Origin of the sequence: Terrisporobacter mayombei, from assembly GCF_020748465.1 — a bacterium.
In the GTDB taxonomy this organism is placed as follows: Bacteria; Bacillota; Clostridia; order Peptostreptococcales; family Peptostreptococcaceae; genus Terrisporobacter; species Terrisporobacter mayombei.
In genome coordinates, this window is record NZ_JAHZMP010000001.1 from 518,909 (window position 1) to 576,579 (window position 57,671).

At 27.4% G+C, this 57,671-nt stretch carries 59 protein-coding genes (2 of these 59 running past the window's edge); 26 read left to right on the forward strand and 33 right to left on the reverse strand.

Annotated features, from left to right (window positions below; translation table 11 throughout):
* Both K0039_RS02560 and K0039_RS02565 read left to right on the forward strand, forming a co-directional pair.
* A protein-coding gene (locus K0039_RS02560; RefSeq protein ID WP_228103486.1) for an OPT family oligopeptide transporter crosses the window boundary here: on the forward strand, positions 1-857 show its final stretch. Its footprint begins 1,069 nt before the window's first position; 857 of the gene's 1,926 nt are visible here — the last part of the coding sequence; its start codon lies off the left edge, out of view; its stop codon occupies positions 855-857.
* The gene (locus K0039_RS02565; protein WP_228103487.1) at positions 847-1,191 is read left to right on the forward strand and encodes a PqqD family peptide modification chaperone; all 345 of its coding nucleotides are present in this window, start codon (positions 847-849) and stop codon (positions 1,189-1,191) included. Before K0039_RS02560 ends, K0039_RS02565 begins: the two co-directional genes overlap by 11 nt.
* Positions 1,192-1,209: 18 nt before the next feature.
* On the opposite strand, the gene K0039_RS02570 is transcribed toward K0039_RS02565, so the two are convergent.
* The 4 genes from K0039_RS02570 to K0039_RS02585 all read right to left on the reverse strand — a co-directional run bounded on the left by K0039_RS02570 (position 1,210) and on the right by K0039_RS02585 (position 6,104).
* Positions 1,210-2,010, reverse strand: coding sequence for a CPBP family intramembrane glutamic endopeptidase (locus tag K0039_RS02570; RefSeq protein ID WP_228103488.1), 801 nt, complete (start codon positions 2,008-2,010; stop codon positions 1,210-1,212).
* A gap of 564 nt (positions 2,011-2,574) precedes the next feature.
* A complete protein-coding gene (locus K0039_RS02575) occupies positions 2,575-3,729 on the reverse strand; it encodes a DUF116 domain-containing protein (RefSeq protein ID WP_228103489.1) in 1,155 nt (384 codons plus the stop codon).
* A gap of 140 nt (positions 3,730-3,869) precedes the next feature.
* Complete coding sequence (gene fsa / locus K0039_RS02580; protein WP_228103490.1) at positions 3,870-4,520, reverse strand: fructose-6-phosphate aldolase; 651 nt, start codon at positions 4,518-4,520, stop codon at positions 3,870-3,872.
* Positions 4,521-4,583: 63 nt separating this feature from the next.
* A complete protein-coding gene (locus K0039_RS02585) occupies positions 4,584-6,104 on the reverse strand; it encodes a VanW family protein (RefSeq protein WP_228103491.1) in 1,521 nt (506 codons plus the stop codon).
* 166 nt (positions 6,105-6,270) lie between these two features.
* On the opposite strand from K0039_RS02585, the gene mnmL reads away from it, so the two are divergent.
* A complete protein-coding gene (gene mnmL / locus K0039_RS02590; RefSeq protein ID WP_228103492.1) occupies positions 6,271-7,218 on the forward strand; it encodes a tRNA modification radical SAM protein MnmL/YtqA in 948 nt (315 codons plus the stop codon).
* Positions 7,219-7,304: 86 nt separating this feature from the next.
* On the opposite strand, the gene K0039_RS02595 is transcribed toward mnmL, so the two are convergent.
* Positions 7,305-8,234 carry a DMT family transporter gene (locus tag K0039_RS02595; protein WP_228103493.1) on the reverse strand — a complete coding sequence of 310 codons (930 nt, stop codon included), beginning with the start codon at positions 8,232-8,234 and terminating at the stop codon, positions 7,305-7,307.
* A 307-nt stretch (positions 8,235-8,541) separates the two neighbouring features.
* On the opposite strand from K0039_RS02595, the gene K0039_RS02600 reads away from it, so the two are divergent.
* Complete coding sequence (locus tag K0039_RS02600; protein ID WP_228103494.1) at positions 8,542-9,924, forward strand: sigma-54 interaction domain-containing protein; 1,383 nt, start codon at positions 8,542-8,544, stop codon at positions 9,922-9,924.
* Positions 9,925-9,988: 64 nt separating this feature from the next.
* On the opposite strand, the gene K0039_RS02605 is transcribed toward K0039_RS02600, so the two are convergent.
* Positions 9,989-10,828, reverse strand: a complete 840-nt coding sequence (locus K0039_RS02605; RefSeq protein WP_228103495.1) for a pentapeptide repeat-containing protein — start codon at positions 10,826-10,828, stop codon at positions 9,989-9,991.
* 11 nt (positions 10,829-10,839) lie between these two features.
* A complete protein-coding gene (locus tag K0039_RS02610) occupies positions 10,840-11,406 on the reverse strand; it encodes a DJ-1 family glyoxalase III (RefSeq protein ID WP_228103496.1) in 567 nt (188 codons plus the stop codon).
* A 164-nt stretch (positions 11,407-11,570) separates the two neighbouring features.
* Between K0039_RS02610 and K0039_RS02615 the strand changes: the two genes are divergently transcribed.
* Positions 11,571-12,161, forward strand: coding sequence for a zinc dependent phospholipase C family protein (locus K0039_RS02615; protein WP_228103497.1), 591 nt, complete (start codon positions 11,571-11,573; stop codon positions 12,159-12,161).
* A 14-nt stretch (positions 12,162-12,175) separates the two neighbouring features.
* Here K0039_RS02615 and K0039_RS02620 read toward each other — a convergent pair whose 3' ends face one another.
* Genes K0039_RS02620 through K0039_RS02630 form a run of 3 tightly spaced genes read right to left on the reverse strand, consistent with a single transcriptional unit; the run spans position 12,176 to position 14,810 of the window.
* Entirely contained in the window at positions 12,176-12,958 is a 783-nt protein-coding gene (locus K0039_RS02620; protein WP_228103498.1) for a Cof-type HAD-IIB family hydrolase, read from the reverse strand.
* Positions 12,959-12,973: 15 nt separating this feature from the next.
* A complete protein-coding gene (locus tag K0039_RS02625; RefSeq protein ID WP_228103499.1) occupies positions 12,974-14,212 on the reverse strand; it encodes a competence/damage-inducible protein A in 1,239 nt (412 codons plus the stop codon).
* A 22-nt stretch (positions 14,213-14,234) separates the two neighbouring features.
* The gene (locus K0039_RS02630; RefSeq protein ID WP_228103500.1) at positions 14,235-14,810 is read right to left on the reverse strand and encodes a cupin domain-containing protein; all 576 of its coding nucleotides are present in this window, start codon (positions 14,808-14,810) and stop codon (positions 14,235-14,237) included.
* 342 nt (positions 14,811-15,152) lie between these two features.
* On the opposite strand from K0039_RS02630, the gene K0039_RS02635 reads away from it, so the two are divergent.
* The 5 genes from K0039_RS02635 (at position 15,153) to aspD (ending at position 22,052) form a co-directional block, all read left to right on the forward strand.
* Positions 15,153-16,355: a DUF819 family protein gene (locus K0039_RS02635; protein ID WP_228103501.1), complete on the forward strand. Its 1,203-nt coding sequence runs from the start codon at positions 15,153-15,155 to the stop codon at positions 16,353-16,355.
* A 31-nt stretch (positions 16,356-16,386) separates the two neighbouring features.
* Positions 16,387-17,367 carry a dipeptidase gene (locus tag K0039_RS02640; protein WP_228103502.1) on the forward strand — a complete coding sequence of 327 codons (981 nt, stop codon included), beginning with the start codon at positions 16,387-16,389 and terminating at the stop codon, positions 17,365-17,367.
* A 260-nt stretch (positions 17,368-17,627) separates the two neighbouring features.
* Positions 17,628-18,536: a D-alanine--D-alanine ligase gene (locus K0039_RS02645; protein ID WP_228103503.1), complete on the forward strand. Its 909-nt coding sequence runs from the start codon at positions 17,628-17,630 to the stop codon at positions 18,534-18,536.
* Between the two features lie 67 nt (positions 18,537-18,603).
* Positions 18,604-20,058, forward strand: a complete 1,455-nt coding sequence (gene pdxR / locus K0039_RS02650) for a MocR-like pyridoxine biosynthesis transcription factor PdxR (protein ID WP_228103504.1) — start codon at positions 18,604-18,606, stop codon at positions 20,056-20,058.
* Between the two features lie 365 nt (positions 20,059-20,423).
* Positions 20,424-22,052 carry an aspartate 4-decarboxylase gene (gene aspD / locus K0039_RS02655; protein ID WP_228103505.1) on the forward strand — a complete coding sequence of 543 codons (1,629 nt, stop codon included), beginning with the start codon at positions 20,424-20,426 and terminating at the stop codon, positions 22,050-22,052.
* 27 nt (positions 22,053-22,079) lie between these two features.
* On the opposite strand, the gene K0039_RS02660 is transcribed toward aspD, so the two are convergent.
* Positions 22,080-22,859, reverse strand: a complete 780-nt coding sequence (locus K0039_RS02660) for a sugar phosphate isomerase/epimerase family protein (RefSeq protein ID WP_228103506.1) — start codon at positions 22,857-22,859, stop codon at positions 22,080-22,082.
* 286 nt (positions 22,860-23,145) lie between these two features.
* Here K0039_RS02660 and K0039_RS02665 point away from each other — a divergent pair, with 286 nt between their 5' ends.
* The 3 genes from K0039_RS02665 to K0039_RS02675 all read left to right on the forward strand — a co-directional run bounded on the left by K0039_RS02665 (position 23,146) and on the right by K0039_RS02675 (position 26,643).
* Entirely contained in the window at positions 23,146-25,056 is a 1,911-nt protein-coding gene (locus tag K0039_RS02665) for an ABC-F family ATP-binding cassette domain-containing protein (protein WP_228103507.1), read from the forward strand.
* A gap of 90 nt (positions 25,057-25,146) precedes the next feature.
* The gene (locus tag K0039_RS02670) at positions 25,147-25,881 is read left to right on the forward strand and encodes a glycerophosphodiester phosphodiesterase family protein (protein ID WP_228103508.1); all 735 of its coding nucleotides are present in this window, start codon (positions 25,147-25,149) and stop codon (positions 25,879-25,881) included.
* A 123-nt stretch (positions 25,882-26,004) separates the two neighbouring features.
* Positions 26,005-26,643, forward strand: coding sequence for a cysteine hydrolase family protein (locus tag K0039_RS02675; protein WP_228103509.1), 639 nt, complete (start codon positions 26,005-26,007; stop codon positions 26,641-26,643).
* A 53-nt stretch (positions 26,644-26,696) separates the two neighbouring features.
* On the opposite strand, the gene K0039_RS02680 is transcribed toward K0039_RS02675, so the two are convergent.
* The 3 genes from K0039_RS02680 to K0039_RS02690 form a co-directional block, all read right to left on the reverse strand.
* Positions 26,697-26,948, reverse strand: coding sequence for a hypothetical protein (locus K0039_RS02680; RefSeq protein WP_228103510.1), 252 nt, complete (start codon positions 26,946-26,948; stop codon positions 26,697-26,699).
* 122 nt (positions 26,949-27,070) lie between these two features.
* On the reverse strand, positions 27,071-27,694 hold the full coding sequence (locus tag K0039_RS02685) for a DUF3867 family protein (protein WP_228103511.1): 624 nt from the start codon (positions 27,692-27,694) through the stop codon (positions 27,071-27,073).
* 178 nt (positions 27,695-27,872) lie between these two features.
* Complete coding sequence (locus K0039_RS02690; RefSeq protein ID WP_228103512.1) at positions 27,873-28,790, reverse strand: S66 peptidase family protein; 918 nt, start codon at positions 28,788-28,790, stop codon at positions 27,873-27,875.
* A gap of 125 nt (positions 28,791-28,915) precedes the next feature.
* Here K0039_RS02690 and K0039_RS02695 point away from each other — a divergent pair, with 125 nt between their 5' ends.
* Entirely contained in the window at positions 28,916-29,350 is a 435-nt protein-coding gene (locus K0039_RS02695) for a YrvL family regulatory protein (RefSeq protein WP_228103513.1), read from the forward strand.
* A 30-nt stretch (positions 29,351-29,380) separates the two neighbouring features.
* On the opposite strand, the gene K0039_RS02700 is transcribed toward K0039_RS02695, so the two are convergent.
* Together K0039_RS02700 and K0039_RS02705 are read right to left on the reverse strand one after the other, a co-directional pair.
* On the reverse strand, positions 29,381-30,655 hold the full coding sequence (locus K0039_RS02700) for a Gfo/Idh/MocA family protein (RefSeq protein WP_228103514.1): 1,275 nt from the start codon (positions 30,653-30,655) through the stop codon (positions 29,381-29,383).
* A gap of 72 nt (positions 30,656-30,727) precedes the next feature.
* On the reverse strand, positions 30,728-31,606 hold the full coding sequence (locus K0039_RS02705) for a DMT family transporter (protein ID WP_228103515.1): 879 nt from the start codon (positions 31,604-31,606) through the stop codon (positions 30,728-30,730).
* Between the two features lie 211 nt (positions 31,607-31,817).
* Between K0039_RS02705 and K0039_RS02710 the strand changes: the two genes are divergently transcribed.
* Positions 31,818-32,438, forward strand: coding sequence for a GntR family transcriptional regulator (locus tag K0039_RS02710; RefSeq protein WP_228103516.1), 621 nt, complete (start codon positions 31,818-31,820; stop codon positions 32,436-32,438).
* Between the two features lie 66 nt (positions 32,439-32,504).
* Here K0039_RS02710 and glpK read toward each other — a convergent pair whose 3' ends face one another.
* The 5 genes from glpK to K0039_RS02735 form a co-directional block, all read right to left on the reverse strand.
* Positions 32,505-34,010, reverse strand: a complete 1,506-nt coding sequence (gene glpK, locus K0039_RS02715) for a glycerol kinase GlpK (protein WP_228103517.1) — start codon at positions 34,008-34,010, stop codon at positions 32,505-32,507.
* 196 nt (positions 34,011-34,206) lie between these two features.
* Complete coding sequence (locus tag K0039_RS02720; RefSeq protein WP_018590168.1) at positions 34,207-34,407, reverse strand: cold-shock protein; 201 nt, start codon at positions 34,405-34,407, stop codon at positions 34,207-34,209.
* 143 nt (positions 34,408-34,550) lie between these two features.
* Positions 34,551-34,808 carry a DUF1294 domain-containing protein gene (locus tag K0039_RS02725; RefSeq protein ID WP_228103518.1) on the reverse strand — a complete coding sequence of 86 codons (258 nt, stop codon included), beginning with the start codon at positions 34,806-34,808 and terminating at the stop codon, positions 34,551-34,553.
* 10 nt (positions 34,809-34,818) lie between these two features.
* On the reverse strand, positions 34,819-35,358 hold the full coding sequence (locus K0039_RS02730; protein ID WP_228103519.1) for a hypothetical protein: 540 nt from the start codon (positions 35,356-35,358) through the stop codon (positions 34,819-34,821).
* 14 nt (positions 35,359-35,372) lie between these two features.
* Positions 35,373-36,182, reverse strand: coding sequence for a class I SAM-dependent methyltransferase (locus K0039_RS02735; RefSeq protein ID WP_228103520.1), 810 nt, complete (start codon positions 36,180-36,182; stop codon positions 35,373-35,375).
* Between the two features lie 99 nt (positions 36,183-36,281).
* On the opposite strand from K0039_RS02735, the gene K0039_RS02740 reads away from it, so the two are divergent.
* The gene (locus K0039_RS02740) at positions 36,282-36,800 is read left to right on the forward strand and encodes a superoxide dismutase family protein (RefSeq protein ID WP_228103521.1); all 519 of its coding nucleotides are present in this window, start codon (positions 36,282-36,284) and stop codon (positions 36,798-36,800) included.
* Between the two features lie 143 nt (positions 36,801-36,943).
* Positions 36,944-37,585, forward strand: coding sequence for a GyrI-like domain-containing protein (locus K0039_RS02745; protein WP_228103522.1), 642 nt, complete (start codon positions 36,944-36,946; stop codon positions 37,583-37,585).
* 60 nt (positions 37,586-37,645) lie between these two features.
* Here the strand turns inward: K0039_RS02745 and K0039_RS02750 are convergent, their stop codons facing one another.
* The 3 genes from K0039_RS02750 to K0039_RS02760 all read right to left on the reverse strand — a co-directional run bounded on the left by K0039_RS02750 (position 37,646) and on the right by K0039_RS02760 (position 39,565).
* Positions 37,646-38,632, reverse strand: a complete 987-nt coding sequence (locus tag K0039_RS02750) for a CAP domain-containing protein (protein ID WP_228103523.1) — start codon at positions 38,630-38,632, stop codon at positions 37,646-37,648.
* 231 nt (positions 38,633-38,863) lie between these two features.
* Entirely contained in the window at positions 38,864-39,121 is a 258-nt protein-coding gene (locus K0039_RS02755) for a hypothetical protein (RefSeq protein ID WP_228103524.1), read from the reverse strand.
* 240 nt (positions 39,122-39,361) lie between these two features.
* Positions 39,362-39,565, reverse strand: coding sequence for a hypothetical protein (locus K0039_RS02760; RefSeq protein WP_228103525.1), 204 nt, complete (start codon positions 39,563-39,565; stop codon positions 39,362-39,364).
* A 418-nt stretch (positions 39,566-39,983) separates the two neighbouring features.
* Here K0039_RS02760 and K0039_RS02765 point away from each other — a divergent pair, with 418 nt between their 5' ends.
* Complete coding sequence (locus K0039_RS02765) at positions 39,984-40,439, forward strand: hypothetical protein (RefSeq protein ID WP_228103526.1); 456 nt, start codon at positions 39,984-39,986, stop codon at positions 40,437-40,439.
* A 59-nt stretch (positions 40,440-40,498) separates the two neighbouring features.
* Here K0039_RS02765 and K0039_RS02770 read toward each other — a convergent pair whose 3' ends face one another.
* A complete protein-coding gene (locus tag K0039_RS02770; RefSeq protein ID WP_228103527.1) occupies positions 40,499-40,759 on the reverse strand; it encodes a TIGR03905 family TSCPD domain-containing protein in 261 nt (86 codons plus the stop codon).
* Between the two features lie 244 nt (positions 40,760-41,003).
* On the opposite strand from K0039_RS02770, the gene K0039_RS02775 reads away from it, so the two are divergent.
* Positions 41,004-41,321, forward strand: a complete 318-nt coding sequence (locus tag K0039_RS02775; RefSeq protein ID WP_228103528.1) for a hypothetical protein — start codon at positions 41,004-41,006, stop codon at positions 41,319-41,321.
* 109 nt (positions 41,322-41,430) lie between these two features.
* Positions 41,431-42,189 carry a peptidylprolyl isomerase gene (locus K0039_RS02780; protein ID WP_228103529.1) on the forward strand — a complete coding sequence of 253 codons (759 nt, stop codon included), beginning with the start codon at positions 41,431-41,433 and terminating at the stop codon, positions 42,187-42,189.
* A gap of 42 nt (positions 42,190-42,231) precedes the next feature.
* Here K0039_RS02780 and K0039_RS02785 read toward each other — a convergent pair whose 3' ends face one another.
* The 3 genes from K0039_RS02785 to K0039_RS02795 all read right to left on the reverse strand — a co-directional run bounded on the left by K0039_RS02785 (position 42,232) and on the right by K0039_RS02795 (position 46,220).
* Positions 42,232-42,714 (reverse strand): Lrp/AsnC family transcriptional regulator, encoded by a 483-nt coding sequence (locus K0039_RS02785; RefSeq protein WP_228103530.1) that lies wholly within the window; start codon positions 42,712-42,714, stop codon positions 42,232-42,234.
* Positions 42,715-42,869: 155 nt separating this feature from the next.
* The gene (locus tag K0039_RS02790) at positions 42,870-45,638 is read right to left on the reverse strand and encodes a calcium-translocating P-type ATPase, PMCA-type (RefSeq protein ID WP_228103531.1); all 2,769 of its coding nucleotides are present in this window, start codon (positions 45,636-45,638) and stop codon (positions 42,870-42,872) included.
* A 156-nt stretch (positions 45,639-45,794) separates the two neighbouring features.
* Complete coding sequence (locus K0039_RS02795; RefSeq protein WP_026255010.1) at positions 45,795-46,220, reverse strand: CBS domain-containing protein; 426 nt, start codon at positions 46,218-46,220, stop codon at positions 45,795-45,797.
* Between the two features lie 149 nt (positions 46,221-46,369).
* Here K0039_RS02795 and K0039_RS02800 point away from each other — a divergent pair, with 149 nt between their 5' ends.
* Positions 46,370-47,131, forward strand: coding sequence for a hypothetical protein (locus K0039_RS02800; RefSeq protein WP_228103532.1), 762 nt, complete (start codon positions 46,370-46,372; stop codon positions 47,129-47,131).
* 105 nt (positions 47,132-47,236) lie between these two features.
* On the opposite strand, the gene K0039_RS02805 is transcribed toward K0039_RS02800, so the two are convergent.
* Complete coding sequence (locus K0039_RS02805; protein WP_018589602.1) at positions 47,237-47,437, reverse strand: cold-shock protein; 201 nt, start codon at positions 47,435-47,437, stop codon at positions 47,237-47,239.
* Positions 47,438-47,582: 145 nt separating this feature from the next.
* Entirely contained in the window at positions 47,583-48,734 is a 1,152-nt protein-coding gene (locus K0039_RS02810) for an amidase domain-containing protein (RefSeq protein ID WP_228103533.1), read from the reverse strand.
* 221 nt (positions 48,735-48,955) lie between these two features.
* Between K0039_RS02810 and K0039_RS02815 the strand changes: the two genes are divergently transcribed.
* From K0039_RS02815 to K0039_RS02835, 5 genes are all read left to right on the forward strand, one after another.
* Positions 48,956-49,774 carry a pyridoxamine kinase gene (locus K0039_RS02815; RefSeq protein ID WP_228103534.1) on the forward strand — a complete coding sequence of 273 codons (819 nt, stop codon included), beginning with the start codon at positions 48,956-48,958 and terminating at the stop codon, positions 49,772-49,774.
* A gap of 87 nt (positions 49,775-49,861) precedes the next feature.
* Positions 49,862-50,182 carry a YlbF/YmcA family competence regulator gene (locus K0039_RS02820; protein ID WP_228103535.1) on the forward strand — a complete coding sequence of 107 codons (321 nt, stop codon included), beginning with the start codon at positions 49,862-49,864 and terminating at the stop codon, positions 50,180-50,182.
* A 139-nt stretch (positions 50,183-50,321) separates the two neighbouring features.
* Positions 50,322-51,644, forward strand: a complete 1,323-nt coding sequence (locus K0039_RS02825) for an aminotransferase class III-fold pyridoxal phosphate-dependent enzyme (protein WP_228103536.1) — start codon at positions 50,322-50,324, stop codon at positions 51,642-51,644.
* 19 nt (positions 51,645-51,663) lie between these two features.
* Positions 51,664-52,443, forward strand: coding sequence for an aminotransferase class I/II-fold pyridoxal phosphate-dependent enzyme (locus K0039_RS02830; protein ID WP_228103537.1), 780 nt, complete (start codon positions 51,664-51,666; stop codon positions 52,441-52,443).
* A complete protein-coding gene (locus K0039_RS02835) occupies positions 52,444-52,758 on the forward strand; it encodes a hypothetical protein (protein ID WP_228103538.1) in 315 nt (104 codons plus the stop codon). It abuts the gene before it with no gap.
* A gap of 42 nt (positions 52,759-52,800) precedes the next feature.
* On the opposite strand, the gene K0039_RS02840 is transcribed toward K0039_RS02835, so the two are convergent.
* The 3 genes from K0039_RS02840 to K0039_RS02850 all read right to left on the reverse strand — a co-directional run.
* Positions 52,801-55,443: a calcium-translocating P-type ATPase, PMCA-type gene (locus K0039_RS02840; protein ID WP_228103539.1), complete on the reverse strand. Its 2,643-nt coding sequence runs from the start codon at positions 55,441-55,443 to the stop codon at positions 52,801-52,803.
* Positions 55,444-55,765: 322 nt separating this feature from the next.
* On the reverse strand, positions 55,766-56,866 hold the full coding sequence (locus K0039_RS02845; RefSeq protein WP_228103540.1) for a hypothetical protein: 1,101 nt from the start codon (positions 56,864-56,866) through the stop codon (positions 55,766-55,768).
* 158 nt (positions 56,867-57,024) lie between these two features.
* Positions 57,025-57,671: the 3' portion of a DUF4097 family beta strand repeat-containing protein gene (locus K0039_RS02850; protein WP_228103541.1), read on the reverse strand. 355 nt of this gene lie beyond the right edge of the window; only the last 647 of its 1,002 coding nucleotides appear in the window; its start codon lies beyond the right edge, outside the window; its stop codon occupies positions 57,025-57,027.

Consider the following 57,671-nt stretch of genomic DNA (forward strand, 5'->3'; position numbering starts at 1 on the left):
TGGCCGCTGTTGCTATTATAGTTTCATTTATATTATCATTCTTATTTGTTATAGTTTCTGGACGTTTAACAGGTACTATAGGAACATCAAACCTACCTGTATCAGGTATGACTATTGCATCTTTAGTTATATTAACTCTAGTTTTTGTCATGTCTGGATGGACAGGACTTGCAGATAACAAATCATTACTTTTATTTGCTGGCTTTATGGTTACTGCCATATCTGTTGCTGGTGGATACTGCCAATCTCAAAAGGTAACTTATATAATTGGTGGTAGTAAAAAAGAAATGCAAAATAGCTTCGTACTAGCTTCTATAGTAGGTGTGGCTGTAGTTTGTGGAACAATAGTTGTACTTTCTAGCCAATTAGCAATCACAGGTGCTGATGCTCCTTTTGCATTACCACAAGCCAACTTAATGTCTACATTAACATCGGGTATAATGTCTGGTAATTTACCTTGGGTTATGGTTATTGCTGGTGTAGTTATGGCTTTAGTGTTATTTATGTTAAATTTGCCAATAATGACTGTTGCTATAGGTTTTTACTTACCAATATCTACTACTTCAATCATATTAGTAGGTGCATTAGTTCGTTTATTTATAGAAAAGACTGCTAAAAATGATTTGGAAAGAGAAGCAAAGGTCTCAAATGGTATAAGTTTATCTTCAGGCTTAGTTGCCGGTGGATCTATAATAGGCTTAATAGGTATAATACTACAAGTATCTGGTGTAATTACACCTAAAGTTCCTACTGGATTTGCTGCATCAAATTCAATGGCATTACTTCTATTAGTTATTCTTGTTATTGCAACTACCATTCCTATTGCATTTGCAAAGGTTAAAAATAATGAAGACTAATGAAGAAATTTTAAATTTAAAATTTAAAATTTGTGATAATGTAGAATATATGATAGACAAAAATGGAATAGTTACTTTACTTGAAAAACAAGACAGTAAAATACAGCATATTTTAAGAAAGTTAAAGTTTAAAATACCAATGTATAAAGAAATTGAACTTGATGAATATTGTAGTTTAGTGTTTATGATGTTAAATGGCAAAAATACTGTGGAAGAAGTAGGAGAAAATTTAGAATTGAAGTATGGTGAAAAAGTTCATCCTTTATATGAGAGATTATTACTTTTTATAAACCATATATATACAGATTGTAAATATATTGAAATAACTAATTAGAATTAAAAACTATACTGACTAATTAGCCAGTATAGTTTTTTTTCTGCATTTTCGTTTTTCTTCAACTATAACAACAACCCAAAGTATTATAGCAATAAAAATATTTATAACATTGCATATGCCAGCTGCTATAGATATTTCAAACTGTAGACTTTGAGATGCCATTAATATGAAATTCCAAATAGAATGAAAAATAATTAAAGGCCATATATTTTTCATCTTCATTGCAAGACCAACAAAGGCAAAACCTAGTAAAGATGAATAAAATACTGTAATAAGTGCATCAAGTAAAGAATTTCCCATTACTATAGTTGTTATATGTACTATGGAAAAACCTAAACTACTTACTATCATAGCCATTATATAAGATTTTTCACTTTTAAATGAGTTTAATATTATACCTCTAAAAATAACTTCCTCACAAAAACCTGCCATAGCTGTACCTATAAATACAGTTATTATAAACATATAAATTGAACTATCATAAGCTGATATATGTTTGTTTAATTCAGTTATAAATTTACCTATCATAAATATTAAAACTATTAAGTACGGTACAAACCATATGAAACTTTTTAAGTTTTTTGATGGAAGGCTTATATCTTCCCAATTATAATATTTTTTTATAAAATATAAAATAAATACTGTTGGTGGTATTTGAATTATAAGTTTATAAATAATATTGCTTGAATTTATATTCATTGTTCCTAGCACATTTTCTCCCAATACATTAGATACAACATTTCCTATTAAAATTCCAATGCCCATGGTTACTAAATATCCTATTAATGCCAAAATTCCAGCTTTCTTTTTACTCATAAAATCGCCCTCTTAGTTTTTATTTTTATTATAACTTAATAATTTGTATACTGTAAAATAAGTTTTCTGCTCGATATCTTATTTTTAATAATAATTCAAATTAAAATTAGTTTGATATATTAATAGTAATTGGATAAAATAATTTTATCAATAATAATATAAATAATAAAAGGAGTTTATAATGATAATAAACATAACTGATTTGGCAAAAGCCGCTCTTGATAAGATGTTCAAAAACTACGAAACAGATAACTTAGATAATAAAAAATATGTTCGTATCTATTTGAAAGAAATTGCATGACATGGACCTGTCTTTAATGTAGCTCAGGATGAGCCTACTTCAAATGATAATATATATGTTGTAGACAACAAATACCATGTAATTATCAATAACGATTTATCTTCTAAGTTTTCTGTAGTAAATATTTTTTATAAATCAACAATGAGTTATGGTGATTTTTATATTTCTACTGATTTAGAATGGAAAGATGAATATCACTACTGCAATTGGAGCAAACCTTGGTAATATTCTCCCCTAAAAAAGGAGGTACTCTTTAAACCTCCTTAAATACTTATATTATCATTTATTCCTAATGTATTTAGTAATTTATCTTCATTAATATCCGTCATTATTCCGTTTTCATGCCAGTGATACTTACATCCACAATAATCTAAAAAAACACATTGAGGAACAAATCCTAAACTTTTTGCTTTAAATCCACCTGATATTAAATTAAGAACACATGCAACACCGATTATTCCTATATCTCCATATTGAAACTTTGTTTTAATAGTAATATCTGATTCATGAGGAATTATGTAAACTTGAAAATTATAACCTTTACCTAGCTTATCATATCTATTTACATTGCATGATTTTGTACAATGAGTACATATATATCCTTCTTCAGTTTTTACTGCTTTACAATAATTTTCATTTTTGGCTCTCATACATGATGGAAGCAATAACCTTTTTTCTTTTGACTTAATAAACAGCTCCCTATAGGATTTATTCATTATCTCAGCTCCTACCATGTTTAGATGGTATTCTACTTCTTTTCTTCTACATGTAATATAGTCTTCTCTGTATTTATATTTTTCTTCTGCTAAAATTAAAAATTCACTCACATTCTCTGTATAAATACCTAATTCTATTTTAGCTTTATTTTCAAATATCTCTTCTATTTCTAAAGACGACAAAATTATTTTCTTAGCTTCATCTTCTCCTATACATATAAAATATTTTTCCCACGGTTCTAATCTTTTAACTTCCTCCTTAAAATCACCAATTGCATCTAAATATCCCATTAATTTTCCAAAATTATTTATATTAAGTTCAATTTGTTTATTATCTTCTATGTTCAGAAAATATGTTTCCATCATACCTCTCTTCTTATCAACACTATTCTTTATGATCTCATATTTTCTTAAATAAGATAAAATTATTAAAATATGCTTAGGTATTATTTGAAGATTCACTGCCCTATTTATATAGTTTTTCCACAAAACCCCCATCATTAATATTTCCAAATAATACTCTGAATTTGTTCTTATATTTTCAATATTATTTTTTTCTAAAAAGTTAATAAAGTCTTTTACATACTTTTCACAAGTATAAGATATATTTTTTTCAATATCCAATGTAAAACTTGATAATTTTTTATAAAATAAATTGGAATTATAATTTCCTTTACACAAAGAGTAGGTTATTTCTTTCATATATGGTTTTTCCCTGCCTTTTTATAGTTATTTATTATAAAATTCCATATAAAAAACAAACTTCCTTTTAAAACTATTATTCTTTAATTTAAAATAAAAAAACTCATGAAATTATATTACTAATTCCATGAGTTATTTATTTATTTATTTCCGAATGCATCTTCCCAGTCTTTTTTAAACTTTTCAATTCCTTGATCTGTTAGAGGATGATTTAACATTTGGTATACAAGCTTAGCAGGCACTGTTGCTATATGAGCTCCAGCTAACGCTGCATCAGTAACATGAACTGGATGTCTAACACTTGCAGCTATTATTTCTGTTTCTATTCCATGTATATCAAACATTTCTGCCACAGTTCTTACTAAATCCATTCCATTAGTTGATATATCATCTAGTCTTCCTAAGAAAGGTGATACATAAGTTGCTCCAGCTCTTGCAGCAAGTAACGCTTGATTTGCTGAGAATATTAAAGTAACATTAGTTTTTATTCCCTCAGCAGCTAATACTTTTACAGCTTTTAATCCTTCTGCAGTCATTGGTATTTTCACAACCATGTTTTTGTGAATTTTTATTATTTCCATTGCTTCTGCTATCATGCCTTCAGCATCATCACTATTTACTTCTCCACTTATTGGTCCATCAACTATTGAAGCAATTTCTCTAACTACTTCTGTAAAATCTCTTCCTTCTTTTGCTATTAGAGATGGGTTTGTAGTTACACCACATATTACACCCATATCATTAACTTTTTTAATATCTTCCACATTTGCTGTGTCTAAAAATAACTTCATATTTATAATCTCCTTTGCTCACTTTTCTTTTGTATGTACGTTATTTTTTGAAATTAATATATTTTATTTGTAAATACTTGTGTCAATATATTTTTTATATATCAATTCTCCATTATTATTATACCCATAAAGATAAGTATTTGCCACATTTCCTTTTACAAAACTTACGGGAGTATATTTTTTTCCATCTAAAACACTTTTATTTGACCAAAATTCCACTGTAATTTGACCTCCAACTGTATAAGCATGAATATAGATTGGATAATCATAAGAATTTTTAAATCTTAAGTTTTTACTTCCCGTTGCTAATGTCGCATCTAATCCTCGTTGTACATAGGGTACAGATTTTGAGTGATTATATCTTTCTGTTGGAAGAATGCCTGCTTTTAATTGTGTATTATACAATGTTGTAGAAACTTGACAAACTCCACCTCCTGGAGCATCTTTATGAGTTCCATTTATTATAACTGGAGCCATGTAATAACCATTGCTAAGTTCTACAGGATTAACTTTATCTTCATATGATAATTCTTCTCCTGGCATTAATAATGTTTTATCAATTTTTTTTGCTGCATTAGCTATATTCAGTCCCCTGTTATAACCTGTTCCACCAAAGTACGTTGTTGCAGAAGAAATTTTATAATCTACCCCTTCAAGATCTTTATTATTTATTTTAGGTTTAATTGTCTTATATTCTTCTTTAATAATTATATTACTTTTCACTACTTCATTACTATTTATTTTTTCAATTATTTTATTAATCAAATTTTTTTCATCGATGCTTTTACCATTTTCACCTTTTATTATGTTTAATTTGTCTCCATTCATTTCAAATGTTGGTTCAATAGCTACTAAATGAGTATCATCATAAATTTTATTGACTTCTTCTTGTAAAGCTTCATTATTAACTTTTATATCAAAATTATAATTCCTTTTTACGCTTAAATATATTAAACCAAATTGTTCTAAAAATGATTTATCTTTACCATAACTCATTATTTTATTTTCAACTTTTTTTACATCTAACTTATCAATTATATTGGATACTAAAATTTCATAGTCTTTATCATCTAATTTTATAATAATTTTATTGTCATTGATATCATTTGCCAAAGCATTTACCTTTGTATTTAATTGCTTTTCATTTAGTTTTGAAACATCTTCTTCATACAATGTTATATCTGGGTAAACTAGAAAGTCATATCTTTTGGCACCAAAATACATTATTGTAATTAGTACAAAAAAACATGCAATTCCAATACAAATCTTCTTTTTCTTTTCTATACCTTTTATTGTGTATTTTCTTTCTTCTATTATTTCTCCTTTAATACTTTCTAGTTCTTCACTATTTACATATTCTTTATCATTAAAATTTTCATATTCTTCACAATTATGTTCTTTCATCGTAAGTTTACTTTCTAAACCTTCAGCTTTTTCTTCATCAGTGTTTTCCATATTATTATGAATTTCTGACTTGCTCTCATCCAAATTTTCTTCTGTTAACTTTTCCTTTTCTTCTTTCTCCTGCTTTGCCTTTTGGCGAGCTTTTCTTATAATATCATTATTCTCATCGTCTCTCTCCACAGTATCCCCCCTTTGATTTCATCACTAGTAAATTGTATTAATAAACTTAAACTTTATTCGTTTAAAAAGATTTCATTTTCGTAATCAATTATTATATACAAATTTGTATATAATAAAAATTTATGTTAATATAACTAGGTATAAATCATAAGAAAAAGGTGATAAAATGACAAAGTTCAAATATGCTTTTGATGACAATAAAAGATATCATACTTGGAATTACTATCTTAGAAATACATTTGGTGAAAAAATATTCAAGGTTTCTATAAATGCAGGATTCACTTGCCCAAATATAGATGGAAAAGTAGCTTATGGTGGATGTACTTACTGTTCCAAAGAAGGTTCTGGAGATTTTGCCGGTAATCCAAAAGATGATTTAATAAAACAGTTTAAAGAAATTAAAGAGATGATGCTTAAAAAATGGCCAAGTGCTAAGTATATTGGATACTTCCAAGCTTATACAAATACTTATGCTCCTCTAGATGTTTTAAAAGAAAAATATGAAACTATCTTAGAACAAGATGATGTAGTAGGACTTTCTATTTCTACCCGTCCAGACTGTTTGGAAGATGATGTAGTAGAATATTTAGGTGAATTAAATAAAAGAACTAATCTATGGGTAGAGTTAGGTCTTCAAACTATTCATGACTCAACTTCAAAGATTATAAATAGAGGTCATGATTATAAGACCTTCATAGAAGGAGTAGAAAAGTTAAAAGCTAAGAATATAAAAACTGTAGTTCATATTATTAATGGTCTTCCTGGAGAAGATTATAATATGATGATGGAAACAGCTAAGGCTGTGGCTGATTTAAATGTTCATGGAGTAAAAATACATTTGCTTCATGTTATAAAGGATACTCCAATAGCAAAAATGTTAGAAAAGAACATGATGACTTTAATGGCGCAAGAAGAGTATGTAAATCTAGTTTGTGATCAGTTAGAAATTCTTCCATCTGAAATGGTAATCCATAGACTAACAGGTGATGGTAAAAAAGAAGATTTAGTAGGTCCTCTTTGGTCTTTGAAAAAATGGGAAGTACTAAATGCCATCGATGATACTCTAAAATCAAGAGATTCTTATCAAGGTATAAAGTACTCATCTTCAAAATAATAAATTTTCACATTAAAAAAGTCCTTCGTAAAATTATTTGCGAGGACTTTTTTATAATTTATAATTATAAATTTTAAAGGGCAATGTTATGCTTGACCTGCAACCTTTCTAAGGTCTAAATCAAGACTTTCTTCACTTGCAGATGGTATTTTAGTAACACTTTTAAGAGCTACTATAGCAGAAACCATCATTAAGCAAACTCCAATTATTTTTACAGTATTAAATGGTTCTCCCATGATTATCCATCCAATCATTTGTGCAAATACTAATTCTATTGATGCTATTACACCAGCAACAGAAAGTTCTATTCCACTTTTTACACCACTTGTATAACAAATATAAGCAAGAGCTCCTGAGAATAATCCAAATCCTATTATATTTAAAACTACAGATATATCTCCTAAACTAGCTCCAACCTTAACAAAATTTACTCTACCTACAAGAAGTAACGCTCCTGTTAAAAATGAATAAATCATCATTGTTAAATTGTTTACTTCTTCTAATATATTTTTACTTATTATTGGCATTAAAGAATAAAGAATTGCTGCCATAATACCACTTATAATTCCGAATGTACTTATACTTTGTAAATCTAAACTTCCTCCTGTAACAGCAAGTATAGCTGCCACTACACATATACCTAAAGATAATAACTTCATTTTATTAATTTTCTCTTTGTATATAATTTTAGAAAAAATTGTGATAAATATTGGTGAAGTATAAAGTAATACAGCTGCTACTGCACTTCCTGCACTTTTTATTGAATTTACATAGCAATAATTAAATAATCCTTGGCAAAGTAATCCTATAATTATGGAATAAATTAATCCTTTTTTTGATATTTTTAATAAACTTGGATTTTTTATAATTGCATATGAAACTAATATAATACATCCCATTGAAAGTCTTAAAAAACTTATTTCTTCTGTTGATAATCCTACATTGCTTAGGTTTGTTGTAAATAATCCTATACTAGACCAAAAAAGACCTGCTAGTAATATGTATAAATATCCCATCTTTCTTTTCCTCCATTTGAAACTCTATAATCTGTCTTTTGATTCCAATATTAGTTGTAGCAAATAGTATGCCAACTTTTATATTTTAATTTTCTTTAACAAATTTGTTGAAATTCAGCCATTTTTTTTTATTATACTTATACAGTTCAATTTTTTTTAGATTTAAAATAAGTAATTTAACAAAATAAGTTGATTTTAACTTATTATTCCAATATAATTAAGTTATTTATGACTTATTTGTACTATAGCGAAAATTAAGCAATATAATAAGTCGAAAACGACTTATTATAAAAAAAGGGGGATAACTTTGAAATTCAAAGAAGATTTTTATAAAAAAATCATGGATGCATCCCATGATGAGATTTGTGTCGCTGACAATGAAGGTAATCTAATTTATTGTAATAAAGCATTTGAAAAAAACTATGGAATAAAAAAAGAAGAAATGCTTGGTAGAAATGTTAAGCTTTTATCTGAAAAAGGTTATTCCACAGTAGGAGCCATACCTCAAGTTTTAATAACAAAAAAAACTAGTTCTATGGAACAGTTTACTAATACAGGAAAAAAGCTTGTATTAACAGCTACCCCCACATTTGATGATAAGGGTGAAATTGAATTTATAGTTGAAAACACTAGAGATATTACAGAACTTAATCAAATAAAAAATAAATTAACAGATACACAAAATGAAGTTAATAAATATAAAAACGAAATTGAAAATATATATAGAACTACCCTTAAAATAGAAACTGATATTATTCTTACAGGAAGTGTTATGAAACCTATAATCAATACAGTAAATCAAATTTCAAAAACAAATGTTATAGTTTTACTTCTTGGTGAATCAGGTACCGGAAAAAGTTCATTAGCCAGATATATACATAAAAATAGTAGAAGAGCTGATAAACCATTTATAACTATTAACTGTGCAACAATATCACCAGAACTTCTTGAATCCGAATTATTTGGCTATGTACCAGGTGCTTTTACAGGCGCTTCAACTAAAGGAAAGGCTGGTCTCGTAGAGCTTGCTCATGGCGGAACTTTATTCTTAGATGAAATTGGAGAGATTCCTCCAAGCCTTCAAGCAAAGTTTCTTCAGTTAATTCAAGAAAAAACCTTTACTCCAGTAGGTGGCATGAAAGAGAAAAAGGTAGATATTCGAATTATATCTGCTACGAACTGTGATTTATTAAAAAAGGTAGAAGAAAAAACATTTAGGGAGGATCTTTACTACAGATTAAATGTTATTCAATTAAAAATACCTCCTCTTAGAGATCGAAAGGATAATCTGATTGAATTAATAAAACATTATTTTAATAAGTATTGCTTTGAATTTAATATAAATAAAATAATTACCAAAGATGCTATAAAGTTAATTTCTTGCTATGATTTTCCTGGTAACATTAGAGAGCTTCAAAATATTATACAAAAACTTGTATTAACCTCTACTACTCATGTTATTACAGAAAAAAATCTGCCAAAAGATATATTCAACTATAACTTCGATTTTAATATAGAAGATAAGGAAGACTTTTTTAATGAACATGATTTTGATACTTTAATGGAATCCTACGAAAAAGAGATTATTTCTAAAACCTATAAGCATTATAAAAGTTCATATAAGGTTGCCAAATGTTTAAATATATCTCAATCCAAAGCTAGTAGGCTTATTAGAAAGTATAATCTATAATAATTTATAGATTATACTTATAGCAAATAAAGAAAATACCAGAATAAGCTGGCATTTTCTTTATTTATTTTTCCCAATAAGAAGGTCTTTTTATAAATATAGGCAATTTAGTTTTAGAGTTTCCTCTTGCACTATTTATTTGAGACTGAGTAAGATACATTGTATTTTCTAAATTACAACCTCTAATATCTGCACCCCTCATATCTGCTCCTATAGCAATTGCCCCACTTAAATCCGTATCTTGTAAATTTGCCCCTATTAATAAAGTCCCTGCTAAGTTTGCTCCTATTAAGTTTTTATTCCTAAGGTCTTTCCCTATAAAATCAAAGCCTAAGGGTTCATCCTTTTTTCTTTTAGAACTTATTTCTTTTATTACATTTGCTCTAACTTCTTTTAATAAATAATTTACCTTTGTTCTATGTTCTTCAACATTGATATTTAATATTTTACTTGCACAAAGATTTGTAAGATTTTCTGTTTCTATTATCATCTGATTTATTCTTTTTCTCAAGTCTTCACTTTCTGTAAAAGTAAAACTATCATATAAGTACCAAATCATTTCTTGTAAATTTTTTACTACTACAAAAACGTCATACATTTCCTGTGATTTTTCTTGTGAATTTTGCCAACTTACATTTTCATATATATTTTGAGCAACTTTTTGACCGGCTCCAAAACAGTCATAGTTAATACATCCCTTAAGATTCTTTTTACTTAAGTCTTTATGTATTTTACAAGTAAAATCTTTTTTAAGATTTTTACAAGGTTGTCCTGCAATCTTATCTTCTGGAAAATTATCCATTGTAGAAAAATATAAGGCTACACAACAAAACCCAAAGCATTTACTACAATCTATCTTTAAATTCTTATAAAAATTCATCTCATTATAATTTCTATACCTCATTTTGACTCCTGTTATTTAGTAAATTTATTATAAAAATTCACTAACATTCCTTCTTTTATATCTTCCATTTCATTTATACATCCTAGCTCTTCTAATATTGTTAGAGCAAAAGCTAAAGCAGTTGCTGGTCCTCTACTAGTTATTATATTATCATCTATTACTACAGCCTGGTCTTCTATATAATAAACATTTTCTTTTTCTTGGATAAAACCAGGGTAAGATGTACATTTCTTACCTTCAAGTACATTAAAATATTCTAATGTTTCTGGTGCAGCACAAATTGCAGCAACAATTTTTTTATTTTCATTCATTTTAGTAATTAATTCTTTTACACAGTTCGCTTTTAGGTTTTCTGCTCCTGGTAATCCCCCTGGAAGTACTACAGCGTCATAATCACTAGTATTAATATCTTTAATATTACAATCAGATTGTACTACTATATTATGAGTTCCTCTCACATACTCACCTTCAATAGAGCACATTTTACAATCGACATTACCTCTTCTAAGCACATCAACTACTGAAAGCGCTTCTATTTCTTCAAATCCATCTGCTAATAAAACTAATACTTTTTTCATTTCTTCCTCTCCTTAATTCGTAGTAATAATTTTTAATTGGAAGCATTATCATATTGAAATTTTTTTTCATTCTTGCTATTATTTAATAGATAGTTATTATAAGCAAAAATTTAGAAAATTCAAATATATCGTTTAGCTATACACAAAACTTATGAGGTGAATCAATGTTAATAAACACACATTTTATTATATCTAAATCTGTATTAGATAATCTAGAGTCAAATAAATCTTTCTTTTTAAGTGAAAAGAATTTTATTTATGGTAACATTAAACCAGATATCTCTTCGAAATATGTGCTGAATAAGCATTATTTAGATGAGTCTCTATCTATGGTTCTTGAAAAAATAAAATATCTATGTCACTTAACTTTAGATTCTTTAAAAAAATATTTTTCCATAAGTAAGCTAAGTCAAGAGTTAGGTGTTATTTGTCATTTTCTATGTGACTTTTTCACTACTCCTCATAGCGAACGTTGGGAGTTTACTCATAGCATGAATAAGCATGTTGTCTATGAAAAGGAGCTAGCTTCTTATGCTAAAGACATGGATTTTTCAAATTGTGATTTAAATTACAAAATTGATTATAATGTGGAAGAATTCTTCCATAACCTATACAAAAAATATAAATCTATTCAAACTAGCTATGAAAATGACTTAAAGTTTTCATCATATGTTTGTAGCATGATTGTAAATCATGTTCTTGACTCAATCTTGACTAACACAGCAAATTCTTACACATTAGAAAATTGTGTATAAAATAAATAGGACTATTATTTAGTCCTATTTATTTTTTTAATTTTTTCTATTCCATCTCTAACGCTATTAACTATATAAGATGCACTTTCTTTAACATCTTTATTTGATTTATCCATTGCAAAACTATATTTTATATCTTTTAACATACATATATCATTAGGTGAATCTCCCATAGTTGCAACTTCATTTAAGTTTATATTATATTTTTCACAAATATGCTCTATTCCATGACGTTTAGATACGTGATTAGGAACTATATTTAGGGTATAAGGCCCAGATAAGTAAATATCACAAACTTCACTAAATTCATTTTTGTAATAATACTCTAATCTTTTAAGTTCATCCATATTATTTGACACTATACCTACATTTCCTACTAAGTTGTCAAAATTTTCTTTTTTAAACATTTCTTCATCTAAAATATAATCCTTAGTATAATTACTAAAAACTTCTTCTCCTCCACTCAAAATAATATCTCCATTATATTTTAAATAAAGATAAGCTAAGTCTGATTCAAATCTGCTTATAATTTTTCTCACTAAATAATCATCTATTGGCTCTTTAAATATTAAATTTTTATATTTATCAAAAATGAAAGAACCATTTTCACAAATAAAATATCCATTTAACTTAATTTTTTCATTTAGCATATTATATGCCTGTTTAAAAACTCTTCCTGTTGCCACATGGAATATTACACCTTCTTTTTCTATCTCCTCTATGGCTTTTATATCTTCATCACTAATTCCATTATTGTAAAGTGTTCCATCTAAGTCACAAAATATATGTCTTATCATTTTGCCTCCTAAAATCTATATCATATTTATTAATTCTAATCTTAAGTCATTTAACAAAGTTTTACACGCTCTGTATCTAATTTGTTGTCTATCACCATTGAATATGTATTTTTTCACAATAGTATTATTATTTATTTTAATTCCCATATATACAAGCCCTAAAGGCTTTTCTTCAGTCCCACCCTCTGGACCTGCAATGCCTGTTGTAGATAATCCAATATTAGTATTATGTCTTGCAGCAACTCCTTCTGCCATTTCTCTTGCACACTGCTCGCTAACTGCGCCTACAGAGTTCAGAGTTTCTTTTCTTACATTTAAACTCTTCATTTTTGCTTCATTTGAATAAGTTACGCAACCTTCCATAAAAACTGAAGATATACCAGGATAATTTATTAGATAAGAAGATACCATTCCTCCTGTAAAAGATTCTGCAACTGCTATAGTTAAGTTGTTTTTTACTAAAATTTTTGCAACTTCATCTTCTATTGTGGTTTCATCTTCTCCATATACAGTTTCCTTAAATCTATTTTTAATTTCTTTTGCTACTGGTAAAATTAATTTTTCTACTTCTTCAACAGTCTTCCCCTTTGCTGTTATTCTTACAGTACACTCTCCATCCTTTGCATAAGTTGCTATGGTAGGATTTACTTGGTTTTGAATCAAATCTAATAAATCATTTTCCACCTTTGATTCTCCCACACCAATAATTCTAATAACTTTTGACTCAAGTATATCTTCACTATTTTTTTGTAAAAATGGTTTGACAAAGTTATCAAACATGGGCTTCATTTCTCTTGGAGGCCCTGGCATTACAATTATAGTTTTATTATCTTTTTCCATAATACATCCTGGCGCTGTGCCATATTTATTTGGTAGTATAATAGAGTTAACAGGAAAATAAGCCTGCTTTTTATTATTTTCAGTTGGCGTTTTTTTCATTTTATTATGTATTTCTATAATTTTATCCCATGAAGGTTGGTGAAATTCCATTTCTAAGTTAAAATATCTGGCACAGACTTCTTTTGTAAGATCGTCTTCTGTTGGACCCAGCCCTCCTGTTAATACTACTAAGTCACTTCTTTTAAAACTTTCTTCCAACTGGTTTAGCAACCTATTTTCATTATCTCCTACAGTTATTTGATAATATACATCAACTCCCATATTTGCTAATTCATTAGATAAATAATGAGTATTTGTGTTTAGTATATCTCCTAAAAGTATTTCAGTACCTACAGTAATAATTTCTGCTTTCATTAATATCACCTTCTTATTTATTTTAGAATGATGGTGGTGTCATAGCACAAACTAAGACACATATTTCATCACCATAATTTTCATACACATGAGGAATTTTACTATCAAAATAGAAACTATCACCTTTTTCTAAAATATATTCCTTATTTTCTAGTATTATTTTCATCTTCCCCTCAATTATATATCCACATTCTTCTCCTTTGTGAGAAACTAGCTCTTTATTTATTTTAGTCTCTTTACTTAATGTAATCAAAATAAATTCTATGCTTTTATTATTTAAGTTTGGCATCAGCAACTCGTAAGACTTCGTAGAGTCATTAGTATTAATAGATTTTCTATGATTTTTTCTAACTACTATCTTTTCCTCTATATTTTCATCATCTTCATCAAAGAAGTAACCAATGTTAACTTCTAATACATTGGCAATTTTCCACATAACTTTTATTGATGGGACTACCATATTTCTTTCAATTTGACTTATAAGTCCTGTACTTAACCCACTTTCTTGTGATAAATCTATAATACTAAATTTCTTACTCTTTCTCAATTCTCTAATTTTTTTACCAATGTCAATGTTCATATCAATATCTTTTTTCATTTATTCACTTCCTTAATCCTCTTCAATCCTTATAATCTTTTATTTTTTCAATATATTAAATTTCCCAATTTATTCATATGTAATACTTTTTATATTTTCATAAATATAATACTACATATATTTCCAATTTATATTAAAGATAATAAAATTTCAAGTAAACTTAAAAAGTATTTATAATATTTAACAAATAAGTTTACAAAAGACATATTTTTTTAATATATTCACAGTATTTTATTAATATTCTTAATATTTTTTCAATATATTGAAATTTGGTAAATTTTGTATTATAATTAAAACAATTTCAATATATTGAAATTTCCAAAAAATTTATGGGAGGTTATTATGAAAACATTAATCAGTTCCGAAAATATATGGGTATTATGGGCTTTTATTACAGGTTGGGCAGCTTTTAGTATTTATTTAGAACAAAGATTTGAATGGGCTTCTAAAGTTTCAGGTGCTATCATCGCTCTTGTTGGAGCATTAATTTTATCTAATTTGAAAGTTATACCTACAGAGTCAGTGGTGTATGATCAAGTATGGACTTATGTTGTTCCCTTAGCAATTACTCTACTTCTTTATCAGTGTAATATCACAAAGATATGGAAAGAAAGTGGAAAGATACTAGTATTATTTTTAGTTAGTGCCATAGGTACCATGCTTGGATCTACTTTAGGATTTTTACTTTTAAATAAACATATTCCTGAATTAGGACAACTAGCTGGTATGATGACTGGTTCATACATAGGTGGTGGTGCAAATTTTGCTGCCATGGCAAGCGCTTTTGATATTCCTGGAGATTTAGTTTCAGCTGCAGTAGTTTCTGATAATCTGTTAATGGCTCTTTATTTCTTTGTATTAATTTCTATTCCATCTATCGCTTTCTTTAGACAAAAATTTAATCATCCTCATATAGAAGAAGTTGAAAAAGTAGGAATAAAAGAAGGTGAAACAGCTGCATCTTCATATTGGAAAAGCAAAGAAGTGTCTTTAAAAGATATAGGATTTTGTATAGGTTCTGCTTTTATAATAGTTGCTACATCTGTAAGCTTAGCAGAGTTTTTAGCTTCTATTATACCAACGTCTAATGCGTTCTTAAAAATAATTAATACTTTACTAGGTAACCAATATTTAATAATAACAACTGTAACTATGCTTTGCGCTACTCTTAAATCAGATTTTTTTGGAAACTTAGGTGGTGCTCAAGAAATAGGCACATTTTTAATTTATCTTTTCTTTGTGGTTATAGGTGTTCCTGCGTCAATATCATCTATAATTAATAATTCACCACTTTTACTAGTGTTTTGTTTAATAGTAGTCTTAATAAATATGTTAGTAACATTTGGAGCTGCAAAATTATTCAATTTTAACTTAGAAGAAGCTATTTTAGCATCTAATGCATGTATCGGTGGTCCTACAACTGCAGCAGCTATGGCTGTTTCTAAATCTTGGTCTAAACTTATAGCACCGATTATGCTAATAGGAACTTTAGGATATGTAATAGGAAATTACTGCGGCATAATAGTTGGAAATTTTTTAATGTAGCAAGTAAACTATTTATGAAAGAAGGGGTATTATGATATTTGATTGTCATTCTGATACTTTCACTCATATTACTTTAAGAAGAGAAAAAAGCGAAAATAATATTTTTAAAAATTATCATTTGAATAATTTTAAAAAAGGTAATGTTTGTGGTAGTATCTTTGTTATATGGATAGATCCACCCTATGATAGTAATCCATCCCTTAGAGCAAAGGAAATAGTAAGTGCTTTAAAAGATGAAATTAATGAAAGCAAAGATATTATTAATGTGGTGAGATCATATAAAGATATTGGAAAGTGTTTTCTCAAGAGCAAAGTTGATATTGTAATTGGTATGGAAGGCTTAAGTCATATAGGTAGTGATCTAGATAAAATTAACTATTATCATAATGAAGTTCACGTTAGACATGCTTCTCTCACTTGGAATGAAGAAAACGAACTGGCTACTGGAGTTTGTGGTGATGATAATAGGGGGTTAACTTTAGTTGGTAAAAATACTGTTAAAAGGTTAGAAGATTTAAACATGTTGGTAGATGTATCTCATCTAAACGAAAAATCTTTTTGGGACTTAGTAAATGTGGCTTCAAAACCAATAATAGCATCTCATTCCAATGCAAAATCATTATGTGATGTTAAAAGAAATCTATCTGATGAACAATTAAAAACTATTGCAAAAAGCGGTGGTGTAGTTGGACTTAATGGATTTAGCGGTTTTGTAAGTCATAATAAAGATAAGCAAAATCTCCAAGGATTTGTTGATCATATAGACTATATGTCAGATTTAATAGGTATTGATCATATCTGTTTAGGTTTTGATTATTGTGATTATTTAGAGAGTGATACACTTTCTTCTTTTTCACAAGATGTGAGTAATCCCAATGTAGAAAATCTTCAAAGTGCTTCTCATTCTAACAATGTTACTAGAGAGCTTAGAAAAAGAGGTTATCTTGAAGATGAAATAGATAAAATAACTCATAGAAACATATTTAGAGTCATGGAAGATGTTTTAAAATAAAGAAAAGAAGAATGCTGCATTTAGTACATTCCTCTTTTCTTTTTTAAAAACCACGCTATTTAAAAATTAAGCTATCTGTGGTACTTTCAGATTTAACAACTTAAACATATAATTGTTACTAGAAAAATAAATTTACCACAAAACTACAAGCGATTGGAAATTATTTGCTTGACTAAAGCTAAATGCTAGTGGCAAAAAATAATATATGTGAATTTTTATCTTATGTATTTTACATGAGTTATATTAAGGAGTTGTTAATTATGAAGAAAAAAGTGGCTGTTTTAATGGGTGGAATTTCTACAGAGAGGGAAGTTTCTTTAAATTCAGGAAGATCTGTTCTTAATTCTTTAGATAGAGATAAATATGAAGTACATGAAATAATCTTAAATAATAAAATGGATGTTATAAATAAAATGCCAGAAGGTATCGAGTTTGCTTTTTTAATGTTACATGGTAAGTACGGTGAGGATGGTACTATACAAGCCATATTAGAATCTATGGATATTCCTTATTCTGGATGTGGACCTTTAACTTCTGCCATGTGTATGGATAAAAATATTACTAAAAAAATGTTAAGAGATTCTGGTGTTCCAACTGCGGATTGGACTATAGCAAAATCAATAGATGATATAGACTATGACAAAATAGAAGAAATGGGATATCCGATTTTTATAAAACCAAATAGTGGTGGTTCTTCTGTTGCTACTTTCAAAGTTGAAAGAAAAGAAGATGTTGAGGCTGCTGTAAAGGCTGGTTTAGAAGTTGATAATGTGGTGATGATAGAACAATATCTACCAGGTGATGAATACACTTCTTTTGTTTTAGATGGTGAAATTTATCCAACGATAAAAATATCAACTACTAAAGGTTTCTTTGACTATGAAGCAAAATACTCAACTGGTGCTAGCGCAGCAAAAGAAGAAATAGTTTATTTAGATGATGAATTACAAGAACAAATTGATAAAGCATCTAAAACAATTTGGGATATATTCTACTGTAGAGCTTATGTAAGAGTAGATTTTATATTATCAAATGGAAAATTTTATGTTCTTGAACTAAACACACTTCCTGGAATGACAACTACAAGTTTAATCCCAAGAAGTGCTAATGCTAAAGGTTTATCTTATAGCCAATTAGTAGACAAAATATTGGAGACGTCAATAAAATAATAGCCTAGACTAAAACAAGTTTATTTAATATAATTACTTTATATAAATAAAGCTTAGAGGTGATAATTTGTTATTCTCCGATTTAACAATTAATGAAAATGAACCAATATATATTCAGATAAAAAAATATTTGGAAGAAATGATTTCTAAAGGACTTCTTCCTCACAATTCTAAGCTTCCTTCAACAAGGGAGCTTAGCTTGCTTTTAAATGTAAGTAGAAACTCTATTATATCGGCTTATGAAGAGTTAAAGTCTGATGGTATTATTTATTCTATTTCTGGAAAAGGAACTTTTGTGAATAGTGATAATAATATCAGTAACAGTCACTGGAATATAAATTATAAAAACTTTGAAAATGATTATATGAAAACTGCCAATAAGATGGATATTATGAAAAGTGAAATACGATGGAAATCTGGTCAAATCTCTTTTAAAAGTATATCTCCTGATGGCGATTTATTTGATATGGAAGAGTTAAAAAAATCTTTTTTAAATAGATTTAATTTGGAAGGTCACAAGTTACTAAACTATGGCTATGCCCAGGGATATAAGCCATTAATAGACTATTTACATAGATATATGAACAAAAAAGGTGTAAATACTACAAATAAAGACATTCTAATAGTCAATGGTTTTACGGAAGGATTAAATCTTATAATCTCAACACTAACTAATAAAGGTGATTATATATTTTGTGAAAATCCTACACATAATACCTCTATAAAAATAATGAAATCCTATGGACTTAATATTATTCCAATAAACATGGATGAAAATGGTCTTGATTTTAAAGACTTAGATATGAAGTTAAAAAAATATAAAAGCAAAATAAAATTTTCTTATATTACTCCTTCTTATCATAATCCTACAGGTATGGTTATGTCTCCAGAAAATAGATACAAGTTTTATAATTTAATGAAAAAAAATAACATCCCAATTATAGAGGATGGATTCAACGAGGAACTTCTCTATTCTTCTTCTCATATATTTCCTATTTGTTCTTTAGATAACAATAGCAATGGTGTAATTTATATTGGTAGTTTTTCTAAAATATTATTTCCAGGACTTAGAATAGGATGGATTATATGTGATAAAAATCTGATAGATAGATTAGAAAGTGTAAAAAGATGTACTACTATACATGTTTCTTTCTTAGATCAAGGCATCTTGTATGATTATTTACAAAATGGAGCCTTTGAAAAATATATAAAAAAGACTAGAAAGTTTTATGGGGATAAATTTAACTTTGCCAAACAGTGTGTTGAAAAATACATAGAATGTGATTATATATTAGGCGATGGAGGACTTCATTTGTTTTTAGTTTTTAAAGATTTAAATACTCGAAAACTTCTTAATGAATGCTATAAAAAAGATGTAATCTTTATGCCTGGTGATTTATTTTATATTGATGATAAAGGCCAAAATACCCTTCGACTAGGGTTGTCTCGACTATCTGATGAAGATATAGAAAAAGGAGTTAAAATTATAGGTGAAACTATAAAAGAACTAGACCATAAATAAATTATAATTTCTTTACATATAAAAAATGCGTAAAGTCAATGGCTTACGCATTTTTTATATATAGATGTTATTTTTTATACATATATCTCCCATAATAAAAACATTATAAAATTCAACTCATAATAATAGTATTACTTTATTTCTCTTATTCCAACAAATAATATATCACTTTACAATAAGTTTGTATTTTAAAATATACCTTTTTATATTAAAGGCTTCCAAGCAATATACTTTATATGTTATAATTATATTAAACATTTAACCTTACTTATTAAATTAAATCTGTGATAAGTAAATTTTAAATATTAATGACATAATATAAATGACAAAACTTTTTATAAATATACATAGGGAGGAATCTTTTAATGACGGGTGTAAATCTTAATAGACAAGAATTAGAAAATATATATGGTCAAATAAGTCCTTTTGAATTCAAAAATAAACTTATAGAGCTAGCTACCATATCGAATAGGAAAAGTACTAGAACTTTACTTGATGCTGGTCGCGGAAATCCAAATTGGGTTGCTGCCACACCTAGAGAAGCATTTTTTACTTTTGGTCATTTTGCCGTAACAGAAAGTAGACATTCTTGGGATAATGGTGATTTAACTGGAATACCTAAAAAAACAGGAGTATATGATCGTTTTTGTAAATTTGTTGATAAAAATGCTACTATGCCAGGCATAAATACTTTAAAAGAAATTATAGATTATGGTATCAATGATTTAAAATTTGATGCTGACCATTTTTTACATGAATTAACTGATGCAATAATTGGAGATAACTATCCTTTCCCTGACAGAATGCTTGTTCATATAGAAAAAATAGTTAAAGAATATCTAAAAACAGAAATGAAATATGACTTAGAAAAAGGTGGAGACTTTAATGTGTTTGCAGTGGAAGGTGCCACTGCTGCCATGTGTTATATATTTGATTCATTAATAGCAAATAACTTACTTCTTAAAGGAGATAAAATTGCCATAATGACTCCTGTATTTACACCTTACTTAGAAATTCCTCATCTTCCAAGATACGAGTTTGAAGTTGTATATATAAACTCTGATGAAGTTGATGAAAAAGGTGAACATACTTGGCAATGCTCACAAAAAGAATTGGAAAAATTAGCAGATTCAGATATAAAAGCATTATTTGTAGTTAACCCAAGTAATCCACCTTCAGTAGCCATCTGTGATAAATCCATATCAAAAATAGTAGATATAGTTAATAATCATAATCCTAATTTAATGATTATTTCCGATGATGTTTATGGTACTTTTGTTCAAGGATTCAGATCTTTAATGGCAGATTTACCATACAATACCATAGGAACTTACTCTTATTCAAAATACTTTGGTGTAACAGGTTGGAGACTTGGTACTATTGCTTTACATGAAGAAAATGTATTTGATAAATTAATAAAAAATTTACCTTACTCTATAAGAAAGAGAACCAATAAAAGATACTCTGATATGAACCCAATACCAGAAAATGTACCTTTTATAGATAGAATAGTTGCTGATAGTAGACAAGTAGCCCTAAACCATACTGCCGGTCTTTCTACTCCTCAACAAGTTCAAATGGCCTTCTTCTCTGCATTCACTCTTATCGATAGAAAGAATGAATACAAGAAAAAAACTATGGATATATGCATTAGACGTAAGCAATTGTTATTTAATTCTTTAGGTTTAGAATTAAATAATAATCCAAATGATGCTTGCTACTATACTGAATTTGATTTATTACAATGGGCTGAAAAAAACCATGGCTTAGAATTTGCAAACTATTTGAAAGCAAACTTCAAACCTGTGGATATATTATTTGATTTGGCTCAAGACTCATCAATTGTTCTACTTGGTGGTGGTGGATTTGCTGGACCTGAATGGTCTATAAGAATTTCACTTGCTAACCTATATGATGAAGCTTACGCTACTATTGGTATAGCTTTAAGAAGAATACTTGATGACTACGTAACTAAGTGGAAAAAAACTTTATAAGTTAAATAGGTAGCTATGTATAGCTACCTATTTTTGTGTATTCAGTTTTATAAAACCCTCTTTTACTAATATATCCAAAGATTCTTTCAACTGTTCTAAATCTGTAATTTCCAGAGAAATAGTTATATCATTATTTATATCATTTAATTTCTTAAGTATGCGTATTACATCCATGCTTCCTTTATCTATTCCATAATGACTATCTTTATCTTTATAATTATTATGTAAGTGTATATGATTTAATTTATAAGAAAGATTATTTATCCATTCTTCCACACTTATTTCAGAATAAGCATTTATATGACCTATATCTATACATATAGAAAAATTATCTTTATTTGTTTTCTTCATTAAATCATCCAAAAGCTCGTAATCTTCATCAAGTACATTTTCTATAACTATTTCCTTATTATTTTTTCCCTTTATAAAATCAGTCCAAAAATCATACGCGTTATTTTTCCATTCTATATACGTATAAGTCCTTGGTGTATATCCATTATGATAAAGAATTTTATTTGCGCCTAAACTATTTGCTACCTCGTATGCTTGATCCATTCTCAACTTTGTTATCCTTTTTATTTCACTATCGCGACTTGCCGGACACAAATCTGCATATGGGCCATGAATTATTAAATCAACATTTTTATATAAATCTTTTAGCTCCTTTTTGTATATCTCCATAATCTCATATCTATTATCCAATATATAAGGATTAGCAAACTGAACAACTTCCAAACCTACATCATATTTTCTTAGTATTGGTAAAATTTTTTCTGTTTCTACTAACTGAGATACATAAAATTTCATCTTATTCCCCCTAATTTTTATATCTTGTATAATTCTCTTCTTTAATCCTAATACTATAAATTTTACATATCTTTTCAATAAACATCAAACTTTCATTTATAAAATTTTAACTTTTCAAAATCACTAGTCTATGAATATGTATTTGAGTTATAATAAGTTTATATTTTGACTAATAATTATAAAAATATAAATAAGGTTTAAAATATTATTACTATATTTGAAAATCATTGTTTTTTATAATTTTATCTATAAATATAATAAATGATAATATGCAAAGGTGATAGAAATGAATTTAATAAGCTTAGAAAATATAAGTAAAAACTACTCAGAAAAGGCATTATTGAATAATATTTCTCTGGGTATAAATGAAGGAGAAAAAATAGGACTTATCGGTGTTAATGGTACTGGTAAATCTACTTTATTAAAAATAATAGCTGGAACTGAGGAAAGTGAAACTGGAACTACAATCAAGGCTAACAAAGTCAGAATTGAATATCTTCCACAAAACCCGTACTATGATGAAGAAGCCACTGTTCTTGAACAAGTGTTTAAAGGTACTTCTTCTGAAATGAAATTAATCGGTCAGTACCAAGATATATTAGAAAAAATAAATAATACTTATGATGAAAGTTTAAATAATAAACTACTTTCTCTTCAAAGTAAAATGGATGATTTAAATCTATGGGATTTAGAAAGTGATGCAAAAACTGTACTTATGAAATTAGGTATAAAAAACTTTAATCAAAAAGTCAAAGAATTATCTGGAGGACAAAGAAAAAGAGTATCTCTTGCTTCTGCTTTAATTACTCCTTGTGAATTGTTAATTCTAGACGAACCTACTAACCACTTAGACAACGATACAATAGACTGGTTAGAAGAATATTTAAATAAATTTAAAGGTTCATTACTTATGATAACTCATGATAGATATTTCTTAGATAGAGTTACTAATAGAATAATAGAATTAGACAAAGGTAAGTTATTTAGCTATGATGGTAACTACTCTGTTTTTTTAGAAAAAAAAGCCGAAAGACTCGATTTAGAACAATCATCAGAACTTAAGCGTCAAAATCTACTTAGAACAGAACTTGCTTGGGTTAGACGTGGAGCTCAGGCCCGTAGTACTAAACAAAAAGCAAGACTACAAAGATTTGATGAACTTGTTAATGCAGATAAAAATGTAATTGATGAGAAGTTAGATATATCTGTAGGATCTTCAAGGCTGGGAAACAAAATTATAGAAATACATAATATATCTAAAACTTTTGATAATAAAAAAGTAATCGATAATTTAGAATACACTTTAGCTAGACATGACAGAATAGGTATTATAGGAAAAAATGGTTTAGGTAAGTCTACTCTAATTAACATACTTGACGGGAAAATCAAACCAGATAGTGGTGAAATTGAAATAGGTGAAACAGTTAAAATAGGTTGTTTCTCTCAAGATGATTCACATATGCATCCGGATATGAGAGCCATCGATTATATAAAAGAAGAAAGTGACTATATCACAACTGCTGATGGAAGTAAAATTACTGCTTCTCAAATGTGTGAAAAATTCTTATTTGATGGAACTATGCAGTATACTTATATTAGAAAGTTGTCTGGAGGAGAAAGAAGAAGATTACACCTTCTTAGAATTTTAATGTCTGCACCTAATGTTCTTTTACTTGATGAGCCTACAAATGACCTAGATATAGAAACTTTAAATCGTCTTGAGGACTACTTAGATGAATTCAAAGGTGTCATTATAACTGTATCCCATGATAGATACTTCCTTGATAGAATTTGTAATAAAATATTCGCCTATGAAGGTAGAGGTAAAATTCATATATATACAGGAAATTACAGTGATTATATAGTATATAGAGAAAATGAAAGAATAGAATTTGAGGAATTTGATCAAAGTGCTCCTAAAGAAGAAAAAGTTAAAAAAGAAAAGCCAAAAAATGATAAAAAACTTAAGTTCTCTTTTAATGAACAAAGAGAGTTTGACACTATTGATAATGATATTGCAAAATTAGAAGAAAAAATAGAAAAACTCGAAGGAGATACAAGCAAGTTTGCAACAAACTTTACAAAACTTCAAGAAATAATGAATGAAAAAGAAAAGTTAGAAGAAGAATTAGAACATAAATATGAAAGATGGGAATATTTAAATAATCTAGCAGAAGAAATAGCTAACCAAAAATAAGTTTGCCTTCGTACATAACGCCAATGTCTAAGTCTTTATTTCGTGGCATACTTATCCTGTTACTTAAAATTTAGTTTGGAGGTTTAGATAATGAAAATAATCGCCAATAGAGGACTAAGTGGATTTTATCCAGAAAACACCATGTTAGCCTTTAAAAAATGTCTTAACTTGAACATATATGGCATTGAACTAGATGTTCAAAAAACAAAAGATAATCAACTTGTAGTTATACACGACGAAAAAGTTGATAGAACATTTAATGGTACCGGTTATATTAAGGATATCACTTTAAGGGAACTTCAGTCTTTAAATTCTAATTTTAAAAATTATGAAAATAATAAGGACTGCAAAATACCTACTCTAAAAGAAGTTCTTATATTATTTAAACCGACAGACTTTATAATAAACATAGAACTAAAAAATAGTAAAATAAAATATAAAAACTTAGAAGAAAATGTGATCGACTTAGTAAAGGAATTAAAAATGGAAAGAAGAGTAATTATATCTTCTTTTAGGATGAAAAGCCTTCATAAAGTAAAAGTTCTTTGTCCTAAAATAGCAAGGTCTTATTTGATAAGTGAAAAATTTTATAAATATAGACTTAAAAGTATGATCTTTTCAAAATCTATAAAAAACAAATCTACTTATATAAGCAGTAGTTATTCTATTACAGACAATAATTTTATTAAGAAATGCCACAGAAGGGATCTACAAATTCTTTGTTACACAGTAAATACTGTTGAAGAATACGAAAAACTATTAAAACTTAAAGTAGACGGAATATTTACTGATTTTCCTAATATACTTTCTTCAATAAGCAAATAAACTTAATCTACATTTATGGAATTTTAGTCAAGTTTTGAACAAGCCAAAATGTATATACAGATGTATTGACATAATCTCTTAGTAAATATAAAATAAGCTTATATTCTGCTGGGAGGTTTTTTAATGGAAAAAATATTAGATAATTACAAAGCATTGCTAAATAATTTGGATAACTTATATAACGCTGATATTAATGACTATGATTTAAATAAAACTGGATTATTTATAGTAGATATGAATAATGGATTTGCTAAAGAAGGAGCCTTATCCTCTCCAAGAGTAGAAAAGATAATAAAACCTATAGCTAATTTTGGGAAATCAATATGCTCTAATGTAGATACAATTGTAGCTTTTACAGATACTCATAATGAAGACGCGGTAGAACTAAAAAGTTACCCTACCCATTGTCTAAAAGGAAATAAAGAAAGCGAAATTGTGGAAGAAATACTAGATATAAATAACATAGAAATACTAGAAAAAAATTCTACCAATGGATTCTTTGTTATGGATATAGAGAAATACAAAGATTTAGATAATTTTATAGTTGTAGGATGTTGTACTGATATTTGCGTATATCAGTTCGTACTAACTTTAAAAACATATTTCAATCAAAATAATTTAGATAAAAACATTATCGTTCCTATGAATTTAGTTGAAACTTATGATATAGATATGATTCATAGTGGTGATTTCTCAAACACTGTTTTCTTAAATAGTATGATACAAAATGGAATTAATGTAGTTAAAAATATTTTAATATAATTAAAAAGGTGCTATTTCAAAAAGAAATAACACCTTTTTATTATAATTGCAAATTAGGCTACTATATTGTTGGTAAGTGCCATGCCTAACAATACAAAGCCAAGAAAAATATTTATAATTCCTAATGTACAGTCTTCTGATTCAGTATTCACCAATATTTCTTGGAATCCTGTATAAAATAATCCGGCTATACATAAACATGAAATAATTAAAATCGTTGGTATTCCTAAAATATAAATTTCATTAATACCTAAAAATAACGCTAAAAATAATAATAAAGTTTCCTTTACTGCTGTTAATATCATTATCTATTCCTCCATTCCCCCCTTATATCCCTATTGTATTTCACTTCTTCCAACAAATCCATAAGATTTAAAATTTTCTGTAAATACATCCAATAAAAAATACACTTCTATTGAAGTGTATTCTAATAATCGTACTCTTTGCAGTTTTCACAAATAATTATTTTTAATTTGTTATTACAAATACTTTTATATGATAATAATAATTCATTTAGTTGAGCATCTACTAAATTTATGGAACCTTCACTAATTAAAGTTACTTTTTCTTTTTCAATAATAATCTTCATATCATTTACTTCATTCTTTAAAAAAGTTGTTATTAGCTCCTTGCTCTCTAAATCTTTATTATATTTTTTATAAAAATCAGAATTTTTATCTATATCATTATCTATTTTTTCTTTTATTGTATTTATTGTACTTTGTGTATTATTTGTAGGATTAAATTTATTTAAATCATCAAAGCTTAAGCTATTAGGATTTAACCCAAGATTTCTTATTTGCTCATCTAGTTCTGTTGGATCTACCCCATATCTTTCCATTAATTTATTTTGCATCTTCAAAAACTTTTCTTGAGATATATTATTTTCTCTCATATATTCATATATTTTAGATGTAAATTGAGACATAGTCATACTTCCATCTGCCACAGAGAAATATAAATCATACATATAATTTTCAAATTTATCTACATCACTGTCTTTCACTTTATTTTTTAATTCATTAAAATCAATTATTCTATCATCAGACATGTTAATTCCTCCTGCCAAAATTATACTTAATATGAATTATACCACAATTATTTAAATATACATAATATAAAAAGAAATGTGGTGATTATTTTGTCATTTCGTCTCTTCCTTGTTTTCGCTATTTTATTAATCTTGGTTACACCTCAAAATAAATCATCTTAAGGATAGTTTACTATCCTTAATTTATGCTTTTTATTATTTTTATTTCATTTTCATAACAGTTAAGATAACAATTCATATTTAAAGGTATGGTAACCATAGGCATACAGTGACCAGATTTCAAGTTATATATTGTTGGTTTTTTATTTTTTATAGCAATTTCTTTAAGTATATTTAAAATTCCTTCATCATTTTCAAATGCTTTTTTACAATTTGTAAATTCTCCAAATATTATTCCCTTACAATCATTAAATTTTCCTGCCATTTGCATGTGATTTAACATTCTATCAACTTTATAAGTATACTCTCCTATTTCTTCTATAAACAATATTTTATTTTTAGCGTCTATTTCATATTTAGTTCCTAGTGTTGAAACAATTACAGATAAATTTCCTCCAGTTATTATACCTTCACAACAACCTCCATATAAAGAAAATAATTTTTCATTATATGGATTTTCAATTATTAATTCTTCTTTGAAATTTAAAGCTTTTATCAATGAGTTATGTGTAAAGTTATCCCATTTTTTAATACTTGCTGCCATAATTCCATGATAAGTTGCTAAATTAGATAGCTGATTTATAGCTATATGAAGGGCTGTAACATCAGAAAAACCTATAAATATTTTAGGATTATCTCTAATTATAGTAAAGTCTATTAAATCAAGAATCCTAGCACATCCATATCCTCCCCTAACACAAATAATAGCATCTACATCCTTATCTAAAAACATTCGCTCCAAATCTAATGCTCTATCTTTATCTTTGCCACTTAAATATCCTTTGTATGATAAATAACAACTTTTACCTATTTTAACTTGATAGCCCAATCTATTTAATTCATATTTTATTTCCTCTATTTTTATATTTCTTAATGGTCCTGCTGGTGCAATCAACCCTATTGTATCTCCTTTTTTTAAAAACTTTGGATACTTCATATTATCCCCCATTCCATAATATTTTACTTATTTATTAGCATTTTATACGAATTCCCATCGTAATATTACTATGAGTAATTTTTATAAATATTTATAGTTATATATTATTAAAATCTTTCTAGGAGTTGATTAATATAAAAAAAGAAAAAATAATATTAAAATTTACCCTGCTTTCTTTTATTATCTATATGGTTACCATGTTAATTTTTGAGGCAATTATATATACAGTAGCTGGAATAGGTTTTTTATCTTTTTTAGGATTTACATATGATTCATATATGAGTGTTATAATCTTTTTAATAATTTGCTATATTATGCTTATACCTGCTGATTATTATACGTCTATTTTAATTGGTTTGTTTAAAGCTAAAAGCAATATTTCTAGGTTTCAACAAAGAGCTATAGATTTTATTTTATATACTTCATTTTCTTGTTTAGTAGTTGGGATTGTGGATTTTTTTATGGATGGAATAAGTATAAGTCCTGCTAATCAAATTCTCTTTGTTTTACTTTATTATCTACTAGAAATATATTCTGATGTATTACTTTTAAGCAAATAAAAAAAAGTCTATCAAAAGATAGACTTTTTTTTATTTGCTTAAAAGTAATTTTTCAATTTTCTTGGTCATTTCGCAGGATTCACTCCAAAACTCACCTATATCTACTATAGTTTCGCTTACATTTGCAAATTCACATGCAAATCCTGTAACATGACTATTTATTGTTGAAAGAACACTAGATTTCAAATTATTAAGATTTCTATTTTCTATTTCATTTATAAAAGCTTTTATTAGCTTTCCATCAGCATTCTCTTTATCAAATTTTATTACTACTTCTTTCTCATTTATAAATTTTTTAATAATAATAGTGTTTTCTTGCAAGTCTGCATAAATTTCTCCATGAGTAAACATAAGCGTTATGTTTCTATTTTCTTCCTTAGTAAATGCACTAATATTAAGTGTAGCTGTAATACTATTTTTAAATTTAAGTATGCTTATTAAATTATCAGAAACATTATTATCACAAGAATATACACATTGACCATATTGTCCTTCTTCTAATATATTCTTCAAGTTCTCCTTAGTTAGATTTATATGTACTGCCTGGATCATTTCATCATCATCAAGGTAAATTTTTTGAGCGCAATAAGGACATTCTTTATCTTTACTACATCTTATACATAATTCACTCATATCTAGTTGTAGATTTTTTCTTATAAAGTGATTTAGTTGACCAAAAGAAGAAATCTTTTCACATTGTGAATTTGTTAAGAATTCAAGTATATCTAAATCATAACAACTATTTGTTAAAATAAGAGGAGCTGTATCATTGTCCAATCTCCAGTTTCCTCTTACAAAATTATGTACAAATTTCTTGTATCCTATATAAGAATTATAGTTAATATTAATTAAACTTCCCATCTCTTTACTTAATATTATTTCTCTAAGCTTTAAGAATAATTTTGAATATCTAAAAGGCATTGCAGCCATAAAAACTTTATCTTTGTTATTTTTACATATATCTTTTAAATGAACTAATTTATCTAGATTGTTAGCCACAGGACCTTCAACTAAAACGTCATAACCTTTTTCTAAAGCTGTCGTAGCTATATAAAAGTTTGTATTATCATTACTACAAACTATAACTGCATCTGCCATTTTTTCTTTTTCAAAAAAATCATTTATATCTTCAAATACTTTATCTTCAGATAAATCGAATATTTCCTTAAACTTTTCTTTTCTTCCTATTTTTCTTTCTACAACTGCTACAACTTCACATATATCATTATTATCTTTTATAAATTCACCATAAGTGTATCTCCCCCTTACACCTGCTCCAATTATAGCTAATTTAATTTTATTCATCAAAAAATCCCCTTTATTAGAAAAATAAATTACTTCTATAAATAATTATAATATATATCTTTCATATTTAGATTATTTTCTTAACTTATCTTGTCTTTTGGTATATAAAAACATATATAAAGCTGCAGCAAAAATTATTAAGTAACCTACAACACTAATACTATCTGGATATACACCAAATAAGAATATGCTTAAAATAGCTGAGAATATTATATTGCTATAATCAAATATGGAAATTTCTTTAGCTGGCGCATATTTATATGCTAAGGTAACTCCAAATTGACCTAGGCTAGCAAATACCCCTGCTAATATTAAATAGGTGAACTGCATAGATGTCATTGGCTCATAAACCATTAGAAACATTGGCAAAACTGTAATTAATGAAAATGTAGAAAAGAAAAATACAATGGTATAATACTCTTCTTTATTTCCTAGCATTCTTACAAAAGTATAAGCAAGAGCAGCGAATACTGCACTTAAAAAGCCTATCATGTATGGGACAACCCTAATATCAAAAGTAGGTTTTATTATAAATAATGCTCCAATAAATGCAACAATTATAGCTGATATTTGCTTTACATTAATTTTTTCCTTTAATATTAAAGCACAAAATATTACTACTAAAAATGGACTTATTTTATTTAGCATATTTGCATCTGATAATACTAGTTTATCTATAGCATAATAATTAAAAATAACTCCAATTGTCCCAAATATAGAACGATAAATTAATATTTTTCTATTTTCTTTTTTTCCTGTAAAACTTCCTTTATGTTTTATAATTAAAAATAATGCAATTATTGCAGCTACTAAATTTCTAAAAAACACTTTTTGCATATTAGGTAAGTCACCTGATAATTTTATAAAAGCTGACATAACTGCAAATCCAAAGGCAGATAAAATTATAAAGAATATGCCTTTTAATCTGTTTGATCTTGTTATTTCACTCATTTTTTCTCCTTTTATTATTAATTTTTTCTAAAATTGTACTAATCTATTTTATATGGGTAAAATACAATAGTCAAATTTTTTATACCCATTTCATTACATTTATATTTATACATATTCATATTTTTTATGATAGTATATTGCATATTTCTAAATTATCTATACAATATTAATAGTGATATTATTTTACAATTTTAAAGTAGAAGGTGAATAAATGAAAGAAAAGTATACCGTTCCTATATATCAAAAAATAGCATTAGATTTAGCAAATAAGATACATACTGGGGACATAAAAGAAGGTAGTACTCTTTATGGTCGTTCTATACTTGCTGGAAAATATAATGTTTCTCCAGAGACAATAAGAAGATCAATAAAACTACTAGAAGATATCGACATAGTTGAAAGTATAAAAGGTAAGGGTGTAATAGTATTATCTTCTAATAATGCATTATCTTTTATAAAAAAATATGAAGATATTACAAATATATCTTCTTATAAAAGTAATTTATATAGATTACTTGAAGATAAATCAAGAATTGATAACGATATAATTCTTACATTAAACAAAATATTAGATTATTCTGATAGATTAGAAGTTATTAATCCGCTAGTCCCTATACAATTTACTGTAGAAGCTCACTGTAAATTTATTGGAAAGACAGCTGCCGAGACTAAATTTTGGCAAAATACAGGCGCTACCATTGTTGCAATAAAAAGAGGAGATGAATTAATTATTTCTCCAGGACCTTATATAGTATTTATGGAAAAAGATATCTTATTAGTTGTTGGTGATAGGTATATTTACAACTCAGTGCCAACTTTCTTATACGATTAAATTTTTACTTGGAAATTTACTATTAATAAAGGCATATGAAGTTTGTAATCTTCATATGCCTTCTTATTATTCTTCGTCTTCTCTAGCCCAATCAAGCGCTCTAGATACAGACTTTTTCCATCCCTTGTATAGTTTTTTTCTTCTCTCCTCTTCCATAAAAGGTACAAAATGCTTATCTAACTTGCAATTATTTTTTATACTACTAAGATCATTATAAAAACCTACTGCTAATCCTGCTAAGTATGCTGCACCAAGAGCAGTTGTCTCTACAATTTTAGGTCTATCTATATTTACATTTAAAATATCTGATTGAAACTGCATTAAGAAATTATTTTTACTAGCACCACCATCAACTCTTAAATCTTTTAATAATATATTAGAGTCTTCTTCCATGGCAGAAAGCACATCCTTAGTTTGATAAGCTATAGATTCTAAAGTTGCTCTAATTATATGCTCCTTTTTTGCACCTCTACTAAGACCAAGTATACTTCCCCTTGCATACATATCCCAATATGGCGCACCAAGACCTGTGAAAGCTGGTACCACGTATACACCGTTTGTATCCTCTACTTTATTTGCATAATCTTCACTATCAGAAGCATTCTTTAACATACGAAGTTCATCTCTAAGCCATTGAATAGATGCACCTCCCATAAATATACTTCCTTCTAATGCATAAGTTACGCTCTCTCCAATTCCCCATGCAATTGTTGTTAATAATCCATTTTTTGATTTAACTAATTTATTTCCTGTATTCATTAATAAAAAACAGCCTGTTCCATAAGTATTTTTAGCACTACCTTCTTCAAAACAAGTTTGTCCAAATAGTGCTGATTGTTGATCTCCTGCACAACCTGTAATAGGCACTTGTTCTCCTAATATATGCATATCTGTATTACCATATACGTAGCTAGATGGTTTAACATCAGGAAGCATACTTAATGGAATATCAAGCTCTTTCAGTATATCTTCATCCCATTTTAATTCATTTATGTTAAACATCATAGTTCTAGAAGCATTGGAGTAATCTGTAACGTGAACTTTTTTATTTGTTAGTTTCCATATTAGCCAGGTATCTACTGTTCCAAATAAAAGATCTCCTCTTTCAGATTTTTGTCTAGCACCTTTCACATTGTCTAATATCCATTTAACTTTCGTTGCAGAAAAATATGCATCTATTATAAGGCCCGTCTTATCCCTTATAACCTGCTCTAAATTTTTCGCCTTCAATTCATCACAAATCTTTGAGGTCCTTCTACATTGCCATACAATAGCGTTATAAATAGGTCTTCCTGTATTTTTATCCCATACTATTGTAGTTTCTCTTTGATTTGTTATTCCTATAGCAGCTATTTCTTTTGGATCTATTGACGCAGTTTCTACAGCTTCTCTCATCACGCCACTTTGACATCCCCAAATTTCCATAGGATCATGCTCTACCCATCCTGACTGTGGGAATATTTGACTGAACTCTTTTTGTGATACAGATACTATTTCACCTTGTTTATTAAAAATTACCGCTCTAGAACTTGTTGTTCCTTGATCGAGGGCAATTACATATTTTTTTTCCATCAATCTTCCTCCCATTTAAAAAATGAAGTTCTATATTAAAATCATATTATCTTTCTATATATTTTAATTATATATTTTCATAATTAGTTTGTAAAAGAATTTTACATATTGTTTTAATTAATTTAGATAATATACCTCTTATTTTTCCATTAAAAAAGATCCCCGCAGGGATCTTAAAAGCATTCTGACAAATATATTATAATATAGTTATGTTAGCTGCTTGAAGACCTTTAGCACCTTCAACTATATCAAAGCTTACTTTTTGACCTTCTTCTAATGATTTGAATCCATCACCTTGTATAGCTGTGAAATGAGCGAATACATCATCTCCACCTTCTACAGATATAAATCCGAATCCTTTTTCGTTGTTAAACCACTTTACTGTTCCGTTATTCATTTTGGAATCTCCTATAAACCTACATCAAGCTTTTCTTGACTTACTGTGTATTTCTACAATATTTATTATAACATTATATTTTCAAAATAGCTACCTTTTTATTTTTGCAATTTTAATTGCCTAAATGTCACTTATATAAACATTTATAGTATTTTCATTATACTGTAACTCATTATTATATTAGCTATTAGCAATAGGGGAACACCATATACAAATTTGTTGTGTTTGGTTTTATGATGAAACTTATACATTCCCATTAACAGCCCTAGACTTCCTCCTATAATGCATATAAAAAACAAGTTCTTTTCTGGTATTCTGTAAGTATTATTTATAGCTTTTTTCTTGTCTATATTCATTATAAAAAATCCAATTAAATTTATTATTATTGAGTAATATATCAATTTACCTCTCCTAACTAACTTCCTCAATTTTTATACCTTTTACTATGCTATCTATTATACTTGCATTGTTGTTGTAATTTTCCATATCTGTTTCTAAATGTATGCGAAAATCCCATTGCTCTGTAGAGATTAATATGTCTTCATTGAAAGATTCTTTGCCATCTATTTTAGTCTTATATGTAGCTTTAATAGCTGGATAAGATAAATTCATACTCATTTCATCATTTATACTTTTATTATTGTGTTTCAAGTCATATATATCTTTATTTTCTATGTATACTGGGAAGTCTGAATACTCTTTATGCTTCATTCTTTCTAAAGTAAATTTAATATCTTCATATTTGTAACTTTGTTTGTAATATCCATCATCTTTATTTTCTTCATCTATAAATTCACTTTCTGTAAAGTACTTACTATTGCTCACCATTATTAAATTTACAGACGGTGTATTTTTACCTTCTTCCACCACTTCTTTCTTACTTTCTTTGTTATTGCATCCTACGCTAAATAATAAGCATAGTGATATAATTAAGATACTTAATCTTTTCAATTTAATTCCTCCTTTTACCCTACACTCCATATAAGAGTAGCTATAGTAGAATTTATTTCTTCTTCTATATACCCATTATGACTTATGTCTTTCAAAATTTGTATTATTTTCTTTTCCTCATCCTCATTGATTCTTCTAATTATTTTTATTCTTTTTATATAGGTTCTACAGGCTTTTTCCAATGGTTCCTTATAAAGCCAACGTTTCTCTTCATAATTGATTTTTGGCATATAACCTTGTAAAAATAGCATATTAAGAGTATATAAAAAATTTAAATTTTGTTCATTATCTAAAATATTAAAAATTTTGCCTAGTTTATCATAAACAGATTCTTTTCTTTTTATATTGCTTCTTAGTACACAATATTTCTTACTAGCTTCATTCATTTTTTCAAGAGTAGACGCACTTTGTATGGCAGGAGTCATGGATGCAAAAACTAAATCAAACTTTTTATATAAATTTGATTTTTTCATATTTAGTTCATGCCAATCTTCACAAATAAAATAAGCATTATTAATATTAAACTTTCTTTTATTCTCATTAGCATAATCTATCATTTTGGGTGATAAATCCATTCCATATATATGTCTACATTCTCTAGATAATGCAAGAGTATATTTTCCACCTCCACACCCTACATCTAGTACTTTAAAATCATCATTTATTAAATTTTCATATTTTAAAAGTTTTATAAATTTATCATTTTCCATAGTTGGTATTGTATAATTTCCAAAATGATCTGCCTTTTCATCCCATAAGTTTATATTAGCTTCTTTATCCTGATCCTTCAATCTCCACTTCAATTTTATTTCGTTTATATCCATTTATTCCCCTCCCTGACATTTCCCCTATTTATATTGTAACAATTTATATTCAAAAATCATAAAATACTTTATATAATTTTAAATATAAGGGGGTTGAATATGGACTTTTCAATAATAAATAATGAGATGACTAAAGTTTTTTCATCTTATCGACCTAATTATCCTACAGCTATTGCAAAAATGCAAGGTAATGAAAATAATCCGTCCTTAGAAGGTGAAGTGCTTTTTTATCAATTAGATGACGGTGTCTATATTAAAGCTTATATTATAGGAATACCAAATACTGATTCTAAGGGTGAACCTACAAAATTTCATGGTTTTCATATACACGAAATAGGAGATTGTAGTCTTGGAACACCTCAAAATCCTTTTCCATCTACAGGAGGGCATTTTAACCCAGGTAACAATAATCATCCTTTTCATGCAGGAGATTTACCTCCTATTTTGTCTGCTAATGGTGTTGGTATTTTATCCGTATTTACAAACAATTTCCGTGTAATAGATATACTAGAAAGATCTGTTATTCTTCATGAGGACCGCGACGATTTTACTTCCCAACCATCTGGTATGTCTGGAAATAAGATTGCTTGTGGTGTAATATTACCTTATCATTATTAAATAGTTTTTAGAGTATTATTAAATAGTTTTAATGATACTCTTTTATTTTTACAAACTTGACAATAATCAGCAATCTAACTACCATTTACTTAGTAGATTTTATTATTTGTCTAATTTTTTTAAGTGATGCATAAGGAGGACTTATGATTGAAAAGTATGATTTTAAAAAAGAGTATAAAAACTTATATTCATCAAGACAAAAACCAATATTAATAGATGTTCCACCTTTAAATTATATTATGATAGATGGTAGAGGAAAGCCAACAGGAGAGAACTACCAAAATGCTATGCAAATTTTATACGCACTTACTTATACTATTAAAATGAGTAAGAAAGGAGATAAGCATATTGATGGCTATTATGAGTATGTAATTCCTCCTTTAGAAGGTTTGTGGCACTTAGAAAATGGTAAGCTTGACTTTAATGTAAGCAAAGACAAATGGCTATGGACTTCTATGATTGCCCAACCCAACTTTGTAGATGAGTATATTTTTAATTGGGCTTTAGATGAATGTAAAAATAAAAAACCTAATTTAGATTTTTCAAAAACTAGATTTAAAACTTTTAATGAAGGTCTTTGTGTACAGTCTATGCATATTGGCTCTTATGATGATGAACAAAAAACTATTGCTAAAGTCGAAAAATATATTGAAGAAAACAATTTAGCAAATATTACAAGTAATATTAGAAAACACCACGAAATTTATTTATCTGACCCTCGAAGAACTTCACCTGAAAAATTAAGAACCATTCTTAGATTTCCTGTAGAGAGAATTTCATTTTAAAAAAAGGGCTGTGTTATAACAATATTTAATTGTTTATTACACAACCCTTTTAATTATTTATTATTTACCTATAAACATTTGTGTCCAATATAAAGTTCCATTTGAACTTTTTGCTACTCCCACACCTATATCTGTGAAGTTTGGATTTAATATGTTTTCTCTATGTCCTTGAGAATTCATCCAAGCATTTACAACTTCTGCTGGATTTTTTTGCCCCATAGCTATATTTTCTCCTGCTGCTCTATAGCTTATGTTAAATTGCTTCATCATATCAAATGGTGAACCATAAGTTGGAGAAGTATGGCTAAAGTAATTTTTATTTATCATATCTTGTGACTTTAATGTTGCCACATTAGATAATTGAGTGTTAAAAGATAATTCACTTAAGCCTCTTTTACTTCTTTCCACATTAACAAGTCTAGTTACTTCTTTTTGGAAGCTTGAAAATGATCCTGTTGCACTTTGATTATTATCAGTACTTGGCTTTTCAGCTATATTATCATTTTTGTCATTTGTGTTGTTATTATTTTGGTTATTATTGTTTCCTGGTTTAGTATTGTTATTACTTTGGTTATTATTGTTTCCTGGTTTAGTATTGTTATTACCTTGGTTGTTATTGTTTCCTGGTTTAGTATTGTTATTACATTGGCTATTATTGTTTCCTATATTAGTATTGTTATTACATTGGTTATTATTGTTTCCTGTATTAGTTTTGTTGTTACATTGGTTATTGTTATTCCCTGTATTAGTTTTGTTGTTACATTGGCTATTTTTATTTTCTGTATTAGTTTTGTTGTTACATTGGTTATTTTTATTTCCTGTATTAGTTTTGTTGTTACATTGATTATTTTTACCTTCTTGTGATGATTTATTATCTGATTTTAAAGGTATTTCATATTTTTTACCATTTACATTAAGGTGTATTGCTCCTTTTGTCTTATAATTATCAATTGCTTTTTTACATAGCGCGCTTGATGATACTACACTAGATCCTGCTATTACAGTAACTAATCCAGCTGTCAATAATGTCTTTAATTTTTTATTCATACTATCCACCGTCCTATTTTCTAATTTTGTAACTTTTTTGTAACCTTGTATGTACAGGTTACCCCTGTGATTAGTATTCTAACATCATTTCATTAGATTTTTTACTGTTATTTAATGTAAATTTATTATTTTGCCCTTAAAATCATTGAAATATACATGATTTTTTATAAAAAAATACAACATAATTTTCATTATGTTGTAACTTTTCAAATTCATTTTGTAACCTTTTTGTTAATTATCAAAATCTATATGATATGTTTGTCCATTTGATTTTATATCTAAATAAGATAAATTAAATTGTTCTTCCATTACATCTATTTTGTACTCATATATTACATCATCTTCTTTTTTACTCATAAATATGTAACTACCTTCTTCTTTATCTTCTATTTCATCACATATTTCATCATAAATTTCTTCTCCACTTATTGACCCTTTATATCCAGATGCATATATTTTATCTTCTATCATTTTATATAACTCTTCCATTTGATGACACTCCTTAATAATAATTTTTTATTATAATTATATATTATACACAAATATAAAGTAATTAAAATATTTTCTTTATTTCCTATCTTATAAATCTATGGCCATAATTAACTTCTTATAAAAAATAACAAAAATCCAAATTATTATTAATATTCAATTTTTAATTCATCTGCTATTATGTTTACTGTGTACTTAGCAACTTACCTAATAAAATCGTAGCATTTATTGAATTTTTCTTCACTTCCTCCAAATAGTAAAACTATTGATATGTTTGTCGCTGATAATGTGGCAAACCGAGGCAACTCTAACAGTACTATCATCTACGTTCATATCAAAATTGATTACTATTGCTTTTAGTACTGATTCTGAACATAATAATTTTTCATTTTTAAAGTAGTTCTGTGCCTCTTCTCCAATTGAATTTAAATCAAATTTTTTCATAATAAATCCCCCTTATTTTTTCATAATAAATTTACATTAAATTCTAATTACCTCTTTATAATTAATGTAAAGATAATCTTAGTGATATGGATTTTAATATCCTTGATGATGATGAAAAATTTTTCGTCATCATCTCCCCTTATTTTTACTTCCACAAAAATATATCGTTAATATTACAACAGTTATATTAATTAGATTACAAACCACTCTCCATTCAATAAAATTATTATTATTTTAAAAATCTTTTCCTATCTCATTTATTTTCTTTTTATACTTTTTATGTTAAAATAGTTATTATATTTTGATAAGCTTGAATATAAATTTTAATAGATATTTTGTTAATAATATAAATATAATATTTGTTTCAAGTATCAAAGATAAATAGATTAAATTCTATTAAGGAAACAGGAGGATTGAAATGAGCATAAGACAAAAATTTGCCGAATCATTTGCAAAATCTAAAACAATGAGCGGCCCAGAAAAAAGAGCCAACGAAATAATGGGGAAAATCCTTTTAAAAAAAGCTATACTTCCAATAGTTGCTATGGTTGTAGTTATTATAGCATTTGCTGCACTAAGAATTAATGGTTGGTATGCTTTTGCAATAAACATAGCAATAGCAATTGGTACTTTCTTCTATATGAGAAATGCAAGTAAAAAGTATCAAGCTTTTAAACCTTATGTTGGTAACTTAATAAAAGTTGAGAAAAAAGGTAAAAAGGAATATGTTGCAATCATAAAACAAGGTAAAATGCCTGTTAAATTACAAATCGCCTATGGTGGAGAAGATTTAGAAAACATTAAGAAAAATCAACTTGTACAAATAAGCTACAACCCAGATTACAAAATAGCTATACTAGTTACAAAGCAATAATATTGATTAATACATATAAAAAACTTCTACTAAAAATAGTAGAAGTTTTTTATTATTCTCTAATCTTTACTAAGTACATAGTCTCTATAAATCTTCAGTGCCTTTGCAAGCTGATCTGGACAAGATGTATTCTTATTTCTACAAGGTATATATTCAAGCTGATCAATTATTTCATCAATATGTCCTCCTTCAACAAAATGTTTTAAAGCTATTAATGATCCATCACATCCTCCATCAAATACAACATCTAGTAAAATATCATCTTCTATATTTAATAAAATCGATTTTGCACAAACACCATGAGTATAATATCTATACATTTTCTTCACCCCCATAATAATTTATGATTAAAAAAATGCTATAATGATATTATAATTGTTTATCTTAATATAATTTAATGTTTAAGAAGTAAAGCTGAGGTAAATAGTAATAGTAAAATATTACTCATGCGAAAGGAGTATAACTTTGAAAAAAGAATATTATTTAGAAATGGGTTTTCGGGGGCTAACTCTTCTTTTTTGGCCCATAATAATATACAAATGGATTTTCATTCCAAATATTTATATGGAAAGAAATTCTTTTTTAATCTTTACTATTTTGGCAGTAATATACATAATAAATATTGGAATTTTACAAATAAAATATAAATTTTTAGATAATATAGTAATATGCTATAGAATTTCCACATTAATGTCTTTTATATTAACATTAGCATCTTTTCTGCTATATCCTACTAATATAACATTAATGTGGTTAAAATTATTATCTATTTTTATCTACTTCTATATTTCTTTTAAAAATGTTTATAATCACAAAATAGAAGAATGTGTAGTAGGTATGATTAGTGCAGTATTATTGTTAGTCATAAGCATATGCTATTAATTACCATATATTTATATAAGGAAATATTAGACATAGTATATATTTTTTGGTATTATTTATACTGAAAGCTATTATAAAATTTTAAGGGTACAAAGGAGTAACTAATAATATGGAAAAGAAAATATTAGCTAAAGTTGGAGAAAAAGAAATCTCTAACTTAGACGTTCAAAGTGCAATCCAAGGACTAGATCCTTACCAAGCACAACAATTTCAAACTGAAGAAGGTCAAAAATATGTATTAGATGATTTAATAAATCAAGAATTACTATACATGTATGCAAAAGATAACAAAATAGACCAAGATGAAGAATTCAGAAATGAAATGAAAAGAGTAGAAGAAAATGTATTAAAACAATACGTTATAAACAAAATATTAACTAGTGTTAAATTAACTGAAGAAGAAAAAAGAGCTTTCTTTGAAGCTCAAAAGCAAAACTTCTCTAAACCAGAAACTGCTTCAGCTAAACATATATTAGTTGATACTGAGGAAAAAGCTAATGATATATTAGGTAAAATAAATACTGGTGAAGTATCATTTGAAGATGCTGCTAAAGAACATTCTTCTTGCCCATCAAAAGATGCTGGTGGAGACTTAGGGTCTTTTGGAAGAGGACAAATGGTTCCAGAGTTTGAGGAAGCTGTATTCAATATGAATAAAGGTGAAGTAAGCCAACCTGTTAAAACTCAATTCGGATATCACTTAATTAAATTAGAAGATAGAAAAGAAAGTATTCTTCCTGAGTATGATGAAGTTGCTGAAGAAGTAGGAAAAACTTTATTATACCAAAAACAAGGTGAAGTTTATCAACAAAAACTAAACGAAGTTAAGAATACATTACCTAACGCAGTTGAATATATGAGTAACTAAATTAATAAAACAGCTCTTAGACAATCTAAGAGCTGTTTTTTATTATATAAATATTCCATTACTTTTATATTTTTTAGTTATTAAATTAAAATTTACTTCTGTCACTCCTTTAATTTTATACACTTCCTCAAATATAAAATTATTTAGTTCTTGAAAATCTTTAACATATCCATGAACATGTAGTTCACTTTTCCCCGTCGTAGCATATACTGATTCTATTTGTGGATGTTTGCAAAGTTCATTTGCAACAAAATCAATTTCACTTGGTGTTGCAGATATTTGTAAAAACAAAGCTGTATTAAGTCCTACTTTAGGTGAGTTAACCTGTACTGTAAACTTTTCAATTATTCCCTCTTCTGTCATTTTCATAACTCGCTCTCTTACAGCCATACGAGATAGATGTACTTCTCTTGCTATTTCTGCATAAGAAATCCTACAATCGTTTGCCAATAGCCTTAATATGTCCATGTCAATCTTATTTAACTTCAGGCCAATTTTATTAAAGTTCAAAGTATCTTCTTTCATAAAATCAACACCCCCCCTTAAAGTCAATTATATCATCATAAAATAAGGGTGTATACATAATTTCCCATTATATGTTGTTTTTTGTATATTATTTTAAACTCTTTTGTACTTTTGTATGTTAAAACTTTTATTAATTTATCTAAATAGAAATTTTGTTATCTTCTAAATAAAAGATCTCTTTGTTTCTTTACTATTCTAAGTGCTAGTTTAACGATTTCATTTAAAATAAGTACCATAGAAGATAATAAAATTATTTTACACCACATAACTACACTTAATGGAACTGAGCTAAAAAATTCTCTAAATATTTGTGTAAATAATATCTGAGCTACTGCTGTAAGAAAAATCACTTCAAGAGCTAATTTATTTTTGAAAAAATTTGGTATTGTACTATTTAGTCCAAACTCTCTACAGCTTAATGCATTAAACAATGCACTAAATGCAAATAATGAAAATATAACAGTTCCGTGTTCTGTTGGCGCAGCGTTAAGTATATTAAAATACTCTTGTAATTGAACTATAGATACTATAAGCATTGCATTAATAAATATATTAATACACATACTTCGAGCTATAATACCTGCATTTCTTCTTATTGGTTTTCTTTTAAGAACATAATCTCTTACAGGCTCTAAGCCTAAAGCTAGCGCTGGAGGTCCATCCATAATTATATTCACCCATAATAATTGTATTGTTGTAAAAGGCATTTCTTGTCCTAAAACTTGTGATATTATAGCTGTAATAAAGGCAACTATATTCACTGTAAGTTGAAACTGTATAAATCTTTGGAAGTTTTCATATATTCCTCTTCCCCATTTTATTCCATCAACTATAGTACTAAAACTATCATCTGTTAAAATTATATCCGATGCGTTTTTTGAAACTTCGGTTCCTGATATTCCCATTGCAATTCCTACATCTGCTTTACTTAATGCTGGTGCATCATTTATTCCGTCTCCAGTAACAGCTACAACTTCCATATTCTTTTGTAATGCTTGTACAACTCTCATCTTTGTGTCAGGTTTTGAGCGAGCAACTATGGATATTTCATTAATTTCTTCTCTTAATTCTTCTTCTGACAATATATCAATATATGTAGCTTCAACAGCTTTTTTATTTCCATCTAATAATCCTATTTCTTTTCCTATGGCTATAGCTGTATTAATATTATCACCTGTAAGCATTTTAACTTTGACACCCGCATTATAAGCTGTTTCAATAGATTCTTTTACTCCTTCTCTCAAAGGATCTACAATTCCCACAAACCCACTAAATATTAAATCACTGTCATTTTCATACAGCTCTATATATTCATTAAGATATTGTACATCTTCAAATGTTGCAGCAACTTCCATAGATGCCCTATCTATATTTTTATAAGCGAATCCTAAAGTTCTCATTGATTTATTTTGAAGTTTTTTAATTTCACTTAATAAATGTTTTTTTATTTGAGGTGTCATTCTAACAATATCTTTTCCTTTTTGTAAATAATCACATTTTTTTATTAAAACTTCTGGAGCCCCTTTACTTAGAAATATTCCCTTATTCTCTATATCAATTAAAGAAAACATTCTTTTTTTCTCTGAGCTAAAAGGTACTTGAGATAATAAATTAGTATTTCGTCTAAAACTCTTATAGTCTTTGTCAATATGATATAAAAGAAGAGCACATTCTGTTGCACTTCCTATATATTTATAAGACTCGTCCACTTTTTCTATATCAGCCGTTGAATTTACTATGCAGTTTTCTTCAAAATAACTATAACTCCTATATCCTTTACTATTTATATACTTTCCATCAATATAGGCAACTTCCACAACCATCTTATTTTTAGTTAAAGTTCCCGTTTTGTCTGAACAAATTACAGACACACATCCAATAGTTTCACATGCTTCCTTTTTAGTTACTAGTGCATTTATTTTAGCCATCTTTTGCATAGTAATAGCTAGTGTAATATTAACCATAGTTGGTAGACCTTCTGGAACAGTAGCTACAATCAAAGCTATGCACACCATATATATATCCTTTGCAGGCTCTAATGATTGTAAAAATGGAATAATTCCTGAACTATTTAAACTTATTTGTCCATTTATACTCATTTTTGTAATCATATATATACATAATAAAAATGATATAACGCCTGAAATACCTGCAATCTTAGCTCCTAATTTACCAAGTTTTATTTGAAGTGGAGTCTGTACACTATCATCACTTATATTTTGAGCTATCTTGCCCATCTCAGTTTTATCACCAGTAGCAGTTACAAGCATTGTTCCTCTTCCATAAGCTACAAATGTTCCTCCAAATACCATGTTTATTTGTTTTGCTGGTATTGTCTCTTGTTCTATTATTTCAGTTTTTCCATAAATAACTTCCATTTCTACTATTTCATCTGAACTCTTAGCAACATCTGCCGATTCTCCTGTAAGCATGTCCTCTCTTAACTTTAAATTTATTGACTCTATTAACCTTCCATCAGCTGGTATCATATTTCCGCTTTCTATATAAACTATATCTCCAGGTACTAAGTCTCTCTTAGAGATCTGATGAATATTTCCTTCTCTTAATACTTTCACTTCTATATTGTCAGTTAACTTAGATAGAGCTTCAGCTGCTTTTTTTGATTTACTTTCCGTTATAGCTCCTATAGATAACCCTAATAAGACTGCTATAAAAATTCCAATGGCGTCATGTATTTCTCCTATAAATGCACTTATTACAGCTGCAGTTAGCAAAATAAGTATCATAGGTTCCATAACACTCTCACTTATAATTTCATACAAAGGCTTCCTTTCTTTAACTTTGAACTCATTATAACCATAAGTCTTTCGTCTTAATTCTACGTCATTACTACTTAATCCCGTTTCACTGCTTGCTTTTAAATACTTTAAGCTTTCATTAGTTGATTTATTATAGTATCTCATATTTTTATCCCCCTAGTTACTTTCATTCAAACTTATATAAATATATGTATATATTTATTTAGATATTCTAGTAACTGGGTTAAAAAGTATTAACATATGTTCAAATAAAAAAATAGATAAACTTTATTAGAATTTATCTATTTCCTAAAACTATTTTTATATTTTTACAGTTTTATGTATTTTATCGTAACAATATTCAATAATCTCTTTTCGTTTTATTATCCCAATAAAAGTCTTATGGTCATCAATTACTGGAACAAAATTTTGATTTCTAGCCTTCGATATTAAGTCTTCAATATTTGCTTCCACACATACTGGCGCATTGTCCTTTCTTCTTTTTATTGTACTAATTGGCATATCTTCCAATGCTTTAAAATCTAGTGTCTTCTCTTGAAAATTGTCTTTTAATGTCCACAATAAGTCGCCTTCTGTTATAGTTCCTACATATTTCCCTTCACGAGTCAATATAGGGATAGATGAATATTTATGATACTCCATCTTTTCTAGAGTTTGTCTCAATGTATAGTCTTCATAAATAAAAGCCACTTCACTTTTTGGTGTTAAGAAAAACAATATATTCATTAACATTACACCTCCAAAATTAACTAGCTAATTATAAAAGGATTTCCCTTAATATTAATTTTACCATATTTACCTCATAATTAAAATTTATATTTTGAAATTCAATTTAAAGGGTATAAATATATCATTAACTTTTTGGGAGGCAGAAAATGAATTATCAATTAGAATTAGAAAATTACTTATATAAAATATACGATGAAAAAATTTATCAAATACTTGTAAAAGAAGACTTATCTAAATTAAAAAGCATGAATTTAAATGAAATTAAGTCTTTAATAAACTCAAATGAAGTTTATTTAGGCAGCGATTTATATGAATATATTGTAAATTTAATACCAGAAGGATTTAAAGGATACCTTTTAAGAGAAGCCATTTCAAAAAAACATAATCTTACTTATCCTCTACTTTATAATGAAGAGGGGCAACCATTAAGAGTTCATACTCATAATAGTTTTTCTACTATACTTTGGAAAGACTTTACTAATGAAACATTTATTAAAGATTTAAACAATAAATTTAGTTGTGAGGACTTTTATGATTATGTAAATAAAAATCTTGATATCATATATAACAATTTAATTAATAAAATTGAAATTTTTAAAAATGATAATGTTATTATTATACCTTATAAGAATAACAATTTAGTTAATACTGTGAAAGAAATGATTATAAGCAAAAAGCTAAATTTTTCTTATGCTTTATCTTTTGTAGATATGGATAAATTAAGAGAAGAAATGGAAGCCTTTGCTATTGATCTTTCTTACTACGATGAGTTTGATAAACTAGAAGACGATTTGGAAGAATGTTTAAATAAGTTTTTTAGATACAATGATAGTGAGTTGTATGATTTATTAATAAACAAAGAGAACTTTACTTTAATAGATAACGATAAATTAGTTAAGATAATCTAATTTATATAAAAAAAAAGCCACTTTAATAAGTGGCTTTTCTTTCACATATGACTAGCTATTACTAATATTTTGTTACTAATTAATACTAATATATATGAATTTTAATTATATTCTCACTACGTTAGCAGCTTGAGGACCTTTTGCACCTTCAACTACGTCAAATTCTACATTTTGTCCTTCTTCTAATGACTTGTATCCATCACCTTGTATTGCTGAAAAGTGTACGAAAACATCTCCTTCACCTTCTACAGATATAAATCCAAATCCTTTTTCGTTGTTAAACCATTTTACTACACCAGTTTTCATTTAATTAAATCCTCCTAAAAACACACTTTAATTTAGCTGCTTAAAAATGCAACTTTAACCTAACTTTAACATATATACATAGTTTTGTCAAACTTATTTGTTTCTATACTATATTTATAATTTTTTTATTATATAATTATATTTTTTAGTAATTTACTTTAATTAAATGAAATTTAATGGCCTTATCACTCCATCCTAAATCCCACGGAACTAGTAGTCTATCTGTATTATGACAAGTTACTAAAGGATATCCCTTTGAGTCAAATCCTGTCACAGTAGAAACATGAGTTATTCTTCCTTTTTTCTCATATCCAACAAAATCTCCAGGTGTTAAGTTGTAAGCCTCTTTGTATACTTCTTCATAACTTCCTTTAGAAATATAACTTCCTCTTCCACTGTTTACTATATAGTTTTTAAACCCTTGTGCATTTACCCAAGCTTTTGTTGCACTACCACTATCATAATTCCAAATTTCATTTTTCTTGAACTTGCCACTCTCATACATTATTTGTGATGCAAAATTGGCACAATCTCCACCATCACCATTAAAATCACGATACTTTGTATTAAACTTTAATCCAAACTCTTCATCAGCAGCAGCTCCACAATATCTATGTGCATAATCTATAGCTTTTTCTTGCTCTTTTGTTAACTGTGGATGAATTTCTTCGTGATTTATAATATAGTTCTTTATATCGTCAGATTTAATATTCTCTAAATTTAAAGAATCAGCAAAAGGGTCTGTATACCATTCCTTTGTAATTATATAGTTTCCATCTTTTATTTTTACATGAAGGTAATGATATGTACCTATTCTAAACATATTTGTTTTATCTGGATCATTTTCATAAGAATATTTATATTCTGTAGATACATCACAAATAATTCCGTATAGATTTTTTTCCCTTTCCCTCATTTTTTTTATTTTAACTTTTGTTTTTATATTGTTAAAATTTACTCCTTGTTTACTTGACCAGTTTTCTAAGTACTTCATTTTTTTTACTTCTTGCTCATATGCCCAAAGCCCAAACTTTATATTAGTATCATAAATACCTTTTAATATATCTTCATTTTTATCTAAGATTGCTTTGTTTCTATAATCAAAAAGATTTTCCAAAAGTACAGTATATTGTTCACTTATTTCCTTTGGATGTTCATCACTATTATAAGCTTCTCTTACCAATGCTTCTTCTTTGCATAGATTATTAAGTTTATAATTAAAAATAAATGCAAAAAATAAAACCAAGGACAAAGTAAATATTATATACTTAATATACTTATTTTTGGCTACGTTCAAGCATTACACCTCCCAATAAAAAATACATCAATTTTTGATTTAATTTTAGTATGTCCAAATAGTTATAAATAATTTTAGGATTATTTTCAAATTTGTAGATAAAATTGTATTAATACACTTTTTATTTTCTGATTAATGTATAAAATCTTAACAATTTTCTATTTTTTATAGTAATATAAAACTGTATGATAATTTTATTGCTTTAAATTGGAGGTTTATATATGTTAAGAAAAGTAGCTGCCATAAATGATTTATCTGGTATTGGAAAATGTTCTCTAACTGTTGCTATTCCCATATTATCAGCTTTAAAAGTACAATGCTGTCCATTTCCTACAGCTATTTTATCAAGCCAAACTGGTTTTAGTGAATATACTTTTTTAGATTTAACTGACGAAATGAAAAAATACTCAAATACTTGGAAAAGCTTAAATTTGGAAATAAATACTATATGTAGTGGATTTTTGGGTTCCATAGATCAAATAGATATCGTAAGTAATTTTATTAAAGAAAATCCTAGGTCTTTTGTTATTGTTGATCCAGTTCTTGGTGATGATGGTTTACTATATCCAATATTCAATGAAAAGACATGTGAGGAAATGAAAAATTTAGTTATACATTCAAATCTAATTACACCAAATATAACTGAAGCTTGTTTATTGTTGAATAAAGAGTTTCGAAAAGATTTTAGTGAAAAAGAAATTATAAATATAGCTAAAGATTTAAGTGATTTAGGGCCTGAGAAAGTAATTATAACTGGTATAATTAGAAATGAAATGATTTACAACTTATCTTATGATAGAAAAACTGATAAATCCTTTACATACGGACTTAAATATGATAAATGTTCTTATAGTGGTACTGGTGATATTTTTGTTTCAATAATATGTGGGCTTATAACTAATAATTATGATTTAGATTTTGCAGTAAAAACAGCATCTGATTTTATATACAAATGTGTTTCTTATACCTCTAGGTATGAAAACGATAGAAATCAAGGAGTTATGTTTGAAATGTTTTTAAATGATTTAACTTCAATTTAATAAAAAATCTAAATATTAATGGAAATTTATTCTATATCTTCCTTTAAACTTATAAAATATAATATAGGACTAAAGGAGGATATTTTTATGGATATAAATCAAAAATCTAAAGAACTTGCTTATTATATTAAAGGTACTAGAGAGTTTAAAACAATGAATAGATGTAAAGAGGAACTTGAAAGAAATAAGTCTTTAAAAAGACATCTAGATGCATATTTAAATAAAAAAAATCAAATTTATTCTAGATATAAAATTGATGATGCAAATAAAAGAATTTCCAAACTTGATAAAGAATATATTAATTTCTTCAACGATCCTCTTGTAACAAATTACATGAATAGTACTAATGAATTTAATTCTATGATGAAAAAAATTTATTCATCAATAGAAAGTGAGCTCTTAAAATAAATTACATTTCTAATATATAAAACTTCCATATAATCATATGGAAGTTTTAATATTTTATTTACTTTCATAAATATAAGGAATTATGATTTATGTAATATGTTATCATTATATATTTTTAATTTGTTAGGGGTGAAATACAATGAATTTTACTAATAAAGATATTTGTGAGAGAGAAAAAAAGGTTTTATCAAGTATTCAAAAACTACCTTATTGTCCCATAGCTATAAAAAATGGAAAAGGAGCTTTACTTTATGACTATGATGGAAATGAATATATAGACTTTCTATCAAGTGCTTCTTCTTCAAATATAGGCCATGGTAATAAAGAAATTACCCAAGCTGTAAAAAATCAAATGGATAAAATTACACAATATACTATTGCTTATTTCACTTGTGAGCCACCAGTAATTCTTGCAGAAAAAATAATAAATTTAGCTCCTGGAGATAACAATAAAAAAGTTCTTTATAGTACTAATGGCTCAGAGTCTATAGATGCAGCCATAAAATTATCAAAAGGATATACTGGTAGAAATAAAATCATATCCTTTTATGGAGCTTATCATGGAAGTACTTATGGGTCCCTTTCAATTTCTGCCATAAGTTTAAATATGAGAAAAAAAATAGGTTCTCTTTTACCCGATATTTATCATTTTAACTATCCTATTTGCATTAAATGTCCCTATGGTAAAAATGAAGCTGAATGTAACCTGGAGTGTTTTGAAGAAATAAAAAGTGCTTTTCAAATGTATTTACCTGCTGATGAAGTAGCTGCAGTATTTTTTGAGCCTATTGCCGGTGACTCTGGTATTATTGTTCCACCAAGAAGATACGTAGAAAATTTATATAAATTATGTAAAGAGAATAATATACTATTTGTTGTTGATGAGATTCAACAAAGCTTAGGTAGATGTGGTTATTGGTTTTCTATAGAGCATTTCAATATTGAACCTGACTTAATTGTTATGGGCAAATCTTGTGGCGGAGGTTTACCTTTAGGTATAGTAATTGGTAAAGGTGAAATTATGGAGTGTTTAAATGCTCCTGCTCATGCATTTACTCTTTCTGGAAATGCTACAGTGTGTGTTGCAGCCTTAAAAATGATTGAAATATTTGAACGAGATAATATTATTGAACAAGCTAAAGAAAAAGGTTCTTATTTAATAGATAAATTGAATCACTTAAAAGATAAGTATCCTAATGTCATAAAAGATGTGCGTGGTTTAGGCTTATCTATCGGCGTTGACTTACCCGACAAACTTGCTACAAAGAAAATATGCTATCAATGCATCAAAAATGGTCTACTACTTATATCCTTAGGTGAAAATACTCTTAGAATTCAACCACCTTTAATTATTAATAAAACGCAACTAGACAAATCTATTGAAATATTAGAAAATTCTATCAATGATTTCATCAAAGGAAAAATCAGCGATGATGCTTATATTTTTATAAATGGATGGTAAGTAAAAATGAGGTTAATATTTGAATTATAAAGTTAGCAGGTGCATTGTTGAAGAAACTTTTTTATCTTATGCTAAAGAAGAAAATTTATCTGAAATATGCATAGATTGCTATGGTGGAATAAATAATATTACTTTTTCGACAAATGTTAAAAATGCTTTTGAAAAATTAAACTACTCTGCCTTAAAAAATTATCCTCGTGGAAATTCTCTTAAAGAATCTATAAAGAGTTATTGGAGTCGTCGGGTTGACTTAAGCTTTAATAATATTATATTAACCGAAGGCTCTATTAACGGAATATATTTATGTAATAAATTATTTTTGAAACCTGATGATAATGTTTTAGGATATACTCCTCAATTTCCCGAATATGCCATGGATGTTAAAATGCATGGAGGAAATTTTAATTACTATGCTTTAAAAGAGGAAAATAACCATGTTTTTAATGAAAATGAATTTATAAAACTTATAAATAAGACTCACAAATTAATATATTTAGACAATCCAAATAATCCCACAGGACAAATTATTTCACTTAAACAAATTGAAAAAATAATTAAACTATCAAAAAATCATGACATAGTTGTTATAGTCGATGAAGCTTATGGTGATTATATGAATACAGAAAATTCTGCAATAAACTTAATAAACAAATATGATAATATAATCATACTTAAAACGTTTTCTAAGTTTTTTGCTTTGGCAGGAATTAGAGCTGGTTATATGATAGTCCCAAATAATTTCTATAATCTTATAAATAAAATTTCTAATCCTTATTGTATTAATGAAATTGGGCGATAAATGGCTTCTATAGCATTAAATGATAATAATTTTATAAAAGAAACCCTAGATATAAATAAAAAGATTAAATCTTATTTTTTTAAGTCATGGAAAAATCTCATAATCTCACACACTGATAAAACAGTTTCCATTTTTTTATTGCATCACAAAAATCCAAATATAAACCTTGAAAAAGAATTTGCCAAGTTTAATGTTGTTGTAGTAAATGGTTGTGGCTATATAGGTTTAGGTGAAAATTATGCAAGACTAAGAATCCCAAAAGAAAAAGATTTAGAAAAAGTATTACTAGCTTTTGAATATATTGATAAGTTATAAATATGTAAAAAAGGAACTGTAAAATACAGTTCCTTTCTATCATTATTTTGATTCATATCCTCTTTGGAAAAACTTAACTAATTCTACTATAGGTATTACTGTAAATGATATTAAAAGAGATACACCATATTCCATAATTGATATACTTTCCAATCCAAAAGCATTTGACAAGAATGGTATATAAATTACTGCAAGAGTAAGTAAAAGTGATAATATCATTGCACCCCATAAAAACTTATTTTGAGATTTTATAGTAAATACAGAATTTCTTCTAGATCGAAGGTTAAATGAGTGGAATATCTCTGCCATTGACATAGTTAAAAATGCCATTGTCATTCCATCAGCACTATTTACAAACTCCCACATTCCACTTTCCATATAGTGACCAACTACATATGCCACTATAGTTATTATGGCTATCATAAATCCTTGCCATATTATATCAATATTTACTCCATCAGCAAATATGCTTTCTTTTGAATTTCTAGGTGATCTTTTCATTATGTCATCTTCTGCTTTTTCTGTTCCAAGAGCTAAAGCAGGAAAGCAATCCGTAATTAAGTTAATCCATAATAAATGAACAGGTTTTAAAATGACAAACCCTACTAAAGTTGCAAAGAATATAGCTACAACTTCACTTAAGTTGGATGATAATAAAAACTGTATAGATTTTCTAATATTATCATAAATTCTTCTACCTTCTTCTACTGCATGAACTATTGTAGCAAAATTATCATCAGCAAGAACCATATCCGATACGTTTTTTGTAACATCTGTCCCCGTTATACCCATACCCACACCTATATCTGCGCTTTTTATGGCTGGAGCATCATTCACTCCATCTCCTGTCATAGCAGAAATTTTTCCTTTTTTCTTCCATGTGTTTACTATTCTAACTTTATGTTCTGGCTGAACTCTAGCATATACTGAATATTTTTCTATACTTTTTTCAAACTCTTCATCACTAATTTCATTAAGCATTGCACCTGTTATAGCTTCACTACTATCTTTTATTATTCCTAGTTCCATGGCTATGGCAACTGCTGTATCTTTATGATCTCCTGTAATCATAATAGGTCTAATTCCTGCACTATTACATTCTCTTATAGCATCTACTACTTCTTCCCTTACTGGGTCTATCATTCCTGTAAGACCTACAAATATAAGATTATTTTCTAATGCTTCACTAGTAATCTCTTTTGGTACTTCTTCATAATATCTTATAGCAGAACATAAAACTCTAAGAGCTTTATCAGCCATATCTTTATTTTCTTTAATTATTTTATTTCTAATTTCTTCACTTAAATCTTCTATTTTGTTATTTATTAATATCTTATTGCAACGTTTTAATATTACATCAGGAGCTCCTTTTGTGTATTGTACATAATTATCTTTGTTTTCATGAATAGTAGTCATCATTTTTCTGTTTGAATCAAAAGGTAGTTCCTTAACACGAATTTCATTTTTTACTAAATCATTTTTATTTAAGCCTAATTTATATGCATAATTGACTAAAGCACACTCTGTAGGTTCTCCTATAGCTTTTTTACTGTCTTCATCTAGTGCTGCATCGCTACAAAGTGCCATGGATTTAGTCAAAAGTTTTTCATCTTCTCCATAATATTTAACTACTGTCATCTTATTTTGAGTTAAGGTTCCTGTTTTGTCTGAACAAACAATTTGAGCACATCCTAAAGTTTCTACTGCAGTTAATTTTCTTATAATAGCACTTTTCTTAGACATATTTGTAATTCCAATAGCTAAAACTATTGTGACAACAGTAGCTAAACCTTCTGGTATAGCTGCTACTGCCAAACTTACAGCAACCATAAATGTATCTATAAATACTTCACCGCTTAAATTAGGATAAGATTTCCCAAGGGTAAACAAAAATATAAAAATACATATTCCTATAACTAAAAAGCTAAGAGTTTTGCTAAGTTGGCTTAGTTTAACTTGTAAAGGAGTTTGACTTTCTTTTGTATTAGAAAGTACATTAGCTATTTTTCCCATTTCTGTATTCATTCCTGTGGCTGTTATTACAACTTTCCCACGACCATAAACAACTGAACTTCCCATATACACCATATTTTTTCTATCACCTAAAGATATATCTTTTTCACCAGATGATAATGACAATGTGTCATTATGCTTTGTAACTGCTACAGATTCTCCTGTTAGTGCAGCTTCTTCAATTTTTAAACTAGCACTTTCTATAATTCTTCCATCTGCTGGTACTGCATCTCCTGCTTCTAATAAAATTATATCTCCTGGAACAACTTCTTCACTTTTAGTTATTAATTGTTTATTATTTCTTATTACTTTACATGTTGATGCAGTCATACTTTGCAAAGCTTCTATAGCTTTTTCTGATTTGTTTTCTTGATATACTCCAAGTATGCCATTGATTATTACTACTGCAAATATTATAAAAACATCTGTAAAAGATTCATTAGCATAAGCTGCCGTTATACCCGATATTATAGCTGCTACAATAAGAATAATCGTCATTGGATTAGTTAATTCTCTCAAAAATTTTACAATTATTGGTGTCTTTTTACCTTCTTCAAGTTTATTAAATCCATTTTCCTTCAATCTAATTTTACTTTCGTCTTCGCTTATTCCTCCAAAACTAGATCCTAATGAATTTAATATTTCTTTGTAACCAGTCAAATATTCTCTCATTTTGTTACCTCCTTCTTATTATTATGAATATAAAAAATGAGACCTATGCATAGAAAAATCTATACACAAGTCTCATTCATTAAGGTAAACCAGACTGAATTTTCAGCCAAGATGTTGACTTACCTCGCATATACTGCGGAATTACTCCCTCGTGGATTAATTTATTTTAATAATATATTTATAGTATAGTATATTATAATTGTATTTAATTTAGAATAAATTTACATAAGTTTTTTTATTATTTTACACAAAGTTAACATCTTTATATTATGTAAAAAGGTAGAACTAAAAGCTCTACCTTCTCCCCCCTATTTATTTGACCTTATTTATTATAAGGCATTTGCTGCATCATTTGCTGCATATACATATAATAATTCATCCACATCTCATCATGTTGATTAGTATAAGGAGACATATTAGAATTATCTAATGATGGATATTTATTAGTAAAATTTCCCATGCATTGCATTGGTGCCATATTATACATCGGACTTACATAAGTTGAACATGAATTTTCAAAAGAACAATCATTGTCCATATCCACATAAATTATTTCATCGTAACATTTACATGTCTTTTCTACTATAGTTTCACAAGTATTTTTGCAAGGTTTTTTACATCCACACGATGGCATTGAAGGCATAGCTGGCATACTAGTTCCCATATCCATTTTAGGTTGTACTGATTGATTTGATACACAATTATTTTCACAATTTTGTAGTTTATTACCACATTTATCTAGCATCTCTTCACATTTCTTAGACTTACCTTCATATTCTTTTATCTTATCACCTGCTGTTTTATAACATTCTAATGCTTTTTCATCATATTTTAATGCCTGATTATATAAACATTTAGCTTTATCATTATAGCTTTCTGCTTTTTCATATAAACATTTAGCTCTTTCACAATTATCTTTAGCTTCTCTTTCTATACACTCTGCTTCTTTTTTTAAAGCTTTTGCTTTTTCACACAATTCCTGTGCTCTTTGCATTAATTCTTTTGCTTTACATTCATCATTTCTAGCTTGATTTTCACTTTTGTTTGCATTTTGTAATAAATTACATGCCTTTTGTGATAATAGTTTAGCACTCTTTTCACATTCCTTAGCTTGGTTAAATGTTTGTGTTGCATCTACTTCATATTTGCAAGCCTTCTCAAATAATTCTTCTGCCTTTTTAGCTAGCTCCACACATTTATCTACACAAGTTATCTCATAATCCCCACAAGGGCACTCTACATAAGAAGCTATTGGTTTCTTTTCAGTAGGACATGGTTTACAGGATGAAATAGGTGTACATTCTACTATAGTTTCGCAAGGTTTGCAAACCTCACATTTTTTAGTAGTCTTTACAATTTCAACTGGTTTACAAGCTTCATTTTGAGGAGCGCAAGAACAAGATTGTTTCTTCTTTTTTTTCATAATAAGTCAAACTCCTTTTGTTGTTTTTATTCCATAAGCCCTAAAACTTATGTTACTTAATATAATTATATGAAAAGCCTGTAATGTGGTTACTTATTGTAATATAAAAAAACAATACAAATAGGCTTTACTTGTATTGTTTGAGTTTAAAAATATTTTTAATTGAAATATACACTTGTTGCTTGAATATTTACTTTATATTCATTTTCTAAATCTTTATTTATAGTTTTTCTTAATTCTTTTAGGTCATAATCTTTTTCATTATCAAAATCTCTTTGTAAAAATTTATTTAAATCAATATTTTCATAAGCTTTTACGTCAAATTTGAATTTATATCTATCAAGAGGAAGATTTAGATTAACCTCTGACTTATATCCATCTATACTAAGATTTTTACTTATTGGTAAATTTGACTCTATATTAATATTATTATTATCTAAATTGTTACATTTTATAGTAACTTTATTAGGTAGATACTTTTCAATATCCTCTAAGTTATATTTATCACTTTCTATATAAACATCACCACTATAAATATTTACTTCTTTTATGCCTAATATTTCTCCAAGTTGAAGTGATACATAATTTTGTGAGCTTATACTTAATTTATTTAAATTTTTAACTTCATTAGGTAGTGATAAAGATCCACTATATGTGTCAAAGGAAAATTCATTTAAAAATATATCATTTTCTATAATTAATGCTCCACTTTTACTTGTAACTTTTAAATTCACATCTTTGGGAACGTATATCATTATCATGTTCGTATGGTTAGAAAATACATTTTCTAGAAGCTTAGAAGTAA

Coding starts and splice junctions, on each gene's coding strand:
- K0039_RS02565 (WP_228103487.1), top strand. CDS start 847: ATGAAGACTAATGAAGAAATTTTAAATTTAAAATTTAAAATTTGTGAT.
- K0039_RS02570 (WP_228103488.1), bottom strand. CDS start 2,010: ATGAGTAAAAAGAAAGCTGGAATTTTGGCATTAATAGGATATTTAGTA.
- K0039_RS02575 (WP_228103489.1), bottom strand. CDS start 3,729: ATGAAAGAAATAACCTACTCTTTGTGTAAAGGAAATTATAATTCCAAT.
- fsa (WP_228103490.1), bottom strand. CDS start 4,520: ATGAAGTTATTTTTAGACACAGCAAATGTGGAAGATATTAAAAAAGTT.
- mnmL (WP_228103492.1), top strand. CDS start 6,271: ATGACAAAGTTCAAATATGCTTTTGATGACAATAAAAGATATCATACT.
- K0039_RS02595 (WP_228103493.1), bottom strand. CDS start 8,234: ATGGGATATTTATACATATTACTAGCAGGTCTTTTTTGGTCTAGTATA.
- K0039_RS02605 (WP_228103495.1), bottom strand. CDS start 10,828: ATGAGGTATAGAAATTATAATGAGATGAATTTTTATAAGAATTTAAAG.
- K0039_RS02610 (WP_228103496.1), bottom strand. CDS start 11,406: ATGAAAAAAGTATTAGTTTTATTAGCAGATGGATTTGAAGAAATAGAA.
- K0039_RS02615 (WP_228103497.1), top strand. CDS start 11,571: ATGTTAATAAACACACATTTTATTATATCTAAATCTGTATTAGATAAT.
- K0039_RS02620 (WP_228103498.1), bottom strand. CDS start 12,958: ATGATAAGACATATATTTTGTGACTTAGATGGAACACTTTACAATAAT.
- K0039_RS02625 (WP_228103499.1), bottom strand. CDS start 14,212: ATGAAAGCAGAAATTATTACTGTAGGTACTGAAATACTTTTAGGAGAT.
- K0039_RS02630 (WP_228103500.1), bottom strand. CDS start 14,810: ATGAAAAAAGATATTGATATGAACATTGACATTGGTAAAAAAATTAGA.
- K0039_RS02635 (WP_228103501.1), top strand. CDS start 15,153: ATGAAAACATTAATCAGTTCCGAAAATATATGGGTATTATGGGCTTTT.
- K0039_RS02640 (WP_228103502.1), top strand. CDS start 16,387: ATGATATTTGATTGTCATTCTGATACTTTCACTCATATTACTTTAAGA.
- K0039_RS02645 (WP_228103503.1), top strand. CDS start 17,628: ATGAAGAAAAAAGTGGCTGTTTTAATGGGTGGAATTTCTACAGAGAGG.
- aspD (WP_228103505.1), top strand. CDS start 20,424: ATGACGGGTGTAAATCTTAATAGACAAGAATTAGAAAATATATATGGT.
- K0039_RS02660 (WP_228103506.1), bottom strand. CDS start 22,859: ATGAAATTTTATGTATCTCAGTTAGTAGAAACAGAAAAAATTTTACCA.
- K0039_RS02665 (WP_228103507.1), top strand. CDS start 23,146: ATGAATTTAATAAGCTTAGAAAATATAAGTAAAAACTACTCAGAAAAG.
- K0039_RS02670 (WP_228103508.1), top strand. CDS start 25,147: ATGAAAATAATCGCCAATAGAGGACTAAGTGGATTTTATCCAGAAAAC.
- K0039_RS02675 (WP_228103509.1), top strand. CDS start 26,005: ATGGAAAAAATATTAGATAATTACAAAGCATTGCTAAATAATTTGGAT.
- K0039_RS02680 (WP_228103510.1), bottom strand. CDS start 26,948: ATGATATTAACAGCAGTAAAGGAAACTTTATTATTATTTTTAGCGTTA.
- K0039_RS02685 (WP_228103511.1), bottom strand. CDS start 27,694: ATGTCTGATGATAGAATAATTGATTTTAATGAATTAAAAAATAAAGTG.
- K0039_RS02690 (WP_228103512.1), bottom strand. CDS start 28,790: ATGAAGTATCCAAAGTTTTTAAAAAAAGGAGATACAATAGGGTTGATT.
- K0039_RS02700 (WP_228103514.1), bottom strand. CDS start 30,655: ATGAATAAAATTAAATTAGCTATAATTGGAGCAGGTGTAAGGGGGAGA.
- K0039_RS02705 (WP_228103515.1), bottom strand. CDS start 31,606: ATGAGTGAAATAACAAGATCAAACAGATTAAAAGGCATATTCTTTATA.
- K0039_RS02710 (WP_228103516.1), top strand. CDS start 31,818: ATGAAAGAAAAGTATACCGTTCCTATATATCAAAAAATAGCATTAGAT.
- glpK (WP_228103517.1), bottom strand. CDS start 34,010: ATGGAAAAAAAATATGTAATTGCCCTCGATCAAGGAACAACAAGTTCT.
- K0039_RS02720 (WP_018590168.1), bottom strand. CDS start 34,407: ATGAATAACGGAACAGTAAAGTGGTTTAACAACGAAAAAGGATTCGGA.
- K0039_RS02735 (WP_228103520.1), bottom strand. CDS start 36,182: ATGGATATAAACGAAATAAAATTGAAGTGGAGATTGAAGGATCAGGAT.
- K0039_RS02740 (WP_228103521.1), top strand. CDS start 36,282: ATGGACTTTTCAATAATAAATAATGAGATGACTAAAGTTTTTTCATCT.
- K0039_RS02745 (WP_228103522.1), top strand. CDS start 36,944: ATGATTGAAAAGTATGATTTTAAAAAAGAGTATAAAAACTTATATTCA.
- K0039_RS02750 (WP_228103523.1), bottom strand. CDS start 38,632: ATGAATAAAAAATTAAAGACATTATTGACAGCTGGATTAGTTACTGTA.
- K0039_RS02755 (WP_228103524.1), bottom strand. CDS start 39,121: ATGGAAGAGTTATATAAAATGATAGAAGATAAAATATATGCATCTGGA.
- K0039_RS02760 (WP_228103525.1), bottom strand. CDS start 39,565: ATGAAAAAATTTGATTTAAATTCAATTGGAGAAGAGGCACAGAACTAC.
- K0039_RS02765 (WP_228103526.1), top strand. CDS start 39,984: ATGAGCATAAGACAAAAATTTGCCGAATCATTTGCAAAATCTAAAACA.
- K0039_RS02770 (WP_228103527.1), bottom strand. CDS start 40,759: ATGTATAGATATTATACTCATGGTGTTTGTGCAAAATCGATTTTATTA.
- K0039_RS02775 (WP_228103528.1), top strand. CDS start 41,004: ATGGAAAGAAATTCTTTTTTAATCTTTACTATTTTGGCAGTAATATAC.
- K0039_RS02780 (WP_228103529.1), top strand. CDS start 41,431: ATGGAAAAGAAAATATTAGCTAAAGTTGGAGAAAAAGAAATCTCTAAC.
- K0039_RS02785 (WP_228103530.1), bottom strand. CDS start 42,714: ATGAAAGAAGATACTTTGAACTTTAATAAAATTGGCCTGAAGTTAAAT.
- K0039_RS02790 (WP_228103531.1), bottom strand. CDS start 45,638: ATGAGATACTATAATAAATCAACTAATGAAAGCTTAAAGTATTTAAAA.
- K0039_RS02795 (WP_026255010.1), bottom strand. CDS start 46,220: ATGAATATATTGTTTTTCTTAACACCAAAAAGTGAAGTGGCTTTTATT.
- K0039_RS02800 (WP_228103532.1), top strand. CDS start 46,370: ATGAATTATCAATTAGAATTAGAAAATTACTTATATAAAATATACGAT.
- K0039_RS02805 (WP_018589602.1), bottom strand. CDS start 47,437: ATGAAAACTGGTGTAGTAAAATGGTTTAACAACGAAAAAGGATTTGGA.
- K0039_RS02815 (WP_228103534.1), top strand. CDS start 48,956: ATGTTAAGAAAAGTAGCTGCCATAAATGATTTATCTGGTATTGGAAAA.
- K0039_RS02820 (WP_228103535.1), top strand. CDS start 49,862: ATGGATATAAATCAAAAATCTAAAGAACTTGCTTATTATATTAAAGGT.
- K0039_RS02825 (WP_228103536.1), top strand. CDS start 50,322: ATGAATTTTACTAATAAAGATATTTGTGAGAGAGAAAAAAAGGTTTTA.
- K0039_RS02835 (WP_228103538.1), top strand. CDS start 52,444: ATGGCTTCTATAGCATTAAATGATAATAATTTTATAAAAGAAACCCTA.
- K0039_RS02840 (WP_228103539.1), bottom strand. CDS start 55,443: ATGAGAGAATATTTGACTGGTTACAAAGAAATATTAAATTCATTAGGA.
- K0039_RS02845 (WP_228103540.1), bottom strand. CDS start 56,866: ATGAAAAAAAAGAAGAAACAATCTTGTTCTTGCGCTCCTCAAAATGAA.